At 42.3% G+C, this 57671-nt stretch carries 55 protein-coding genes, 1 tRNA gene and 1 pseudogene (2 of these 57 cut by a window edge); 33 read left to right on the forward strand and 24 right to left on the reverse strand.

Annotation, left to right across the window (positions count from 1 at the left end):
* Positions 1-1586, forward strand: partial view of a glycosyltransferase family 39 protein gene (locus FAI40_08920; protein ID QCE35441.1) — the 3' portion only. Its footprint begins 73 nt before the window's first position; only the last 1586 of its 1659 coding nucleotides appear in the window; its start codon lies beyond the left edge, outside the window; its stop codon occupies positions 1584-1586.
* Positions 1587-1623: 37 nt separating this feature from the next.
* On the opposite strand, the gene FAI40_08925 is transcribed toward FAI40_08920, so the two are convergent.
* The 6 genes from FAI40_08925 to FAI40_08950 all read right to left on the reverse strand — a co-directional run bounded on the left by FAI40_08925 (position 1624) and on the right by FAI40_08950 (position 8854).
* A complete protein-coding gene (locus FAI40_08925; GenBank protein ID QCE35442.1) occupies positions 1624-2238 on the reverse strand; it encodes a hypothetical protein in 615 nt (204 codons plus the stop codon).
* A gap of 16 nt (positions 2239-2254) precedes the next feature.
* Positions 2255-4864, reverse strand: coding sequence for an RND transporter (locus tag FAI40_08930; GenBank protein ID QCE35443.1), 2610 nt, complete (start codon positions 4862-4864; stop codon positions 2255-2257).
* Between the two features lie 45 nt (positions 4865-4909).
* Complete coding sequence (gene tgt / locus FAI40_08935) at positions 4910-6124, reverse strand: tRNA guanosine(34) transglycosylase Tgt (GenBank protein ID QCE35444.1); 1215 nt, start codon at positions 6122-6124, stop codon at positions 4910-4912.
* Positions 6121-7239, reverse strand: coding sequence for a tRNA preQ1(34) S-adenosylmethionine ribosyltransferase-isomerase QueA (gene queA / locus FAI40_08940; protein ID QCE35445.1), 1119 nt, complete (start codon positions 7237-7239; stop codon positions 6121-6123). Before queA ends, tgt begins: the two co-directional genes overlap by 4 nt.
* Before the next feature lie 17 nt (positions 7240-7256).
* Positions 7257-7913: an ABC transporter substrate-binding protein gene (locus tag FAI40_08945; GenBank protein QCE35446.1), complete on the reverse strand. Its 657-nt coding sequence runs from the start codon at positions 7911-7913 to the stop codon at positions 7257-7259.
* A 203-nt stretch (positions 7914-8116) separates the two neighbouring features.
* Positions 8117-8854 carry a VacJ family lipoprotein gene (locus FAI40_08950; GenBank protein QCE35801.1) on the reverse strand — a complete coding sequence of 246 codons (738 nt, stop codon included), beginning with the start codon at positions 8852-8854 and terminating at the stop codon, positions 8117-8119.
* A 313-nt stretch (positions 8855-9167) separates the two neighbouring features.
* Between FAI40_08950 and FAI40_08955 the strand changes: the two genes are divergently transcribed.
* Together FAI40_08955 and FAI40_08960 are read left to right on the forward strand one after the other, a co-directional pair.
* Positions 9168-9677, forward strand: coding sequence for a hypothetical protein (locus tag FAI40_08955; protein ID QCE35447.1), 510 nt, complete (start codon positions 9168-9170; stop codon positions 9675-9677).
* Complete coding sequence (locus FAI40_08960) at positions 9662-10390, forward strand: galactose mutarotase (GenBank protein QCE35448.1); 729 nt, start codon at positions 9662-9664, stop codon at positions 10388-10390. The genes FAI40_08955 and FAI40_08960 overlap by 16 nt, the downstream gene beginning before the upstream one ends.
* 28 nt (positions 10391-10418) lie before the next feature.
* Here the strand turns inward: FAI40_08960 and FAI40_08965 are convergent, their stop codons facing one another.
* Positions 10419-11687: a ubiquinone biosynthesis protein UbiH gene (locus FAI40_08965; protein ID QCE35449.1), complete on the reverse strand. Its 1269-nt coding sequence runs from the start codon at positions 11685-11687 to the stop codon at positions 10419-10421.
* Positions 11687-12628 (reverse strand): 4-(cytidine 5'-diphospho)-2-C-methyl-D-erythritol kinase, encoded by a 942-nt coding sequence (locus FAI40_08970; GenBank protein QCE35450.1) that lies wholly within the window; start codon positions 12626-12628, stop codon positions 11687-11689. Before FAI40_08970 ends, FAI40_08965 begins: the two co-directional genes overlap by 1 nt.
* Before the next feature lie 199 nt (positions 12629-12827).
* Between FAI40_08970 and FAI40_08975 the strand changes: the two genes are divergently transcribed.
* The 5 genes from FAI40_08975 (at position 12828) to FAI40_08995 (ending at position 17900) form a co-directional block, all read left to right on the forward strand.
* The gene (locus tag FAI40_08975) at positions 12828-13841 is read left to right on the forward strand and encodes a hypothetical protein (GenBank protein ID QCE35451.1); all 1014 of its coding nucleotides are present in this window, start codon (positions 12828-12830) and stop codon (positions 13839-13841) included.
* A gap of 332 nt (positions 13842-14173) precedes the next feature.
* The gene (locus FAI40_08980; protein ID QCE35452.1) at positions 14174-16033 is read left to right on the forward strand and encodes a phosphogluconate dehydratase; all 1860 of its coding nucleotides are present in this window, start codon (positions 14174-14176) and stop codon (positions 16031-16033) included.
* Positions 16034-16052: 19 nt separating this feature from the next.
* Complete coding sequence (gene eda / locus FAI40_08985) at positions 16053-16667, forward strand: bifunctional 4-hydroxy-2-oxoglutarate aldolase/2-dehydro-3-deoxy-phosphogluconate aldolase (GenBank protein ID QCE35453.1); 615 nt, start codon at positions 16053-16055, stop codon at positions 16665-16667.
* 76 nt (positions 16668-16743) lie between these two features.
* Entirely contained in the window at positions 16744-17103 is a 360-nt protein-coding gene (locus FAI40_08990) for a hypothetical protein (protein ID QCE35454.1), read from the forward strand.
* 29 nt (positions 17104-17132) lie between these two features.
* Entirely contained in the window at positions 17133-17900 is a 768-nt protein-coding gene (locus tag FAI40_08995) for an NAD kinase (protein QCE35455.1), read from the forward strand.
* 1 nt (position 17901) lies between these two features.
* On the opposite strand, the gene FAI40_09000 is transcribed toward FAI40_08995, so the two are convergent.
* Genes FAI40_09000 through FAI40_09020 form a run of 5 tightly spaced genes read right to left on the reverse strand, consistent with a single transcriptional unit; the run spans position 17902 to position 20783 of the window.
* Complete coding sequence (locus FAI40_09000; GenBank protein QCE35456.1) at positions 17902-18159, reverse strand: hypothetical protein; 258 nt, start codon at positions 18157-18159, stop codon at positions 17902-17904.
* A gap of 3 nt (positions 18160-18162) precedes the next feature.
* Positions 18163-19104 (reverse strand): 2-hydroxyacid dehydrogenase, encoded by a 942-nt coding sequence (locus FAI40_09005; protein QCE35457.1) that lies wholly within the window; start codon positions 19102-19104, stop codon positions 18163-18165.
* Positions 19105-19111: 7 nt separating this feature from the next.
* Positions 19112-19609 carry a low molecular weight phosphotyrosine protein phosphatase gene (locus tag FAI40_09010; GenBank protein QCE35458.1) on the reverse strand — a complete coding sequence of 166 codons (498 nt, stop codon included), beginning with the start codon at positions 19607-19609 and terminating at the stop codon, positions 19112-19114.
* 23 nt (positions 19610-19632) lie between these two features.
* A complete protein-coding gene (locus FAI40_09015) occupies positions 19633-20334 on the reverse strand; it encodes a hypothetical protein (protein QCE35459.1) in 702 nt (233 codons plus the stop codon).
* Positions 20331-20783 carry a hypothetical protein gene (locus tag FAI40_09020; protein ID QCE35460.1) on the reverse strand — a complete coding sequence of 151 codons (453 nt, stop codon included), beginning with the start codon at positions 20781-20783 and terminating at the stop codon, positions 20331-20333. Before FAI40_09020 ends, FAI40_09015 begins: the two co-directional genes overlap by 4 nt.
* A 234-nt stretch (positions 20784-21017) precedes the next feature.
* On the opposite strand from FAI40_09020, the gene FAI40_09025 reads away from it, so the two are divergent.
* Positions 21018-21452 carry an Rrf2 family transcriptional regulator gene (locus FAI40_09025; protein QCE35461.1) on the forward strand — a complete coding sequence of 145 codons (435 nt, stop codon included), beginning with the start codon at positions 21018-21020 and terminating at the stop codon, positions 21450-21452.
* Between the two features lie 22 nt (positions 21453-21474).
* Here the strand turns inward: FAI40_09025 and FAI40_09030 are convergent, their stop codons facing one another.
* From FAI40_09030 to FAI40_09050, 5 genes are all read right to left on the reverse strand, one after another.
* Positions 21475-21942 carry a hypothetical protein gene (locus FAI40_09030; protein ID QCE35462.1) on the reverse strand — a complete coding sequence of 156 codons (468 nt, stop codon included), beginning with the start codon at positions 21940-21942 and terminating at the stop codon, positions 21475-21477.
* 11 nt (positions 21943-21953) lie between these two features.
* Complete coding sequence (locus tag FAI40_09035; GenBank protein ID QCE35463.1) at positions 21954-22730, reverse strand: hypothetical protein; 777 nt, start codon at positions 22728-22730, stop codon at positions 21954-21956.
* Between the two features lie 23 nt (positions 22731-22753).
* Positions 22754-24037: an NAD(P)/FAD-dependent oxidoreductase gene (locus FAI40_09040; GenBank protein QCE35464.1), complete on the reverse strand. Its 1284-nt coding sequence runs from the start codon at positions 24035-24037 to the stop codon at positions 22754-22756.
* Between the two features lie 84 nt (positions 24038-24121).
* The gene (argJ, locus tag FAI40_09045) at positions 24122-25351 is read right to left on the reverse strand and encodes a bifunctional glutamate N-acetyltransferase/amino-acid acetyltransferase ArgJ (GenBank protein ID QCE35465.1); all 1230 of its coding nucleotides are present in this window, start codon (positions 25349-25351) and stop codon (positions 24122-24124) included.
* 2 nt (positions 25352-25353) lie between these two features.
* A complete protein-coding gene (locus FAI40_09050) occupies positions 25354-26274 on the reverse strand; it encodes a peptidylprolyl isomerase (GenBank protein ID QCE35466.1) in 921 nt (306 codons plus the stop codon).
* Between the two features lie 473 nt (positions 26275-26747).
* Between FAI40_09050 and secA the strand changes: the two genes are divergently transcribed.
* From secA to FAI40_09165, 23 genes are all read left to right on the forward strand, one after another.
* Entirely contained in the window at positions 26748-29411 is a 2664-nt protein-coding gene (gene secA, locus FAI40_09055; GenBank protein QCE35467.1) for a preprotein translocase subunit SecA, read from the forward strand.
* Positions 29412-29465: 54 nt separating this feature from the next.
* Positions 29466-30215 (forward strand): YebC/PmpR family DNA-binding transcriptional regulator, encoded by a 750-nt coding sequence (locus FAI40_09060; GenBank protein QCE35468.1) that lies wholly within the window; start codon positions 29466-29468, stop codon positions 30213-30215.
* A complete protein-coding gene (gene ruvC / locus FAI40_09065) occupies positions 30151-30762 on the forward strand; it encodes a crossover junction endodeoxyribonuclease RuvC (protein QCE35802.1) in 612 nt (203 codons plus the stop codon). Before FAI40_09060 ends, ruvC begins: the two co-directional genes overlap by 65 nt.
* Positions 30759-31373 carry a Holliday junction branch migration protein RuvA gene (gene ruvA, locus FAI40_09070; protein ID QCE35469.1) on the forward strand — a complete coding sequence of 205 codons (615 nt, stop codon included), beginning with the start codon at positions 30759-30761 and terminating at the stop codon, positions 31371-31373. Before ruvC ends, ruvA begins: the two co-directional genes overlap by 4 nt.
* Positions 31374-31409: 36 nt before the next feature.
* Positions 31410-32393, forward strand: coding sequence for a Holliday junction branch migration DNA helicase RuvB (ruvB, locus tag FAI40_09075; protein ID QCE35803.1), 984 nt, complete (start codon positions 31410-31412; stop codon positions 32391-32393).
* Complete coding sequence (locus FAI40_09080) at positions 32393-32875, forward strand: YbgC/FadM family acyl-CoA thioesterase (protein ID QCE35470.1); 483 nt, start codon at positions 32393-32395, stop codon at positions 32873-32875. Before ruvB ends, FAI40_09080 begins: the two co-directional genes overlap by 1 nt.
* Before the next feature lie 108 nt (positions 32876-32983).
* The gene (gene tolQ / locus FAI40_09085) at positions 32984-33643 is read left to right on the forward strand and encodes a protein TolQ (protein QCE35804.1); all 660 of its coding nucleotides are present in this window, start codon (positions 32984-32986) and stop codon (positions 33641-33643) included.
* Between the two features lie 17 nt (positions 33644-33660).
* Positions 33661-34080, forward strand: a complete 420-nt coding sequence (tolR, locus tag FAI40_09090) for a protein TolR (GenBank protein QCE35471.1) — start codon at positions 33661-33663, stop codon at positions 34078-34080.
* A gap of 22 nt (positions 34081-34102) precedes the next feature.
* Positions 34103-35086 carry an energy transducer TonB gene (locus FAI40_09095; GenBank protein QCE35472.1) on the forward strand — a complete coding sequence of 328 codons (984 nt, stop codon included), beginning with the start codon at positions 34103-34105 and terminating at the stop codon, positions 35084-35086.
* A gap of 92 nt (positions 35087-35178) precedes the next feature.
* The gene (gene tolB / locus FAI40_09100; GenBank protein ID QCE35473.1) at positions 35179-36555 is read left to right on the forward strand and encodes a Tol-Pal system protein TolB; all 1377 of its coding nucleotides are present in this window, start codon (positions 35179-35181) and stop codon (positions 36553-36555) included.
* A gap of 178 nt (positions 36556-36733) precedes the next feature.
* Positions 36734-37249, forward strand: a complete 516-nt coding sequence (gene pal, locus FAI40_09105; protein QCE35474.1) for a peptidoglycan-associated lipoprotein Pal — start codon at positions 36734-36736, stop codon at positions 37247-37249.
* A 26-nt stretch (positions 37250-37275) separates the two neighbouring features.
* Entirely contained in the window at positions 37276-38256 is a 981-nt protein-coding gene (locus FAI40_09110) for a tetratricopeptide repeat protein (protein ID QCE35475.1), read from the forward strand.
* A 128-nt stretch (positions 38257-38384) separates the two neighbouring features.
* Positions 38385-39632, forward strand: coding sequence for a tRNA lysidine(34) synthetase TilS (gene tilS / locus FAI40_09115; GenBank protein ID QCE35476.1), 1248 nt, complete (start codon positions 38385-38387; stop codon positions 39630-39632).
* A 140-nt stretch (positions 39633-39772) separates the two neighbouring features.
* Complete coding sequence (locus FAI40_09120; GenBank protein ID QCE35477.1) at positions 39773-41683, forward strand: ATP-dependent metallopeptidase FtsH/Yme1/Tma family protein; 1911 nt, start codon at positions 39773-39775, stop codon at positions 41681-41683.
* 57 nt (positions 41684-41740) lie between these two features.
* On the forward strand, positions 41741-43093 hold the full coding sequence (locus FAI40_09125) for a phosphoglucosamine mutase (GenBank protein ID QCE35805.1): 1353 nt from the start codon (positions 41741-41743) through the stop codon (positions 43091-43093).
* A gap of 35 nt (positions 43094-43128) precedes the next feature.
* Complete coding sequence (tkt, locus tag FAI40_09130) at positions 43129-45198, forward strand: transketolase (protein QCE35478.1); 2070 nt, start codon at positions 43129-43131, stop codon at positions 45196-45198.
* A gap of 86 nt (positions 45199-45284) precedes the next feature.
* Positions 45285-46970, forward strand: coding sequence for a hypothetical protein (locus FAI40_09135; protein ID QCE35479.1), 1686 nt, complete (start codon positions 45285-45287; stop codon positions 46968-46970).
* A gap of 103 nt (positions 46971-47073) precedes the next feature.
* Positions 47074-48108 (forward strand): decarboxylating 6-phosphogluconate dehydrogenase, encoded by a 1035-nt coding sequence (gnd, locus tag FAI40_09140; GenBank protein QCE35480.1) that lies wholly within the window; start codon positions 47074-47076, stop codon positions 48106-48108.
* Between the two features lie 18 nt (positions 48109-48126).
* Positions 48127-48867 (forward strand): 6-phosphogluconolactonase, encoded by a 741-nt coding sequence (pgl, locus tag FAI40_09145; GenBank protein ID QCE35481.1) that lies wholly within the window; start codon positions 48127-48129, stop codon positions 48865-48867.
* Positions 48864-49565 carry a ribose 5-phosphate isomerase A gene (gene rpiA, locus FAI40_09150; protein QCE35482.1) on the forward strand — a complete coding sequence of 234 codons (702 nt, stop codon included), beginning with the start codon at positions 48864-48866 and terminating at the stop codon, positions 49563-49565. Before pgl ends, rpiA begins: the two co-directional genes overlap by 4 nt.
* Before the next feature lie 24 nt (positions 49566-49589).
* A complete protein-coding gene (locus tag FAI40_09155) occupies positions 49590-50438 on the forward strand; it encodes a pantoate--beta-alanine ligase (protein ID QCE35483.1) in 849 nt (282 codons plus the stop codon).
* Positions 50428-51387, forward strand: coding sequence for a DMT family transporter (locus FAI40_09160; protein QCE35484.1), 960 nt, complete (start codon positions 50428-50430; stop codon positions 51385-51387). Before FAI40_09155 ends, FAI40_09160 begins: the two co-directional genes overlap by 11 nt.
* 41 nt (positions 51388-51428) lie before the next feature.
* Positions 51429-52385, forward strand: coding sequence for a DMT family transporter (locus tag FAI40_09165; protein ID QCE35485.1), 957 nt, complete (start codon positions 51429-51431; stop codon positions 52383-52385).
* 62 nt (positions 52386-52447) lie between these two features.
* Here the strand turns inward: FAI40_09165 and FAI40_09170 are convergent, their stop codons facing one another.
* The 6 genes from FAI40_09170 to FAI40_09195 all read right to left on the reverse strand — a co-directional run bounded on the left by FAI40_09170 (position 52448) and on the right by FAI40_09195 (position 56314).
* A complete protein-coding gene (locus FAI40_09170) occupies positions 52448-53125 on the reverse strand; it encodes a LysE family translocator (GenBank protein QCE35486.1) in 678 nt (225 codons plus the stop codon).
* A 27-nt stretch (positions 53126-53152) separates the two neighbouring features.
* Positions 53153-53785, reverse strand: coding sequence for a LysE family translocator (locus FAI40_09175; GenBank protein QCE35487.1), 633 nt, complete (start codon positions 53783-53785; stop codon positions 53153-53155).
* Between the two features lie 102 nt (positions 53786-53887).
* Complete coding sequence (gene thiD, locus FAI40_09180) at positions 53888-54703, reverse strand: bifunctional hydroxymethylpyrimidine kinase/phosphomethylpyrimidine kinase (protein ID QCE35488.1); 816 nt, start codon at positions 54701-54703, stop codon at positions 53888-53890.
* Between the two features lie 45 nt (positions 54704-54748).
* Positions 54749-55381, reverse strand: a complete 633-nt coding sequence (thiE, locus tag FAI40_09185) for a thiamine phosphate synthase (protein ID QCE35489.1) — start codon at positions 55379-55381, stop codon at positions 54749-54751.
* A gap of 11 nt (positions 55382-55392) precedes the next feature.
* Positions 55393-56208 (reverse strand): hydroxyethylthiazole kinase, encoded by an 816-nt coding sequence (gene thiM / locus FAI40_09190; protein ID QCE35490.1) that lies wholly within the window; start codon positions 56206-56208, stop codon positions 55393-55395.
* A gap of 29 nt (positions 56209-56237) precedes the next feature.
* Positions 56238-56314, reverse strand: a tRNA-Arg gene (locus FAI40_09195).
* Between the two features lie 257 nt (positions 56315-56571).
* Here FAI40_09195 and polA point away from each other — a divergent pair.
* A pseudogene (gene polA, locus FAI40_09200) lies at positions 56572-57671 on the forward strand (DNA polymerase I); it runs 1725 nt beyond the window's last position.

The following is a 57671-nucleotide window of genomic DNA, read 5'->3' on the forward strand; positions in this document are numbered from 1 at the left end:
GAATGACACTTCCACCATTTGATCGGGATGAAGCTCGTTATATGCAAGCGAGCCGTCAGATGGAAAAGAGTAATGATTTTATTGAAATTCATTTCCAAGAAACCGCACGTAATCATCAACCTGTAGGACTTTATTGGCTAGAAGTTGCTTCTCTTAAAACGCAGGAATTTTTTTCGGGAACGGATGTTTCTCTAAGTCCTTGGATTTATCGTGTGCCTGCTTTGGTGGCAACAGCTATTGTTGGAGCTTTGACAACATTTATAGGGATAGTTCTTTTTTCTCCTTGGATTGGGATTGGAGCAACTTGTCTTTTAGGAACGAGTGTTCTTTTTAGCGTTGAAAGCCGTTTAGCAACGCCAGACCCCTGTCTTTTAGCGTGCATTATGGGATTGGCATCCATTCTTGCGGTGATTTTACGACAGCAGGAAAAGGCAGAAAAAACATCTTATCGCTATAGTTTGGCCTATTGGGCTATTGTTGGCTTCGGTCTTTTAATTAAGGGGCCGATGATTTTGTTACCTGCTTTGCTAACCCCACTTGCGCTCTCATTAACCGGGAGTGGCAAAGAGATTTGGCGGCGTTTGCATCCCTTAGGAATATGGCTTTCGCTTTGTATTGCTGCGCCTTGGTATATTGCAATTTATTTCAGAACAAATGGTCAGTTTTTTGATTTTGCCTTAAAGCATAATCTTTTAGGAAAGGTGAAGGGCGGACAGGAGACGCATGGTTTTCCGCCCTTATATTACGTTAGCATTTTTTTACTTTCTTTTTGGCCAGGCAGTTATTTATTCATAAAATCACTGCCTTCCATATGGAAAGACCGTTTCCAGTGGCAAATACGTTTTTTACTTTGCTGGATTCTTCCTATTTGGCTTTTCTTTGAGCTTATTCCAACAAAACTCCCACATTATGTCCTACCCGTTTATCCTGCGATTGCTTTGTTGAGTGCGGCATATTTTTTTGTTTTGCCTGTCTCTTCTAGGAAAAGTGTTCGTTTTTTTAAAATGCTGTATGCTATTTGCTGGATTGCTTTAAGTTTAATTCTCTTTCTTGGAATTCCTTTTTTGCTTCAAAAAGAAGAAATTCATACGAATCCTTTTTTCTATTTTTTTCTTATTCTTACTTTTTGTTCTTTTTTCTTAGGATTTTTTTTCCTTTTTAAAAATTCCTTTTTAAAGGCTTTTTTGGGGATTATTGGTGGGGCGTTAGGATTAGAGTTAAGTTTGTATTTTTTTGTACTTCCTGTTTTTCCACTTTTTCATCTTTCAGAGAAAATTTCGCATGTTTTTGAAAAAGAACGTCCTTGTTTTACAAGCCATCTGATTTCGATTTCAGACAAAGAGCCTAGCCTTGTCTTTCTGGTTGGCGGAGAGCGAGTTATTCTTTCTGGACCAGAGCAAGCAATTTCGCTTTTAAAAGATAAAAATGCTTGCGATATGCTTTTATTGGATATGAAAAGGGAAGGAGATGCTCTTCATTTGGCCGAAAAAGAGGGAATTCCGTTGAAAGAAGTAGGACAAATTAAGGGAAAGAATTATTCGAATGGTCGTGATTTAGATCTTAGATTATATAAAAAAAGCTCCTGAAAAAATTAGGAGCTTTTTCTTTTTATAAGAGAGAAGCTTAGAAAAGTTTCTTTAAATCATTAACAGTATCTTGATTATTCTTTTTAAGATCAGCAAGAGCTTGTTTGTTCTGATCTCTCATCTGGTTGAGTTGATCTTTGTTTTGTCCAAGAAGGTTTTGAAGTTGGCCTTTTTGTTGTTGGTAGTTGGAAGAAAATGTGTCACGTTCTTGAAGCATTTTATTTTTTTGGGCTTCGAGTTGATCTTTAAATTGACTCTGCTGACCCTTTGGAAGGGAAGTATATTTCTTTTTAAGATCATTTAGACGGTTGATTGCATCCTGTTGATCCTTTTGGATCTGCTGTGCGCGGTCATTATAGGCCTGCTGCTCTTGATTGATCTTATCCTGAAGTTCTTTCTGCCTGTCTTGAGAAGCATTTTGCAGTTCTTGCTGTTTGTCTTGAATGCTTTTTAGGCTATCTGTTTGTTTTTGGTTAAAATCGTTTAAACGATCCTGTAATTTCTGGTTAAGGCATTCTTGTTGCTGCAGCTGCCGTGTTGCTAAAGGCTCATTTCCTGAAGGAAGTGGGCATTCGCTCTCTGCGTACGCATTAAGAGAGGTTCCTGTGGCAAGAATGGCAATTCCTGCGAGTAGAGAAAAACGTAACTTCATAAGAAATATCCTAAAGCTATTCTTTGATGAGAGGTTCTGCCTTGTGATTAGGCAGAAGGGCTGGAATAAACACTAATGTGCAAATGAGGGTTGCCGCAAGAGAAAAAAGTAATAATCTTCCCATAGAAGCTGTTCCAGGGTGCGCTGATAAGGCAAGAGAGCCAAAGGCACATCCAGTCGTTAACGCAGAGAAAAGAACTGCTCTTGCTGTTGGCGAGCTGAGGGGATCTGATAGGCCTGCACGCCAATTCATGACAAAGTAAATGTTAAAAGAAACGCCAACGCCCAGTAATAAGGGTAATGCAATCACATTTGCATAATTAAGAGGTTCAGGAATTGAAACGTCTATTATGACGGTTAAGAGTGCTGAAAGGATGAGGGGAGCAAGGACAAGACAAACGTCTAAGAGGCGTCTCAGATTGATAAAGAGAATGATGAAAATCATTACAATCGCGGCAAAAGCAGCGGTAATGAAGGCTTTGACAATGGTATTGGCACTTTCGGTAATCTCAAGCGCAGGACCGGCAATATTTGGATCGACAGATTTTACTTGATCAACGAAACGGCGCAAGACAGAGGAATCTGACATATGCCCTTTAGGATGAATAATCAGTAAATAGCGTCCATCAGGAGAGACATATTCACGGCGCAAATCCTTTGGAATATCCGCGATAGTTGTTTCTTTTGGCTGCAAAATACGAAGCAATTTTGTAAGTTGTGGTGTCAGATAATACGTTAAAGCATTATTGGTTTTGATTAAAACATCATCAGGCGCTTCGCTTAAAACATTCATTGCGGCCTGTAATTTTAATAAAGGTTCAGAAAGTTTGTCTTTAACACTATTAAGTTCTTCTGCGGCTTTTTTAGCTGCTTTTCGAAGTTCTTCCGCATTTGGAGCTGGCTCGGGATTGTTAATAGCATCAAGCGTTGGCAAGATGAGGTCTGAACTATCCTCAATGATGTCTAACTTTTCTTTTTGATGCTCTGGGACGATGGCACCAAGCCAAAGAACATCGTGGATCGTTGAATTTGGATCTTTTGCTAACTGACTAAATTGCTTCGCTTTTGAAGCCGCCTCTTTAAAGTTTGAAACTAAAAGTTGTGCATTGTAAGGGGTGGTGAAAGGATTTTCTTCTAAAATATGAAGAACCTGCATACCCTCTGTATTTGGATTTTTGGTGTGTAAAGGGTCGGAATCAAATTTTAAAAAATAGAGGAGTCCAATTCCCAAGAGGGCTAAAATTCCAAAGATTCCTAAAACAATAGCACGGTATTTTCTAATTTTATGATCCACAGGATGCATGAATGCAAATCCCGTTTCTGCTTTATCTGGATGTGCTTTAAAAATAATAAGGAGAGCAGGTAACAATGCGATGGTGCAGATAAATGCAATGAGCATGCCAACGCCAGCAATGATTCCGAGTTGGGCAACGCCTACAAAGCTTGTGAAGGTGAATGCTAAGAAGCCTGCCGCCGTTGCAAGGGCAGCGACCAAAATTTGAATGCCACATTCTTTGGAGGTCTGATCAATGGCTTCTCCTGCATTCATATCTTTTTGACTGCGGAAACGAACGCTGTATTGAATTGCAAAATCTACGGCAATGCCAACAAATAGAACGGCAAAGGCAACAGAAATGAGATTGAGAGTTCCAACGCTGATGCTTGCAAAACCTGTTGTTAAAATGAGACCAAAAATAAGCGTAATTAAAACAGGAAAAACAATTCGAGGAGATTTCACCGCTAAGAAAAGCCAAAGAGATACTAAAACGATTGAAAGCACAAGGCTGATTGTCATACCATCAGCAACAGTCGCAAACTCTTCATCGTTAATTTTTGCTTCGCCCGTAATGAGAAGATTAACACGGCCATCTTTTGCTAGTTTCAGATCGTTAAAAGCCGTTCGCATTGCCGTTGTAGAGGCTTGGGAAGGTTGAAGGGAGTTAAAATCCCGTTTGGGATGGGTTAAAACAAATTCCGGCCCCGCGGCAAGCGCATCTAAATCCGAGAGAAGAAGCTTTTGCCAAGAAAGGGGGGTATAATCTCCCTTAGCATTTTGTGTCAGTGCTTCGGCTAAACCATTAAGAGGCTTATTGAAATCAGCGGGAATGTCTTCGCCAGCTTCAATGCCTTTTCCCATAAGGGTAAAGGATCCGAAAAGGCCTCTGGCTGAGGGATCTGCGGCCAAAGTTCCTAAAAAAGCTTGGGAAGAAACAAGGGAATCTAATAGAGATTGAAGTTGTGTCTCATCAAGGAAAAGAAGCGCGCGGTCGAGATAATAGGGATTGGCATTTGGTAAGCTGACGGAACTGAAATGAACGGTATCTTGAGAAAGCTTATCGGCTAGCTGTTTCGCTGCGTCTTGCGCTTCTTCTGGTGTTTTTCCTCTAATAACGGCGACAAGTGTTCCTTTTTCTCCAGGAAAAAGATGTTCAACTTCTGAGATTTTTTGTTTCCAAGGCAGAGAATCAGAGAAGAGGCGGTCTGTTTCAGTGGTAATGCCAAGATGCGTTACAGTGTACGCACAAGATAAAGCAGCTAAGAGAGCAAAAAATCCAAAGGTTTTCCATGCATGTTTTCGACAAAGCGTACCAATATTCGTGAGAATTGACGTGAGAGAAAAAACCATGAAAAACCTCTTGGAAGAGATGCTAGAATAAAGGGTCAGTTTATTTTAAGGAAATAGCAATGGATCTACTGGCGCAGGAATAGGTGTATCCCACTCGGTAAGTTCCCAATCTCCTTTTAGCCATTCGGATCTGAGATAAATGGCTGTTTCAGAAAGTGTTTGATTTATAATGGCTAGTCGAAGTTGCTGCATCAAACGCTGATAATAAGCAAGATTGTGTAGTGTTAAAAAAATTGCTCCGAGCATTTCTTGGCATTTGAAAAGGTGATGCAGATAAGCTCGGGAGACATTTTTAAGGGGGCCTTCTTCAAAGGGCGTTAGAGGACGTGGATCTTCTGCAAAACGGGCGTTGCGTAAATTGATATAGCCACGCTCAGTGTAAGCTCTAGCCGTTCTGCCAGCTCTGGAAGGCATAACACAATCAAACATATCGATCCCACGTTCAACAGCACCAAGCATATCTTGCGGCGTTCCGACACCCATTAAATAACGAGGCTTATCTTCAGGGAGAAAAGGCAATGTAAAATCAAGGGTGGAGAACATAAGTTCTTGGGATTCACCAACTGCTAATCCACCTACAGCATAACCTTCAAAACCGATTTTTTTCAGTCCTTCTGCGGAACGTTCTCTTAAATCTTTTTCTGTTCCGCCTTGGACAATACCAAATTGTCCGTAGCCAGGACGTTTTTTAAAAGCATCCCGTGATCTTTTCGCCCAACGCAAAGAACATTCCATTGAGCTTTCAAGGCGTGCTTTTGTTGCTGGAAGCGCAGGGCATTCATCTAAAACCATTGAAATATCAGAATCCAGTAAGAATTGAATTTCTGTAGATCGCTCTGGGCTAAGAAAATGTTTTGATCCGTCAATATGGGATTGAAAAGTGACGCCTTCTTCTTTGACTTTAGCGAGTTTTCCCAAGGACATGACCTGAAACCCACCAGAATCTGTAAGAATAGGGCCAGCCCAATTCATAAATTGATGTAAACCGCCAAGTCTGTGAACACGTTCAGCCGTAGGGCGTAACATAAGATGATAGACATTTCCAAGAATAATGCCTGCACCTGTTGAGCGCAGCAAGGAAGGCGTCATGCCCTTCACTGTTGCGCAGGTACCAACAGGCATAAAAATAGGAGTTGGTACTTTTCCGTGCGCTGTATGTAACCAGCCAGCACGCGCTTTGCCGTCTTCTCCTTCAGGAAGCCATTGAAAACGATTGCAAGGCGTAAAATCAGGTAATGGGGGAGTATGTTTTGAAGTCATAAGTGATCTAATTTTTTTTCCAAGAGGCATAGATCTCCATAGGAATAAAAGCGCAAATTGTTTTTAATAGCGTGCTGATAGGCGTTTTGCATTTTTGTTGTTCCAGCAAAAGCGCACACCAGCATGAATAAAGTGGAGCGTGGAAGATGAAAATTTGTTAATAGGGCATCCGCCGCACGAAATTCATAACCAGGACGTAGGAAAATAGCAGTTTCACCGATCCAAGGCTCTATTTCCCTTTGTGTATTTACGGCACTTTCTAAAAGACGCAAAGAGGTTGTCCCAACTGGAATGATACGGGAGCCATTCTCGCGTGCTTGGTTAATTTTTTTTGCGGTTGCTTCTGAAATTTTGCCCCATTCAGGATGCATGACATGATTTTCAGGAGAGCCATGAACGGGTAAAAATGTACCCGCACCGACATGGAGCGTGACAAAGGTCCAATCAATTTTTGCCTGTTTTAAAGAATCTAAAAGATTTTCTGTAAAGTGCAGACTTGCGGTAGGAGCAGCGACCGCCCCTTCATTTTTGGCAAAAACAGTTTGGTAGTTTTTTTCATCTTCTTGTGTCGGACCATCAGGACGCTCAATATAGGGCGGCAGGGCTAATTTTCCAACACGTTCTAAAAAATCATGAAAAGCCTCTCCTGTTACAGAGAATTTTATTTCAGCAACGCCATGTTCGATTGTGAGAATTTCAGCCGTAACAAAATCGAGATCTGCCTTTGGTAAAGGAGAATGATTCCTATCAAGGCTTAAACTTGAAAAAAAATGAAGTTCATCGCTTTTTTTGAGGCGTTTTGCGTTTCGAACGAGTGCGCGCCATGCCCCATTGGGTAGAGGGCGGTCTAGCGTTAACTCAATATGCGCCGTCGTGTCATTCCGTGTTCGCCAAGCTTGTATTTTGGCTGGAATAACCTTGGTGTCATTAAAAACAAGCAGATCCCCAGCCTTTAACAGTTTTGGGAGATCCCCGACTAAATGCAGGTTAGGGGGATCTGTTTCGTTTTTGGATGAAAGGACATGAAGTAATTTTGCACTTTCGCGTGGAGAGGCAGGATTTAACGCAATCTGCTCATGAGGAAGGTGAAAATCGAATGCTTCCATGGGGTCCATAAATGAGATCCCCTGTTTTAACTACGTTGTGTGCCTGGCTTATTGTTTTCTGTATCATAAGAGGCAACCTGTTTGCGCATAGCGCCAATGAGTTGTTTAACTTCACCATTGTGAGAGCCAAGGAAGGAACGGTAATCGTTTCTTTGGGTGATTCGAACACTCATCCCTTCTGTATAGACATCAACGACTTTTGGAGGTTCACCGTTGGTGACAACAGAGAGTTTGATGGGCTGTCCTGTTGGGCGTGTAACGATTGCATCAATTTTATCGCCAAAGCGTGTTGGGGTGCTGTCGAGGACATGAATACTGATGTTTTGAAAATTCTCAATTTGTGTTGTGATCGCATGCATCAGTACTTTACGGAAGAGGTCGAGATATTCCTCTTGCTCTTCTTTAGAAGCGGTTGCCCAGAAATGGCCAAGACAATATTTTCCAATTTCAGGAATATCTACATTTTTACTGATAAGTGGCAAAATTTCGCGACGTTTCTCTGTTAATGTAATTGGCGCATTGATAATCGTTGAAATTTGGTCTCCAAAATCACTTACAAAAGTCTTGCCGCTTTGAGAGGCATCTTGAGCCTGTGCTTGAGGTGCATTTGCCACAGCAAGAAGGCTTCCAGCGGTTAATGCAACGCTTAGGGGAAGGGATCTTAGGAGACGGCGAAAAGACATAAAAATAGGCGCTTTCAAGAAAGTTTTGCTCGGAATAGGGTTCAATCTAGAAAAATGATAGCTTAACTCTTTTATGTCATTACAGACGCACTCAAGGAAAACAGGTTGTCTTCAACGATAAGACTAAGCTGTTGCTAGGATAGGGTAAAAAAGAGGGCTTGGCAAAGAGATTTTATAGGTAGTTTTGAAAGCGTCTTTAGCGACTAATAGTACCAGCTTGGAGGGGTCATGCGTTTGTCCTTCTTAAGTGCATCGATTTGCCCCTGCCGATTTTGTTGCCAAGCACTTCGTAGAAAGGCATAGGGGTCGAGACTTTGATGTTCTAATTGATCAAGTTGGTCGGATGCAGATGCAAACATATTAAATGTCCCGAGGACATTATATCCCCAGTCGAAATCAATCAGACCGTATCCGCTAGGTACATAGTTGATTGGTGTGAGCGCTTGCCCAACAGCATAACCAATTGCATCACGAATATTAGTTGGTCCCATACCAGGCAAAAAAAGGTAAGGGCCAGGATCAATATTCCAAAGCGCAAAGACCATCCCAGGATCGGTTGGCTCCTCTTTGTAGCCAGCAAATTTTGCAATATCGAAAAAGCCAGCAATTCCGAAGCTCATATTGATGGCAAAACGCATAAAAGAGTTACCAGCGCGATAGGGCTTTCCAGCGCCGGCACTTGAAAAAAATACCATTGGCTCTCGCCAGGTTTCTTCAAGGTTATTGATAGAATCCCGTATAGGCTGGGGAATATATTTTTGCCATAATTTTCCGAGAGGACGGAGCGCCTTATGATAGATCCACATATTTAGCGCAAAAAAATCACGGTTCAGAGGTTCTAGAGGGTCATTAACCTCATTATATTCTTCTAATTCATCGGGATCTGTTGGTGGCGGTTTTACAATTTTATCGCTGTCGCAACCTGCTAGAATGCCAAGAATGAGAAGTGTCGAAAGGCCTTTTTTAGAGTATGTGCGCCATTTTTTGTAGGAAAAGGGTAAGGTTAATTTTTTAGAAAAAGAGCGCAAACCTTTTGGTACTTCTCATTTTTAGAGGTGTTGAGTCGGTGAACTATTTTATCATTTAAAATAAGAAAAATTATGGAAAGAATAAAGCTAAAATAAAATGCTTTCTTTAGAGGGGCATGATTGTGCACTGTATTGAGGTTTGAATCTTTTACGTTTGATCTTATTGTAGGTGGCGTAACGCTTCTTAGTACGGTTTTAAGTACGAGCGCATGGAGAGCTATTAGATATGAAATTCTCGAAACTTCTTTATACAGCATCATCTGCTTTGGCGATTGGCCTATTTGCCAGTGTGTCTTTTTTTTCTGTATCCGTGAATGCTTTTGCAAAGCCAAAAGAGGACAAGATTTTTCAACAGTCAAAAGTGCCTACTGTTTCGATTGAAGGATGGGGCCAAACACAGAAAGGCAAACCAGTTCAGCGTATTGTTTTATCAAATGCGCACGGTGTGACAGCTCGTATTTTAACATATGGTGCGACCTTGCAATCTTTGGAGGTTCCAGACGCAAGTGGCAAATCCTCAAATGTTGTTTTGGGCTTTAAAGATATTTCAGGCTATGAGGCGACTGGGCCATCGCCTCGGCCTTATTTCGGAGCAACGATTGGGCGTGTTGCAAATCGCATTCCAAATGGCACCTTCATGCTAGATGATAAAAAATACGATGTTCCGCTTAATGCCAATGGAAACGCCATTCATGGGGGGAAGTTGGTTTTGATCAAAAAATTTGGAAAATTGTAGATAAAGGACAAGACGAGAAAGGGGCGTGGATCAAGCTCCGCTGCGTAAGTCCAGATGGTGATCAGGGCTTTCCAGGAAAAGTGACGATTGAAACCACTTATTTCTTAGGAATTGATAATAGTTTCAGATTAGAATATGGCGCAACAACGGATAAAAAAACACCTTTGAGTATTACAAATCATACTTATTGGAATTTAAACGGTGAAGGTTCTGGTTCTATTGCGCCAGAAACGTTGCAGGTTTTTGCAGATCGTTATACGCCGACAGACGTTTCTTTGATTCCAACAGGGCATGTTCTGCCTGTAGAAGGCACTATTTTTGATTATCGTCAGCCTATTTTATTAAGTGCACGTTTAAATTCTTCCGATCCTCAAATGCTTTGGCACCGTGGATTAGATGAGAATTTTGTATTAAATGGTGCATATGGCGAGAAGCCACGTCCGGCTGCTATTCTGGCAGATCCAAGATCTGGCCGTGCGTTGAGGATTTCTACAACTGAACCAGGGATGATTGCCTATACAGGAAATTCTTTAGACGGCGCTTTTGTTGGCCCTTCGGAGAAAACATACCGCCAAACAAACGGTATTGCGCTTGAAACGGGCGCATTTCCAGATGCGCTTCATCACCCTAATTTTCCTTCTATTATCCTTACGCCAGCAGACGGTTATCATTCAACAACCGTCTGGGATTTTGGCACAATCGAAAAACAATAGAAAATATGGGATGGCCTTATAAACTAGGTCATCCTTTTTTTCTACCGACAGCCTGTGTCGCAATCATTTTTCTTAAGGGAGAAATTTTGCGGAAGAGGTTGAGGGTGGCTTGTCTTCCTGCTTTTATGAGTGGATTTGCACTGCTGAAAGAGCGTTCCATGAGATCACAGGATGCGAGAAGCGCCATATTGAAGGGGCGTGTTTTTTGTTCGTACGTTTTAAGGAGCTTTTCGGAGCCGATATCTTCGCCTTTTTCAAAGGCGGCGCTTAGAAGTTTTTCGAGAACAAAGACATCTCTGAATCCTAAGTTCATTCCTTGTCCTGCAACAGGATGCAGGCCGTGGGCGCTGTCTCCAATGAGGGCAAATCTTTGTGCGATATATTTATGAGCATGTTGGGAAGAAAGAGGATATGTCCAACGCGGGCCAATATTGGAAAGTTTTCCGAGTTCAGCTTCTACCTTTGGTGCTGTTAAGTTTAAGAAAGATTTCTCTGGTAAATTTTTGAGCCGGGATATCCAAGCAGGTGTGTCTGTCCAAACAATTGCAGAGCAATGAGGATGGCCTTCCATGCCACAAAGTGGAAGGCGGGCAAAAGGACCTTCAGGCAGAAAATTCTCCAAGGCACTTCCATTGTGGGGATGCTCGTGCGCAATTAACGTGACCAGAGCATCTTTGTGATAGGGATGAATAGTAAGGTCTATTCCGACTTTTTTCCGAAGTTCTGAACGTCTACCATCTGCTGCAATAACTAAGGAAGCCGTATAATTTTCTATTGAAGCGGTTGAGCCTTCTTCTTGAGCTGAAATATGAACTGTTTCTTTTGAGGTTTCAAAGTCAAATTCAGCGGTATAGGGGGAGAGAATTGTGAGATTCGGGCAGTTTCTTAAAGCATGCGTGATTGCAGGCAGGAGATCTGCGGCTTCTACCATCCAACCAAATACATCTCCTTTTGGAAGATCGCTGGGCTTAAAGGAAAAACCTTCAATATTTTTAAGCCAGAAAAGTACAGGCTTGAAGCGATCGCGGACATGAATTGTCGTGATTTTTTGTGCTGTTTTTGTAAGATGTTGCCAAATGTTTGTTTGTTCAAGCATTGGGCGAACACGTTCATTTAAAGCATAAGCCCTTCCATCTTGCGCAAGTACTCTGTTTTGAGGAAGTTTTCGTTTTTCGAATATCAAGACTTTTAAGCCTTTTTGTGCAAGTAAAATGCCCAATACCGCACCGATAGGGCCTGCGCCATTGATGCAAATATCAAAATGTTGTTTGTTTTCTGGAGGAGAGAGTTGAACCATTAGAAATCTTTCGTTTCAGTTGTTTTGCTCGGATAAGTTTCTCCGCTCCAGATCCACCAAGATTTTGGTGTATTAGGGGAAGAACGTAAAATTTTCTCAGCATTCTGAGCGTCTGCTTTATTTTGAAAAAGGGCAAAGCAGGTTGCGCCAGAACCACTCATGCGTGCCAGCTGGCATGCAGGAAGATGTCGTAGCTGAGAAAGAATATCAGCGATTATTGGAACGAGCTTAATCGCAGGCTGTTCCAGATCATTTCTTGTTTTTTTGAGGAAGGAAAAGAGCATTCTTGCGTCTTTCCATCCTTCTTTTGGTATTTTAGGGTAAGAGAGATCTTTTTGTTCAGGAATATCTAATGCTTGAAAAATTTTAGAGGTACTTACTTTAATGCCTGGATTAAGAAGCAGAATGCCGATTTGAGGGAAAAGTGGGATTCCATTTAGAATTTCACCAATCCCACGCATTCTTTTTGGAAGGTTGTTCTGTGTTACGGGACCATCCGCCCCTAGCTTTAAAAAAAGCTCTGAAAATGTTTCTTTCGTGAGGTCGTTAAGCGGATAATGCTTAGCCAGTAAATTTAACGTTGCAGAGGAATCTGAACTTCCACCCCCGATGCCGGCAGCAACGGGCAGTTTCTTTTCAAGAGAAAAATGTAAGAATGGAAGTTTTTGCTGATGTTTTTGCATTTCTTCACGCCACAAGCGTGCTGCCATCAAAACAGAATTTATCTTGTTCCCTGTTTCCGCTGTTAGAATTTCTGAAAATTCTCCAGACAAAGAAAGAGTGTCTTGATTCTGTTTTTTGGTTTCTTCAAGCATAATTTTATCGCCATATTGCGCAAACGCGACAAGGCTGTCTAATTCATGATAACCATCTAGCCGGCGTCTTAGAACATGGAGAAAAAAGTTAATTTTAGCCGGAGCAATTGTTTGAAGCGAAGAAATCCTGCAAAACCTTTCAGTATGTGATTGGTTTTATAAAATGAAAAACCAAAGTTTTTATAAAAAAGAATAGCTTTTTGTGAAATGATTCTGTTCGTATTATAAGCTTACAATAAAATTTATGGAAAAATAATTAACTTTTTCCCTAATTTTAAGGCAGAAATAGATGAAAGCTGATCTCTTTTGAAAGGACTTTTTGAAGGTGCAAAATCTTAAAGGAATGCAAGAGCTTAAAGAAAGAGAAGATAATTTTCTTTCTCCAGATTTTCTTGCGTCCCTTTCTTTTTTAGAGCTTCAATCCGCTTTAGATATACAAATTGGTTGGGGCATTTCTGATATTTTTGATGATGCGCCAGGGCTTTCCTCTGAGAAGCTTCAGACCTCTAAAGATACGCATCTTCTTTCTATTTTTAATCTTCAGAGACCTTCGCCTTTTCACGAGGCAAGACGAGATCGGTTTGTTCCTAAAAAAGAGGAAATGTCTGTTGCTGAAAGGGCTAAGTCGTTTTTTAAAAACTCGACACCAGTTCAGAAGCCAAGACCTTCGTCTGTGCCAGCTGTGTCTATGGAGGAATTTCTAAAAAATCTTCAAAAAACACAAACCGTTGAGGAGGCTTTGCAGTGTGCAAAAGAGGCTGGAAGCGCAGGGCTTTCCCAAATGGCGCTGCAAGACATTCGAGGATTTGTTAGGGAAAAGGGCGGTGGTTTTGTTGTAAGTGCCGAGTCATCGCCAGAGGTAGAGAGAGCAGGAAAGATTTTTGTTGGCGAAGAGGGGAAATTAACAAGGCGTTTTTTTCGATCTATCGGTCTGTCTTTAGAGGATCTCTCTGCCGCTCCCGTTTTGCCGTGGCGTCCACCAGGGGGCAGAGACCCTTTGCCAGAGGAGGTTGCCATTTGCAGACCTCTTTTGCGACATATTATTGCTCTAAACTCGCCTAAATGGGTTGTTACTTTTGGCGCATTGGCTGCAAAGATGCTTTTGGAGAATGAAGAAGCTGCCAATTCTGTGCAAAGCATAAAAGAGCGTTATTTGCGCCCCTCTTTTCGTTTAGCCCACGTCAAAGGCAAATGGCACGAAGTGTCCCTTGGTTATGAAGGAAAGAAGACAAAGGTTTTTCCATTAAATGCACCAGCACGTTTGAAAAAGAATGTTCGGATGCGTCAAGCTATGTGGCGAGATTTGCAAGTTTTTAAGCGGGATTTTGAACTGCTCTAAGGAACAAAAGATTTAATTTCTCTTAAAGTGGAATTTTGAGCGCTTTCTTTTGTGGTATGGCAGAAAAAGCGTGGTATAGTACGCAAGGAATCTAGATCTACAAAGAGGACCTAAAATTTTATATTTATTGCCAAGCAAGAGAAATCTCAGTTTGTCTTCTATAATATATTGTCATGTCTATAAGGCTAAGAAGTAGAAGGAAGGGCAGTAAGTATTACGATGCCTTAGCTGAATATTAAAAAGGCGGAAATCTTTGGTGTTAAGTCTTAGGAGCTTTAAGGAATTAAATTATTTAGAAGGCTCTAAGAAGAATTTATAGAGGAGAGGGTTTTATGTCGCTAAATCCAGTGCTTGAAGCTGTTACAGCGGATATTCGAAAAAGATCTGAAAAAACACGCAGCGCCTATTTGCAACTGATGAAGCGGAATAAGGAAAAGGGGATTTCACGTCCAAAATTGGCGTGCGGAAACCTGGCTCATGCCGTTGCGGCTTGTGGAGAAGATAAGCCTTCGTTGATTGCAGATCGCTCTCCTAACATTGGGATTGTCACCTCTTATAATGATATGCTTTCAGCACATCAGCCTTATGGAAACTATCCTAATCAAATGCGTATTTTTGCGCGGGAAGCGGGTGCAACAGTTCAAGTTGCATCGGGGGTTCCTGCAATGTGTGACGGTGTTACCCAGGGGCAGGAAGGAATGGATTTGTCTCTCTTTTCAAGAGAAACAATTGCTCTTTCTACCGCTGTGGGGTTAAGTCATGGGATGTTTGATGCGGTTGCTCTCTTAGGGGTCTGCGATAAAATTGTGCCTGGCCTTTTGATTGGCGCATTGCGTTTTGGGCATTTGCCGGTCATGTTTTTCCCTGCTGGGCCAATGACTTCTGGACTTCCGAACAAGGAAAAAATCAGAATTCGTCAACTTTATGCTCAGAAAAAAATTGGCAAAGATGAGCTGTTGAAAGCAGAAATGCAGTCCTATCATGCTCCTGGAACATGCACGTTTTATGGAACAGCGAACAGCAATCAGATGCTTGCAGAAATTATGGGCTTGATGCTGCCTGATGGATCTTTCATCGGGGCTGAGACAAAGCTGCGCCAGGAATTTATTCGGACGTCAACGCATCGTCTTGCGAAAATGACTCATTTTGGAAAAGATGAGCGCACATTGGCAGAGTGTGTTGATGAGCGTGCGATTGTAAATGCGATTGTGGGTGTTATGGCCACAGGTGGATCCACGAATTTAACCCTGCATATTCCAGCAATTGCACGTGCTGCTGGTATTAAGGTGACATGGGAGGATTTTGAACGTCTCTCTAAAGTTGTGCCTCTCATTTGCCGTGTTTATCCAAATGGGCCTGCTGATGTCAACGCCTTCCGTGAAGCTGGAGGGTTACCATATGTTATCGGCCAACTTCAGGATGCTGGATTGCTTCATGATATTCCTACGGTTGCTGAAGGTGGGTATAAAGCCTATCGCTCAGAGGCAAGTTTAGGTGAGGATGGAAGTGTTGTTTATACAGAGCGCAAAGTCTCTGGAAATGATGAAATTATCCGTACACTAGACAAGCCATTCCAAACAGATGGCGGCATGCTGATGCTCAAGGGGAATCTTGGACGCGGTGTTTATAAAATTAGCGCCGTTCAGCCAGAGCATCAGAGTGTTGAAGCGCCTTGTCGTGTTTTTGAGACGCAGCAGGCCGTTGTTGACGCTTATGAAAACAATGAATTGAACAAAGATGTTGTTATTGTTTTGCGTGGACAGGGCCCACGGGCGAACGGTATGCCTGAGCTGCATCGCTTAATGCCGGTTTTGGGTGTGCTTCAGGATCAAGGTTATCACGTTGCAATCATCACAGATGGTAGAATGTCTGGTGCTAGCGGAAAAGTTCCTTCAGCGTTGCATGTCTATCCTGAGGCTATTACAGGTGGGCCAATTTCTCTCTTGAGAGACGGGGATGTTGTCCGCCTTTGTGGCAAAACGGGTGAGCTTTCTGCTTTGGTAGATGAAAAAGAATGGAGTCAGCGTCAGCCACAAATTCCGACGCCTGATATTGATGGTACAGGGCGTGAATTATTCGCAATGTTCCGTAATGCGGCTCCTGCCGTGCCAGAAGATGGAGCATCTTCGATGCTGCATATGATGGATGAAGATATTGCCAGACACCATGCTGGTGTGGCTCGCAAGCTCTGATAAAGCAAAGGATATTAAAATGCCTGTAAATAAACTTAAAAAAATCGTTAAAACTTCTCCAATCGTTCCTGTTTTGACAATTGATGACGCTAAGAACGCATATGCTGTTGGTGAGGCGCTTGTCACAGGAGGCGTTAGACTCCTTGAGGTAACTCTTAGGACAGAAGCTGGTTTTAAATCTATTAGTGAAATGGCCAAAATTGAGAATGCAGTTGTTGGCGCTGGAACTGTTTTAAATGCTGAAATGGCAAAAAAAGCAGTTGATGCTGGAGCAACCTTTCTTGTAAGCCCTGGCCTCAGTGCGGGTGTTGCCAAAGAAGCTGAAAAGCTAAATGTTCCATATTTGCCAGGTGTTGCAACATCGACAGAGATTATGCAGGCGAGAGATCTTGGCATTAGCTGGTTGAAATTTTTTCCAGCGGGAGCTTTGGGCGGTGTTAAAACCCTGAAAGGTTATGCTTCTGTTTTCCCAGAACTTGAGTGGATGCCTTCTGGCGGTATTAGCGAAGGAGACTATAAGCAATGGTTAGAAATTTCTAAAGTGATCGCCGTTGGTGGCTCTTGGTTGACAAGCGGCGGGGCAGATCCAAAAGAGATCAATGCACGCGCAAAGCGTCTAAATCTAGCCGTTTAAGGGTCGTATTAGAGTGTTCTTTTCTCTTTTAAAAACACACTCTAAAAAGTTTTTTGTGGCTATGGGTGTTTCGCTCATGGCCACAGAGCTTTTTTTTGGGACAGCCTCTTTTGCAGATCCCTGTCAGTTTGATCTTCAGACTTTAGCTCTAAAGTCTGGGACAGTGACGCGCATCAGTGGTGATGGCGTGATCATTTCAGATGGAACTGATGTCATTTTGCCAGAAGCATTGTTGCCATATGCGCGTCTTAACCAGATTTTGAAGGTTAAAGGTTTAGCTGGTACAAAAGAAAAACAATTTTGGGCTGTTGCTGTTATTTTGGCCAATGATGATGCTGTTTGTCCAAATGTCGGAGACGTTCGTCGGGGAGCGCATCCCGGTTCGAATGTTTATGATGTCATTATTGGCGGTGTCCGTCCTACGCCACCTTTGTAATTTTTCCTTTTCTGGAATGAGTTAATTTCGTGTTAAAAATTGCTTTTTTGCATTCAAAAACACTAAAAGCGAACAAAGCAACAAAAGCTTTGCTTCAAGTCTATGGAAACTATTCGCTGGAAGAGGCAGATCTTGTTGTTTGCCTTGGAGGAGATGGTTTTCTTTTAGAATGCCTCCATCGCATTTTTCCACGCCAGATTCCTGTTTATGGTATTAATTATGGAACGGTTGGTTTCCTTTTAAATACGCCATTAAATCGTCCAGAAGAATTAGAGAAACGCCTTTTAACAGCGCAACCTGTAAAAATCTCTCCTTTAAGAATGGATGTTCTTAAACAGGATGGTACAAAAAAACAAGCTCTTGGTTTTAACGATATTTTTATTTTTCGTCAGAGTCATCAGACAATTTGTACACGGATTGAAGTTGACGGCAGAACACGTTTGTTGGACTTAAAAAGTGATGGGATTATTTTATCTACACCAGCAGGGTCAACGGCCTATAACAATTCTGTCCGAGGACCTATTGTACCATTAGATGCTAATATCTTGCCGTTAACACCGATTGCACCGTCAAATCCACGTCATTGGGGAGGGGCTTTATTGCCAATGACATCTTCAGTTCGTTTTATTTTATCGCATACAGAAAAACGCCCTGCCGCAGCAGTTGCTGATTCCCGTGAAATTCGAGATGTTGTCGAGGTTTCGGCGAAAATGGATACTTCTTACGTGGCGACTTTACTCTTTGATCCAGAGTTCAGTCTTTCAGAAAAAATGGTTCAGCAGCAATTTTCTGGCTGATTCAAAGGGGTTCGCCGTCCGGTCCCCTTGTTATCGTTTTTTTGTGTGCTGGGCGTGGAATAGGTCTATTACAGTAAGAACAATAATTTTTTGATTTAGCGGGGATTGCACGAGAACTCCCGTCTTCGCCAATAGGATAGCTGCTCGCAAAGGGTAAGTTTGTTAGAGGATGAACATCACGAACAGGATTTGTGTCACAGCTTGCAAGAATAAGAAGACTAATCAGAAAAAATCCCTGTTTGTAAAAAGGCAGTTTCATGTTTTAAGCTAGTCCAGAAAGAGGTGTAATCAGAGGTTTGCCTTGAAAATACGCCTGTAAATTTTGAATGACATTCATGGCCATTGCTTTGCGTGTTTCGAGTGTGGCTGACCCTTGATGGGGCTGAAGAATACAATTGGAAAGTTCAAAAAAGGCAGGATTTACAGCAGGCTCTGTCTCAAAAACATCTAGTCCTGCGCCTTTAATTTTGTTATCTTTGAGAGCTCGGATAAGCGCATTTTCGTCTATAACACTGCCCCTGGCAATATTAATAAGAATGCCTTCTGAACCAAGTTTTTCTAAAATATGGCTGTCAATAAGATGATACGTTTCCTCTGTTCCTGGAACAGCGAGGATCAGAGCATCAGACCATTCAGCAAGCTGTCCGAGATCTTTTTCTCGTTGAAAAGAAGTGTCTCGCTCAGATCTGTTATAGTAGCGAACAGAAGCGCCAAGCGCTGAGACTCTTTTGGCGAGAGCCTGACCAATAGCACCCAATCCAACAATGCCTATTTTTGCATTTTTAATTGAATGACCTAAAGGCGGTTCGCCAGATTTTTGCCATAATCCCTCTTTTAACCAAGCAAAGTTAAAGAGAAAATTTCGCCTTAAATTGAGCAAAAACATGAGCGCCGTATCGGCAACTTCATCTGCATTGATTCCAATAGCCGTAGAAACCTTTATTTTTCGTTTTTTAAGAAGGGGGAGAGGAAGACGGTCTATCCCTACGCCGCAAACTGCAATCATCTCAAGAGAAGATAGCGATTGTAAAGCTTCTGGCAAGCCGATTGCGCCATTCGTGATAATGGCTTTAATGTGAGGATTATCCTCTAATTTTCCTGCTTTAGGTAAAAAAACGGGAGAAAAGGAAAATTCTTTTAGATCAAAAAGGCCTGCAAATCCCTCATCTAAAATAAGAACTTCGGGCATATCAGAAGAAGACATTTGAAACTCATTGTAAAGAAGATAAAGGCTTGTTCCTAAATACGCTTGTTGCCAGTTTAGAACAAGCCTTCTCAATTAAGACCCAAGCATATTCAAAATCTTTTTCCGAACCAAAATAAGGATCCGGAACCTCTTGTTCGTCGATGTCTGGAAGATAGGAGAGAAGAGAGATGATTTTAGCCTTACTTTCCAGAGGCTTATGCTTATTAAGCCAATTTAAATGCGTTTGATCAAGTGCAACAATATGTGTGAAACGGGAGAAATCTTGCTTACTCACTTGCCTGGAGCATAGCTTCTGCATGTAAGGAAGATACTCAGGATGATATTTTTGAATGATATTTTGAGCTCTACAGTCAGGGGCTTCATTTAAGTTCCATCGACCAGTTGCCGCAGAATCAATATCGCAGGTTACACCTCGTTTCGAGGCCTCTATTCTCATTGCTACTTCTGCAAGTGGAGATCGGCAAATGTTTCCAGTGCAGACAAAAAGAATAGAAGGCGTCATTGAAAAATAACCTGCGAATTAACTTATTTTTTAGAAGCAGCTTCTGCCGGGGAAGTCGCTTCAGAACCTGTTGCAGCAGCTGGTGGGAGGTCTTTCACTTGAGATGTTTCGACTGCTCCAGTTGCCGTTGGCGCTTGTTGCTGTGAAGGTGGCAACATAAAGCCAGCAGGTGTTTGGTCTTGAACAGTTACAGTTCCAGAAGGTGTTTTCCCTTCGGCACGCAATTGTTTTTCAAGTTTTTGAGCTGCTTTTTTCTCAGCCTTTTTACGTTCTTTTTGCTCCTTCGTTAATTTAGGAGGCGTTGTTGGTGGAACATAATCTGGTGGTGTAATGAATTTTTGACAGACTTGCGTATCCTGATATTCCTTCTGATCGCAACCCAACCACCATTGAAGTAGGGCATTGCCAAAGTTCTTATGGCGGATAATTTTTGTTGATTTAATGGGATGCTTGGCTTGATAGGCTTGGAAGGCGTCAAACGTCGTTTTCTGGTAGTCCGTCATGGCACTTAGATTGCCATCAAGAATTTCCATATTGTCTTTATCGATCGCATAATAAGTTTTATTGCCGTAGCGAATTTCTTCCCAATTAACGGGCTTTAGAGAAGGTGGCGGTGCAATATTTTCGCGCTCTTGCTCTTCGGGAGGAATGGTCACACGATGATAGGTAGAAACCGCACATCCAGATAAAAGACCTACAGATAGGAGTAGGAGATATTTATTCATTTTCTAACTTCATCCTTAGCAAAAGAAGAGAAAAGTTGGTTTTGCTGCGTGCCGAGCTCATCAGATTTAACTTTTACAGGTTTTAACGGTGAAATAACTTTTTTTACAATAGGTTTATAGCCGTGATTTTGCTGACAAAGTGGAAGAGCCCAAAAAATAGCAGGTGGATGGAAAGAAAGGGTTGCGTTTTGCTTTGCATCATAACTTTTCAAATCACCAATCCATTGTGTCATTTGCTCGGCGAATTTTTGTCTAGCGGCATCTTCTTCCTGAAGATTATTATATTTTACTTCAAGTGCGTCAGCCTTTTTACTGAGATTATCAAAGGCCTCTTTTTGATCTTCCAATTGATTATGTTGAGAGAGCAAAACGATACCAACAATCCCTGCTACAATAATAATGAGGGTACTTTTTATAAACAGCCCAATATAGCGTTGATTACGATACATGCCTGTATTTTCCTTTTAGGCGTTAGAAGATTCATAAATAAAAGAGTAAGAAAAACTTCATATTTTTGTCGATTCGTTTATAAGGCTGTAAAAGCCTATAATTAAAGTTGCGTAAAGAGAGCTTTCCGTAAAGGGTGAATTTCATTTTTTATAAATATTTAAAATGAAAATGCCTCTTTTTTTAATGTTAGGTATTTAAGAATCCTTTTTTTAAAGCATACAAAGTAAATAATAATGAGACTTACACTTCAAACAGACTATGGTTTCCGGATTTTAATGTATCTTGGAAGAGTCGAAGAAAAAGGTTTGGTTTCTGCTGCCGATATTGCAACGATGCATCGCATTCCCTTAAACCATGTCAAAAAAGTCATCACACATCTTGTGAAGGGCGGATATATTTTATCCGTTCGTGGACGTAGTGGTGGTGTTAAGTTGGCTTTGTCTGCGGATAAAATTCACTTAGGTGATTTAATTAAATATTTAGATGACCGAGGAAATTTACTGCGCTGTATGGATGAGACGCTCTCAACAAAAGAAGGTTGCGATTTTTGTATTCTTTTCGCAACCTGTGCTTTAAAATCCCTTTTAGGAGAGGCTAAAGGCACATTTGTTGAAGCGATGAATAAATATACGCTTTGGGATATTACAAAAAAGACTCAGTTTAGCTAGACCGAAGGGGGCAATGCTTTAATTATGACGCATTAGCACCAGCAGATTGTTCAATATAACGATTCCCATCCCAAATCCATTTATCTGTACCATCGACAAGAAGGTTTGCCATACCTTTATGACGTTCTGGCAAGACAGAAATTTCTCCGTTTACGTCATCTAGAATATTGTTCCATTTTCCATTTTTTAGAATATAAACAGAGGTAGAGCACCCAGAGGCGCCACAAAGACGTCCAGATTGTATCTGAACGAATAAAGCAGGCGTTTTGGCCTCGCTGAGATGTACAGAAGCTGTAAAAATTCGAGGCTTCTCATTGTGCAATTGGCTATCTTTGATGAGATCAGCATTAAGCGATGCTGCTATTTTTTCAAGATTGCTTCCCGGATGCCTGCTGACATGCACAACGGAAGCGCTAGCTTCCGCTGTAAAGCAAAAACTTATCCCTAAAAGAGAGAGAGACTTTAAAAGACTTTTGGAGAATCTCTTCATGCTGTTTCTTCCTATTCATGCCTTAATGTAATGACAAGCACGTCTCTTGCTGCTGGTTTTTCAGGGTCTTCTGGTTCGATAGGTGTTACTCCATGATAAACACGATGGTCATTTACAAAGGCAGCATCAAAGGGATTTAAAAGGGTGAATTCGGCAAGTTTTTTGTTTTTTTCTAAGTTATAGATGCTTGTTGTGCCCTCTTTAACGTTATGACGCTTAATCATGAGAACAAATACCCAGTCGACACCATCGCGATGAAGTCCTTCTGGAGCAGGGTGGCCCTTTTCGGATTTGTTGGCCTCAATGCGATATTGATGAACTTCTGCATGCCAAGAAAGAGGGCGATCTTCTTTTTTGGTAAAGCATTCTGCTAAGGACCAAGCGAGCGCCATGGAGGCGTTTAAAGCTGCACCGGATTTAATGTCCTCTGCAATGGGGTCAAACCAGCGTTCGACACCACCATTTAGAGGATTATAGTCACGGCTTTGATAATGGGGCTGATGTGGTTTTTGAACAATTCCTTTTTGATGACTAAGGGAAAAGACACCATAGCGTCTACGGCGGTAACGTCCGCCATCCGCCATGAATTTATCATTTCCTAAATCGTTCCAACTTTCTTCAAATTGATGCCAGTCCTGATGAGAACAGCCCATTTTTTGGATGAGAGAAGATGTTTCTTTCGCAGGCAAGAAAGCAAAGCCTTCTTTTTGAACTGATGGATCTAGGAAGCTTAAAAATGCCTCAGATGTGATATTTTTGATTATAGCTATTTTCTCTTTAGAAAACATATCATCTCATCCTTTATTTTTACTTATAAAAATTTCTTTTTTAGAAATTTCTTTAGAACAGAGGTCAATCCACCAAGTTCATATTGCTGTCGTGCAGAAAGGATAGAGTGTAGCAATTGTGCCCAACGGTTACCAAGGCCTTTTCCACCAAAGCTTTTGCCTGAAGGAAGCTCTCCCCATCCTGCATATTTTCCTAGTACCACGATACTCCCTTGGTTGTTGTAAATAAATGGTTTTGGTGTTTTTCCAGAAATTAAGGCAGGTAAGGCTATTTTTTGGAGATAAATGCCTTCTTTGCGCGCAGCTTGCGCAGTCGGTGGAAGAGGCGATTTTAAAATAAAGGCACAATCTCCAATGGCTAAAATGTGGGGATCTTTTGTGGTTTGTAGGGTATTTGTGACAACGAGCCCGCCATTTCTTCCAAATTCTAAGTCAGGAAAGAGTTTTTTTAAGGTTATGTTGGGTTTTACGCCTGCAGTCCAAATAACCATATCTGCCGGTAGAAAAGTTCCGTTGGCTAAGGCAACACCATTTTCTCGTATAGCCTCAACTTTAGCATTTAAATTTAATTGAATATTAAGCTCTTTTAGGCGGCGGGCGGCACCTTCACTAATGTCTTTGTGAAAACTAGGAAGGAGGCGGTTTTGTCCTTCTATAATTTGTAGCGAGATGGAATGGGGGGATATTGTTTCTTTTTTTGTAAAAGTTTCATACAATGCAGCTGTAAGCTGTACGCCTGTTGGCCCCGCACCAATGATTGCGACATTGAACGATTTTTTCTCCTGAAAGGCGCTTGTTACACCAAGGCGCACTTTTGAGTAAATAACGTCGGCATCCGCAATGTTATTTAAAAAATAGCAATGCTGGTCAGCGCCTTCGGTTTTAAAATCATTTGGGACAGCCCCACAGGCAACAATGAGCCAGTCGTATGCAATTTCTGTGTCGCTTGAAAGCTGAATTTTTCTTGATATTGTATCGATTGAAAGCGCTTTTGCTTGAATAAAATTGAAGCCGAATTCTGTGGCTAAAGCTTTAAAGGCAAAACGATTGTCCTTTGAGGTTAATGTGCCTGCAGCAACTTCATGCAGAGAGGGTTTGCAGACATGGAAAGGATTTGGATCAATCAGTGTTGCGGAAATATTTGATAAATGTTTTAGGTCTCGAAGGACATTTATCCCTCCGATACCACCTCCTAAAACAACGATTTTTTGGATGGTTTTCTCTTCGGCTTTAGACACAATATTCCTTGTTTTCAGGTATCCATATTCCTCATGGCTATGAAGCCAAAAGAGATATGTTAAAAATATAAAACTGTACTATTTTAGTACAGTTTATTTCTTCAAAAAAAATGAATTTTAGCGCTTCTTTTATAAAATGAGGCTGTTTTATTTTTAACTGCGATAAGAGGCGTTAATTTCGATATATGATTTTGTCAGATCGCATCCCCAGACTTCAGTACATTCTTTGCCATCTTGTAGGGAAACAAGAATCTCGATTTCTTCAGACTGCATTTTTTGTGCAAGATTTTTTTCATCATAGTCAAGGTATGTGTCATTTTCTGCAACGGGAATGCCACAAAGAGAAATACGGACTTTTTGCATTTCAACAGGAATCCCTGCTTTTCCAATAGCCATAGCAATCCGTCCCCAATTGGGATCTCCGCCAGCAATAGCCGTTTTTACCAATGGAGAGTTTGCAATCGAAAAGGCAATTTTTTTGGCTACCTTGACAGAAGGGGCGTTCATTACATTGACTTTCATCAGGCGTGTAACGCCTTCTCCATCCCTTAAAACAAGGAGGGCGAGTTCTTTTGTTATTTCCTTTATCTTTTGTCGAAAATCCTGAAAAAGAGGATCTTCTATATTTTTGGGCGTAGGGTTTTGGGCAGTATTTAAAGCGAATGCAAGTGCCATGTCTGAGGTGGAGGTATCGGAATCCACGGTGATGGCATTGAAGCTTTCTTCACAGGCCTCTTTCATGCTTTCTTGTAAAAGAGGTGAGGAGAGGTTTGCATCTGTAAAAATATAAGCCAGCATTGTCGCCATGTTAGGTGCAATCATGCCAGAGCCCTTAACAAAGCCTTGTATTGTTACTTTTGTATTGCCGATAAAGGCTGATCGAACAGCACCTTTTGGAAAGGTATCTGTCGTCATAATGGCAGAAACAGCTTTTTCCCAAGCATTGGGTAGAAGATTTTTTTTAGCTTTCTCAATACCATTCAGAACATGTTGTGTCGGGAAAATTTCTCCAATGACACCTGTCGATCCTAAAAAGATTTTCTCATTGGAAATTTTAAAAAGTTCTGAGATTTTTCTTGCTGTTTCAATGGCCGCCTGCTGGCCTTGCTCACCTGTCAAAACATTTGCATTCCCAGCATTGACGAGAAGCGCCTGAGCAGAGACATTTTTACTAGAAAGTCTTTGTCGACACCATATAACAGGAATGCCAGCACATTGATTTGACGTAAGAACACCACCAACAGAAGCAGGCTTATCAAAGAGAACTAATAAGAGATCATCTCTGTTTTTATAACGGCTGTTGGTTTGTGCTGTTCCAAACAAAACCCCCTCAAGAGGCTTGAAGTGAGGCAAGGGTCTCTTTAAGGGGGCTTGGTCAGTCATATTTATTTTTTAGCAGGTGCTGCGAGAGGTTTTCCATTTGCGTCATAACGGACAACTTTTGCATTAGCAACAGCTTGTTTAATGACCTGCTTGACTTCATCACGAACAATATTGCGACGAATATCATTCTGGACTTCTGTGTAAGAAGGAACAGGTGCTGTTCGTGTACCGAGAACCTGAATCACATGCCAGCCATATTGGGTATGAACGGGCGTTGAAGAAATTTCATCTTTTTTCAAAGAGAAAGCAGCATCTGAGAATGCTGGAAGCATATCCCCTTTTTTGAACCAACCTAGGTCGCCACCATTTGCTCCGCCTGACCCTTTATCTTTGGAATCTTTAGCGGCAAGTTTTGCAAAGTCTGCACCACCTTTAAGTTCTTTGATGATGTTTTTAGCTTCATCTTCATTATCTACAAGGATATGACGTGCGTGAACTTCTTCTTCTGGCTTCTGATCGACATAATGAGACTGATAATAGTCTTTCATTGTTTTTTCAGAAATTTTTGGAGCCACTTTTTGCTCTAGATAAGCATTTTGAAGAACGGTATCAGCCGCTGTCTTCATTGCGGCTTGAACTTCAGGTTTTTTCTGAAGATCCTCTTTCAAAGCAATCGCTTCGATAGCTTTTTGTTCGATAAGCTGATCTACAACGAGTGGTGTGATCATAGTTGATTGCAGCTGGCGGGCTTCTGGAGGAAGCGCTGCAATCGTTTTCTTAACATCGTCTAAAGTAATTGTTTGCCCATCAACGGTTGCGACAGGTGTAGAAGGATTAGCGCTAGGATTATTTACGGCGGATGCTGCAGGAGCAGGTTCGTCAGCCCAGACTTGTCCAAAAGAGATGGGGGCAATAGCGACAGCCGCTAAAAAAGTCCATCTTAAGGAAGTAAGAGCAGAGTTAAAAGCATATTTGCGGTTCATTAATTGCCTCAAAAACAATAATTTGATGTTGGAAGATTTTGAGCTAAAACTCGTCTTTCCGATTTTTGTTAAATATTAACTCAGAATACAAGAAGATTCTTAAGAAGCTTTAAAGATTGCACAGAAAAGATTTGATTGCCAGCTTAAGGGAGAGTCTTTTTTCTAAAACACTCTAATACTCCATTAAGAGTGATAATAAAAGGTATCCTTATTGTTATTTGACCCTATTTAAGGTTATATAAGGCCGATATACATTATACATATAGTTATAGTTAGGATTAGAGAGCTACTTACACTTCACAGCCATTTGAGGTGAGGGGGTTTTGACCCAGCTTTGTTTTAACCTGGTGCATTTCTTGATGATCTGTGAGTTTGGCAGACATGTTCGGGGTTGAGAAGTTTTAGTAACGGCTTTAGTTTGAGGATTTCCTGTTTATTTCAGGGATTTCGTTGGATTTATCGTTTGGATATTTATGTTAGCACGTTTTGCCCATACCCTTTTTGGCTCAGCCAACGACAGAGCTCTTAAAAATTATCAGAAGCGTGTGGCTCTTATCAATGGATTGGAAGAGGGCGTAAAGTCTCTTTCGGATGAGGATTTGCAACGCAAAACATCTGAATTTCGGGAAAGGCTTAAAAAAGGCGAAAGTTTAGAAGATCTCCAATGTGAGGCTTTCGCCGTTTGTCGTGAGGCGGCAAGAAGAATTCTCGGAATGCGGCATTTCGATGTGCAGCTTATTGGCGGTATGGTTCTGCATGATGGACGTATTGCAGAGATGCGTACAGGTGAAGGAAAAACGCTTGTTGCAACATTAGCTGTCTATTTGAACGCTCTTGCAGGTAAGGGCGTTCATGTTGTGACCGTTAACGATTATCTGGCTTCTCGTGATGCAGCCGAGATGTCGGTTCTGTACCAATTTTTGGGACTTTCTACAGGTGTGATTGTTCCGAATCTTTCAGATGATGAGCGTCGAGCCGCCTACCATTGTGATATTACCTATGGAACAAATAACGAATTTGGTTTTGATTATCTTCGGGACAATATGAAATATACGCTTCAAGAAATGGTTCAGAGGCCATTTTTTCATGCGATTGTCGATGAGGTTGATAGTATCTTAATTGATGAGGCGAGAACGCCCCTTATTATTTCTGGCCCTGCAGAAGATAGTTCTGAACTATACCGCCAGGTTGATAAGGTCATGGCGGTTATTTCAAAAGACCCAGGCCATTATGAAAAAGACGAGAAGCTCAGAACGGTTATTTTAACGGAATCTGGTGTGGAAGCTGTTGAGGAAGCTTTGCGAGATGAAGGTGTTTTAGCTGGTGGAATGTATGATGCGCAAAATGTTGAGGTTGTGCATCATGTGCAGCAGTCTCTGAGAGCGCATACTCTTTTTGCACGAGATGTTGACTACATTGTTCGTGACAACAAAGTGATTTTGATTGATGAATTTACGGGCAGGATGATGGATGGACGCCGTTATTCTGATGGTTTGCATCAGGCCTTGGAAGCCAAAGAAGCTGTAGAAATTCAAAAAGAAAACCAAACGCTGGCCTCTATTACATTTCAAAACTATTTCCGTTTGTACCCAAAACTGTCAGGGATGACAGGAACGGCAATGACAGAAGCTAATGAATTCGCAGAAATTTATAATTTGCGTGTGATTGAAATTCCAACCAATGTTCCTGTTCAACGTTCTGATTCAGATGATGAAATTTATTTAACAGAGGCTCAAAAGTTTAATGCTGTTGCGAATTTAATTGAAGAGATTCATGCAACAGGACAGCCTGTGCTTGTTGGAACGACCTCCATTGAAAAGAGTGAACGTCTTTCAGATCTTTTGGCGCAGCGTAAAGTTCTTCATAATGTTTTAAATGCGCGCCATCATGAGCGTGAGGCCAGTATTATTGCGCAGGCAGGGTCTCCAGGGGCGATTACTATTGCTACGAATATGGCTGGGCGTGGAACAGATATCAAACTGGGTGGAAATCCTGATTTGATGGTTAAAGAGCTTTTGAAAGGCCTTACAGAGGAAGAGCTGACAGAAGAGCGCCGAAAAACCATTGAAGAAGGCGTTTTAGCGCAGGTTAAAGAGGCGCATAAAGTTGTTCAGAAGGCAGGAGGGCTTTATGTCATTGGAACAGAGCGCCATGAGAGCCGACGTGTTGATAACCAGTTACGGGGCCGTTCCGGACGTCAAGGTGATCCTGGGAATTCAAGATTTTTTCTTTCTTTAGAAGATGATTTAATTCGCATTTTTGCAACAGGCCGTATGGGGGCAATGATGCAAAAGTTAGGGCTAAAGGAAGGCGAGGCGATCATTCATCCATGGTTAAATAAGGCCCTTGAAAAAGCCCAGAAAAAAGTTGAAGCACGCAATTTTGATATGCGTAAAAATACATTGAAATATGATGATGTCATGAACGATCAGCGCAAAGAGGTTTATGCGCAACGTCGTGAGTATATGGAGGCGGAAAATGTATCAGACGTGATTGCTGAAATGCGCGCACGCCTGATTGAAGAGCTTTTGGATCGGCATATTCCTGAAAAAACTTTTCCAGAAGCCTGGGAGGTTTTAACTCTCAGAAAAGAGCTGTTCGGGATTTTTGCGCTTGATCTTAATTTGGAGGAATGGGTTCTTGAGGATGAAATGGATGAGGAAATCCTTCTCTCCCGCATAGAAGAAAATGTTGAGCAAGCGTATCAGGAAATTGTTGAAATGGTTGGTCAGGAGACAATGACGCTTTTGGAAAAACATATTTTATTGACCTCCTTTGATGCGGTTTGGAAAGAACATCTTCACGGTCTAGACCGTTTGCGTCAGGGAATTGGTCTGCGTGCTTACGGTCAGAAAGATCCTCTTAATGAGTACAAGCAAGAAGCCTTTCAAATGTTTGGCTATATGCTGGATGAGTTGCGCCGCCGTGTTGTTTCTTCTTTGAGCCGTGTGCGTCCTATTGCGGCGGCAGATTCACAGATGAGTGTGGAAGGGGATAATGATATTTTGTCATTGCCTTCAGACGCCAATGTAACACAGGGGCATGAGGTTCAAGAAGCGCCTGTATTGTCACGAAATGCGTTGTGCCCTTGTGGATCTGGTTTGAAGTATAAACATTGCTGCGGTCGGGTTGAGTAAGTTTACAGCGATTTTTTTTAATTTTAGTTAAGGATTGTGTTTTAAGGATTTTTTATGGCAGGTCATTCCCAATTTAAAAATATTATGCATCGTAAAGGCGCACAGGATGCGCGCCGTGCGCGTGAATTTGCAAAGGTCATTCGCGAGATTACTGTTGCCGCAAAAGAGGGAATTGCAGATCCAGCTATGAATCCTCGTTTACGCAGTGCTATTACTGCGGCGCGCGAAGTAAATATGCCGAAAGATAATATTGATCGCGCAATTAAGAAAGCAACAGGTGAAGGCGGAGGAGAAGATTATGTTTCTGTCCGTTATGAAGGATATGGTCCGGGCGGTGCCGCCATTATTGTTGAAAGTCTAACAGATAACCGTAACCGTACGGCTTCAGATGTTAGGGCTGCTTTTTCAAAACATGGAGGCTCTTTAGGAGAGGAGAATTCTGTTTCCTTTATGTTTGACCGGGTTGGGGCTATTATTTACCCCCTTTCTGCGGGCAGTGAAGATGAGATTTTAGAAGCGGCGCTTGAAGCAGGTGCTGAGAATGTCGACACAGACGAAGAGATACATGAAATCCTTACCAGTCCAGATACACTTATGGCGGTAAGAGAAGAGCTTGAAAAACGATTAGGCGATCCTAGGTCTGCAAAATTAGATTGGCGTCCGCAAAACACGTTGATTTTAGATGGGGATCAAGCCCGTACAGCTTTCAAATTGTTGGAAGCTTTAGAAGACAATGATGATGTTCAGACAGTCTATTCTAATTTTGACCTTTCTGACGAAATCAAAGCTGAGCTTTCTGAATAAATTGTCTTCCTTCGCTTCAATAACGAGAAAATCCTCTTCCTCTGTGCGGATTTTAGGCCTTGATCCCGGTCTAAGATTTCTAGGGTGGGGGGTTGTTGAAGCGAGTGGCAATAGGATCGTTCATCTTGCAGACGGCATTTTGGCAACAGATAGTGCTATGGCCGTACCAGATCGTCTGTGTACCCTTTATCAAGGGATAGAAAAAGTTATTGAAACTTATTCTCCTACAGAAGCAGCTGTTGAAGAGACCTATGTGAATGTTAATGGTGCGGCCACTCTAAAGTTGGGATATGCTCGTGCCATGGCATTGCTTGTTCCAGCGCAAAAGAATCTACTTGTCGCTGAATATGGCGCCAAAGAAGTGAAGCTTGCTGTTGTTGGAACAGGACAGGCAACAAAGCAACAAGTGATTTTGATGGTGAAACGCTTATTGCCAGCGGCAACCTTAAAAAGGGCGGATGCGGCAGATGCTTTGGCGATGGCTATTTGTCATGCTTATCGTCGTGCTGCGAATCTTCGCATTGCAAGCGGAAGGGTGAGCGCATGATTGGAAGGTTACGAGGGCAGGCTGAAATTTTAGAGACAGGTGAATGTCTTTTAGATGTGAATGGTGTTGGTTATATCGTTTCTGTTTCAGCCAGAACACTTGAAAAAATAAGAGAAGATTTAGCGCATTGCACTTTACTGATTGAAACGATTATTCGAGAAGATGCTTTTTTACTTTTTGGTTTTTTAGAGACCGTAGAACAGCAGTGGTTTCGGCGTTTAATTGAGGTGCAAGGTGTTGGCGCTAAAGTCGCCCTTGCGCTTTTGTCTGTTTCCTCTCCAGCTGAGCTTTACACAGCGGTAAAGGGGCAGGATAAAAAGGTTTTTGCCAAGGCAGCAGGGGTTGGGCCCAGATTGGCGGCAAGGCTTGTTTTAGAACTTGGCGCGCGCTCTTTGCCATCTGTTCCAGAGATTGATTTGCCAGTAAAAGAGTTGAGTACTTCTTCGGATAATCATACGATTTTGCAAGGTAAAGATGTTATTGTCGCTCTTGAAGGGCTTGGATTTCGAAAAAATGAAGCGGAAAAAGCTTTTCAAAAAGTTTCTGAAAACCATGGCATTGATTTATCAACATCTGATTTTCTGCGCTTATGTTTAAAAGAGCTTGGATAGATGGAATCACGTTTTGATACGATAGATCCCCAAGCAATGGATTTGCCTGAAATAAGGGCAGAGGCGGCGTTGCGTCCGCAAACTCTACAAGAATTTGTCGGACAAAAGATTGCCTGCGAGAATTTACAGATTTTTGTTGAAGCGGCTAAAGAGCGTGGGGAGGCCTTGGATCATGTTCTTTTACATGGTCCGCCAGGCTTGGGAAAAACGACTTTGGCGCAAATTGTTGCAAAGGAACTTGGCGTTGGATTCCGCTCAACATCTGGACCTGTGATACAGCGTGCGGGGGACTTAGCAGCTATTTTAACGAATTTACAGCCACATGATGTCTTATTTATTGATGAAATTCATCGCCTTCAGCCAGCGATTGAAGAAGTGCTTTATCCCGCCATGGAGGATTTTCAGCTAGACCTCGTGATTGGAACAGGTCCTGGTGCGCATTCTGTAAAAATTGATTTACCGCCATTTACTTTGGTTGGTGCAACGACAAGATCAGGTTTGCTTGCAACGCCTTTTAGAGATCGTTTTGGGATTCCTGTAAGGTTAGAGTTTTATAAAGTGCCAGATCTTACAATGATTGTGATGGCGAATGCTAAAAAAACAGGTATGAATTTGGAGCCAGAGGGAGCTTTGGAAATTGCGCGCCGCTCTCGGGGGACGCCAAGAATTGCAGGACGTCTTTTACGCAGAGTCCGTGATTTTGCAGATGTGGCAGGCCATGAATCAGTTGAAAAGGACATTGCAGATCGGGCATTGACTCGATTAGGGGTTGATAAGAATGGTTTAGATGCCATGGATTTGCGTTACTTGCGCAGGATCGCTACTTTTCATGGAGGTGGTCCCGTAGGAATCGAAACCTTGGCGGCTGCTTTGGCAGAAGGGCGCGATACGCTAGAAGAAGTTGTCGAGCCTTATTTGATCCAAGAAGGCTTGCTTGTGCGGACAGCAAAAGGTCGAATGCTTGGTGATGGAACTTGGAAAATTTTAGGGATTATTCCGCCTCAGAAGGGTCTTAACTAATGAAAACAGAAAATTTTCGCTTTCGTATTTATTATGAAGATACTGATGCCGGCGGTATCGTATATCATGCACGTTATCTTGTTTTTGCGGAGCGTGCTCGTGGAGAGACTCTGCGTATGGCAGGTTTTCCTCCGAAAGAACTTGCAGAAAACCGTCATATTGGTTTTGTCGTCCGGCAGCTTGATATTCGCTATTATGATCCGATGGAGTTGGATGATGAAGGAGAAGTCCGCAATCGGATGATTGAGGAAAAGGCGATGCGGGTCATTGTTGAACAGGAAGTTTTTAACCTTACAAAGAACAAAGTGGCAGCAAAATTAAAAGTTGAACTTGTTTTGATTGACTGTAAAACATTACGCCTCTGTACAAAACCGCCAGAAGATTTGAGAATGGCTTTGCGCTCTGTTTGGAACGGCGAATATCCTCCAGAAGAATTGCAAAAACAAATTAAAGAGAATAACCGATTAGCAGCTTTGAGCTGAGTGTGTCGGGTGATTTAATAGAGAAGAGTGGGAATTTAAGGAGAAAACGTGGATCAAGTTAATCAAGCAGTTTTAGGATCGGGCGGTTTATCCCCTTTTGTCCTTTTTATGCATGCCTCTTTGGCTGTCAAATTGGTTATGGCGACTTTATTGCTTTTTAGCGTTATTGTTTGGGCAATTGTTTTCCAAAAATCTCTATTGCTTATGCGTGTGAATAAAGAGGCGAGTCTGTTTGAAGAAAAATTTTGGTCAGGCGCTTCTTTGGATCAGCTTTATGAAGAGGAAGGTAGCCATCCAGCTCATCCTCTCGCCGCCATTTTTTCTGCCGCAATGGGCGAGTGGCGCCGTTCTTCAAGAATTGCTGGGATTAAAATGTCTTCAACGACAGTGCGCGAGCGTATAGAGCAAGCTATTTCAGTGACAATCAATAGGGAAACAGAAAGATTAGGTCGGAATATGGTCTTTTTGGCAACGGTTGGTCCTGTTGCGCCTTTTATTGGATTGTTTGGAACGGTTTGGGGAATTATGGTTTCCTTCCAAGCTATTGGGCAGATGCACAGTACAAATCTTTCTGTTGTGGCACCTGGGATTTCCGAAGCTCTTTTTGCGACGGCAATCGGACTCATTACAGCTATTCCTGCCTATATGGCGTATAATTTTTTCAGTGCAGGACTTTCTGATTTTGAAGAAAGAATGGATGCATTCGGAACAGAATTCGCAGCGATTTTGTCAAGACAGGCAGAAGAACCAAAATCCAGCAAATTATAAAAGGTGGATTTTAAAAAATGGCCATTCGGAAATCACGCAGTAAAAAGAAAAAATTTGAAACAGCTATCAATGTGACACCTTTAGTGGATGTCATGCTGGTTTTGCTGATCATCTTTATGGTGACAGCGCCTATGATGACAACAGGGGTTAATGTTGATCTGCCAAAAGCAAGTGCAACACCTGTGAACACAGATTCTAAGCCCATTACGGTTTCTTTGAAAAATGATGGATCGGTTTTTGTGGGGGATAATGCCGTTACCTTAGAAGCGCTTGTGCCTGCTTTGCAGCAAGCGTCTAATGGAGATTCTGCCCACCGTATTTTTGTGAGAGCAGATGCGCATATTGATTATGGGCAAGTGATGCAATTGATGGGAAAAGTGACCTCCGCAGGGTTCTCACATGTTGCTCTCTTGGCGCAGCAGCCACCATCATCATAAGTTAGGGAAGTGAGCTGATTAAATGGCAGAAGATGAGGGAAATGAACGCATTCGTGAATCTTGGGGAGGGGGTCTCTTTTTCTCCTTCCTTCTTCATGGATCTATTTTTTTAACATTTCTTTCGCTTGGACTTTCTTTTGTACATCCAGAAGAAGATCCGCCACAGCCTGTTGAGATGGTTTTTGATGACGGACATGCTAAGACAACAGCAGTGAAGTCAGACGTGGTGAAAAATACGCCAGAACCACCATCTGAAAAAGATATAGAAGCGCCGCATTCTCCGGTTCCACCGACAGAGAAACCTCCTGAGCCACCGCCACCTTCGACACCACCGCCGCCGCCATCTCCAATGTCGCCTGATGCAAAGGAGCGTCCATCTGATCAGAAAAAAATGGAAGTCACGCCTGAGAAGGATGAGCTTGCAGCGACAGAATCTCCAAAAAAGGTTGAGGAAAAACAGGAAGAGGCTGCTGTAAAAGGGCCAAAAACAAAATCAGATCAGCCCCCGGTTAAAGCTCCGCCTTCTGAAACCAAACAGACAAAAGTAGCCTCTAAAATGGCTTCGGACAGCCATTCTTTGCTGGCGGCAATTGAGAATTTTAAATCTCAAGAAAAACAGAAAAAACCTCCTAAAGCGCATCCAAATCCGACACCAGGCGGAACGACTAAAGGTGGTGGAAATCCAGATGGAGATACAATGGCATTGACTTCTGGAGAGCAAAAAGCGATGGGAGCTTCTGTTCGCCGTTGTTATGAACAGGATACTGGGACGAGAGGTTATCAGACTTTTCAAGCTCATTTGAGTATCACTACAGATGAGGAAGGAGTCGTTCGTCTCGTTGAGTTTGAACCTGAAACGCAAGCAAAAATGGATGAAGACCCCACATATCGTGCCTTTGCGGAGCGTGCTAGGGATGCTGTACTGAGTCCAACTTGTGCAAAATTGCCACTTCCTCAACGTATGTTAGGAGAAGAACATGTTTTTAAATTTCTCTTCCGCCCATAATTATCAGAATTTTAAGATTCACTTTTTTGCTCTGAACGTGCTAGAGCAGAAAGGTGTCGTTAATAGCCGAAGAAGCTAGTCGGAGTATATCAATGGATTTTTCCTCTTTTTCCCATTCACCTATCGTGTCTCGTTTGCCACGTCGTAAATTTGTTGGTTCTTTAGGTATTGCGGGGATTATGGCAAGCCCTTTAACCGCTTTGGCTGCAAAGGGGGCAGGGGCTTCAAAAAAAGAAGAGCCGGCCGCTGAAATTACGGTTGATCAAGCAAGACAAGCCCCTATTCCTTTGGTTTTGACCGATTTTGGTTCTCCTGAAGGGCAGAAGATATCCGCAGTTATTGCTTCGGATTTGGCTTCAACTGGTTTGTTCCGTGTTGTGAGCGGTGGTTTTCTGCCTTCTGATGTCGCACCTGATTTTGTTTCTATGAAGCGCCGTGGTGTGCGTGCCATTGTTACGGGGAAGTTGACAACAAAAGGAGATGAATTTGTTGTCGAAATGCGTTTATGGGATGCGCCAGCTGGTATTCAGACGGAAGGCGTTTCTTATCAGGCCTCTTTGAAAAGTCCTCGCCGTATTGCACATACAATTGCGGATGCTATCTATAAGCGTCTTCTTGGAGAATCAGGATATTTTGACACACGTATTGCTTATATTGCTCTGACAGGCCCACGACACAAGCAAGTGACACGCCTTGCTGTTGTGGATTACGATGGTGCTAATCAATATTTCCTTACAGATGGCAGTAGTTTGACGTTAGAGCCAAGATTTAATCCTGTAAAAGATGAGATTGCCTTTTTGTCTTATGCTGGAGAACGGCCTCGCGTTTATTTATATGATCTTCGCAAGGGCGAGCAGAGAGTGTTGGGTGAATTTAGTGGCATGTCTTATGCGCCACGTTATGCGCCGGATGGAAAATCGCTTGTGTTGGCTGAAACAACACGTTCAGGTGGATCCGATATGTATATCGTTGACCTTGCAACCAAGGAAAAGCGTCGTTTGACGCATGCTCCAGGTGTCATTGATACGAGCCCGTGTTTCAGTCCTGATGGAAAAAGGATTGTCTTTAACTCTGATCGGGGTGGATCACCACAACTCTATATCATGAATGTTGATGGCGGCGAAGCAAAGCGTATTTCTTATGGAAATGGACGTTACGGATCACCTGTTTGGTCTCCAACAGGTGATGTGATTGCCTTTACAAGAATTAATGGAAATGGTTTTTCGCTTGGGGTGATGTTTCCTGATGGGACAGGGGAGCGTATCTTAACAGAAGGCTTTACCGTGGAGGGGGCTAGTTTTTCACCAAATGGACGTGTTTTAACTTTCTGTAAACAAACAGCTGCGGGGGCACAAGGGGCAGGCTTTAATTCCCAAGTGGCAACGATTGATGTGACAGGCTATAATGAGCGTGTCGTTCCCACAACGACAATGGCCTCTAATCCTGATTGGTCACCAAGTCGGCATTAGGCGCATTTTAGAGATACAGGAAGGTAACTTTCTGTTGTGAAGCCTTTAAAAAGCTTTATTTCCTTGACAGATAAAGCTTTAAAGGCCTTTTATAAACGAGTGGAGTATGTTGCGTGAAAGCGACAGGAACTTCCACTTTTAGGGGCGTTTTTCGCCGAATTAGAACTAGGGTGAGTTCATGAATTTTAAAGTTTTGGGCGCAACAGCGCTTTCAGTCCTTCTTGTTGGATGCTCTAGCCACCATCATCGCAAGGACATTGATTCTCAAGTCGTAACAGATGCTCCTGCCGCTTCCGCTGATGCTTCAGCTACAGATGCTGGCGAGGGTTCTCCTGTTCCTGGCTCTGAAGCTGACTTGGTCGCAACAGCTGGTGATCGTGTCTATTTTGCACTTAACCAGAATCGTTTAACCGATGCTGATAAAGTGACATTGGACAAGCAGGCTGCTTGGTTGTCTCAGTATCCAGATGCAAAAATCTTGATTGCTGGTAACTGCGATGACCGTGGTACTCAGGAATACAACTTGGCACTCGGTGCTCGCCGTGCAAATGCTGCACGTGACTACCTTGAAGCAAAAGGTGTAGATAGCGCACGTATCAATACTATTTCTTATGGTAAAGAGCGTCCAGCTGTTGATGGTGATACACCAGAGGCATGGTCCGCAAACAGAAACGCTATCACAAGCGTTCGTTAATTTTATTTGCTGAATAGAGGAAACCAATGCCACATAAAAGTGACTCCTTTTTACGCCGTACGCTTTCTTTTACGGTGTTCGCTCTTCCTTTAACGCTGTGTTTTGGGACAGTAGCTTTTGGGCAAGGGCAAGGGGATGGTTCCTCCGTTGCTGCGAATAACCAGCGTCTTACAGCAGAGCATGATTCTGCTGTAAGAGCTGCGGATTTGCCGCCTGTAAATGAGCAAAAAATTTCAGATGATACACCGTCACCTTCATCAGATTCTCCACCAGGAGTTGAACCTCCAGTTCTAGATGGAAATAAGCGTCCAATCGCAATGACGCCTGCGGAAGAGTTAGCTGCCAAAAATCACACAACGACTAATAAAGGTGGGGCTTCCTTAAGCTCAGCCCCGAAGGGTGATATGCTTACCCGCTTGTTGGATCGTGTAAATGATCAAGAGGACCGTATTCGTACCTTGCAAGGATCTGTAGATGTTTTGCAGAAGCAGGTTGATACGATGCAGGCAGGTTTTGATAAGCGTCTTGGTGATCTTAAGTTTCAAATGACACATCAATCTAGCTCTTCAGATGCGTCTTCTCCTGCTCCAGCACCAGCGCATGAGCCTTCAAAGGCTGCTGATGATAGTTTCGCAGGCCTGATGTCTTCTGCACGGCAAGCTAAGTCACAGAAAAATTATAAAAAAGCGGAAACTTTATCTCGGCAGGCTTTGGATAAAGCGCCAGCAAAAGGTAAACTTGATGCTCAGTATCTTTTGGCGCAATCTTTAGCAGGGGAAAAAGTCTGGAGCAAAGCGGCAGTTGCTTATTATGATTCGTATAAGTTGTCGCCGAAATCTTCAGTTGCACCCCATGCGTTGTTTGGTACGGCGCAAGCAATGCATGCTTTAGGGGATAAGCAAGCGGCCTGTGAGGCGCTTTCAAAGCTTACAAAGGAATTTCCAAACGCCGCCTCTTCCTTTAAAACAGAAGTTTCAAAAACACAGACACAATACCAGTGTAGTTAAGAGAGCTTTATCTTTTCTTTTTTATGGGTGCTCTTCGCTGGAAGGCACCCATTTTTTATTCTTAGTGTGGGATTTTTCTTATTCAGAGTCAGGATATTTCGCCTATTTCAGATTATGAGTTTTCTCGGATGATGCGTCCTTGGAAGGCACTTATTTCAGCGGAAAAAGAACCGTTGTTGATTGGTGTTTCTGGAGGGGCAGATTCTATGGCGCTTGCTTATTTGGCTTCTCGCTGGACAGATGTTTTTGCGATTATTGTGGATCATGCGTTACGTAAAGAATCTATGGAAGAAGCGGCACTGACGGCAAGCCGTCTTTTACAGCTTGGAATTAAAAATAGAATCGTTCGGATGGATCCTCTTTTATACCCAAAAGGTGTAGGGAAGCAGGAGCGTGCCCGCTTTGCCCGTTTTGAAGTTTTTCATCATCTTGCCAAAGAGCTCAAGGCGGGTGTTATTGCTTTAGCGCATCATCAGGGAGATCAGGATGAGACCGTTTACATGCGCTGGAAAGGGGAAAGTAGAAAATTTGGTTTGACGGGCATTGAGCCTCTGATGTCAAGAGGTGGCTTTTTGGTATTACATCCCTTGTTAACGGTTCCTAAAGCACGTTTGTGCAAGACTTTATCGGAAAAAGGTATTGAATGGTGTGAAGATCCTTCAAATCAAAGTCGTTCCTATGAACGGGTAAGAGTCAGGCAGGATATTTCTCCGCTTAAGCGCCAACAATCACGATGTCTCGCACAACTCGCGAAATGTAATGTGATATTTGATCGGTATATTTTGCTGGAGACATGGCAAAAATATTTTCGATGGCATGAAGAGGCGGGCTGGGTAGAAATTTCAGATCTATTTTTTTCTAACGTTCCTAGTCGTATTGCTATTTTGCTTTTAAGGTATGTTATTCAATTGATAACCGCAGGCCAGCATAAACCGTCTTTTAAGTCGACAGCTTCTCTTTATCTTGCAAGAAGTGGAACTTTGGGGGGCGTACAGCTTAAAAGAAAAACGAAACATTTTTTAAATTCTTCATATTCGTTTTTTATGGTGCGAGAAGTGCGAGATCTTCCTATTTTACCGTTATCAAGCCTTTATTCTAAAAATTATGAACAGTCTCATCTATGGGCGGGCACATGGTCTTGGACAGGTAATGTTTTGGAAGCGATAGATTTAGAAGTTCGACCATTAGCAGAGCTGAAAAGAAAAATTAGACAAAAAAAATTACCTTTTGAAGTCGCAAAGACCATGCCTTCATTATGGGAAAAAGATAAATTTTTAGGATGTCCACTTTTAGAAGGTCTTCCAGAAGATTTTATAAAACAACCGTTTAAGTGGGAAGGAAGGGATTTTTTAGAGTTAATTGGACTGCGGAAATAGGGAGCTTTGTAAAAGAATTCATCCCTTCTTCTTACTTTATCGCAGAACAACCCCTATATTGTCTTAGAAGAAGGTTTCCAAAGAGGAGTTCATTAGGGAGCTCCTAGAAGATTGAATATTTTTGAATATATGAGTTTTAAATGAAAAATATCGGACGCAATGTAGCCCTTTGGGTTATTCTAATTTCATCAGGATTGTTGCTGCTGAGTATGTTTCAGCAAGGAAACCGCCAGCATACGGCTCAACGATTGAGTTTTTCTGAATTTTTAAATGATGTTGATCAGCATCAGGTGGCATCCGTTGTCATCCACAATCAGGATCGTAATCAGGAAATTGCCGGAGAATTTACCGATAAGAAAACCTTTGAAACTTATGCGCCACTAGATCCTTCTTTGCCACAGCATCTGACAAAAGCAGGTGTGAAGGTTGAGCTTGCGAGACCGCCAGAGAGTGATGACAATTCTTTGATGCGTTATATTTCCGCATGGTTGCCTATTTTACTTCTTCTTGGGCTATGCTTTTTGGTATTTCGTCAGATGCAGTCTGGCGGGGGCGCAAGAGGCGCTATGGGATTTGGGAAATCCCGAGCGAAGCTTTTGACAGAAAAACAAGGAAAAGTCACCTTTGCAGATGTTGCGGGCATTGATGAGGCAAAGTCAGAATTAGAGGAAGTAGTGGATTTTTTAAAAGATCCTCAGAAATTTACCCGTCTAGGAGGGAAAATCCCAAAAGGTGTTTTGCTTGTTGGGCCTCCAGGGACAGGTAAAACACTTCTCGCACGCTCTGTTGCTGGAGAGGCGAATGTCCCATTCTTCAGTATTTCAGGTTCTGATTTTGTTGAAATGTTTGTTGGTGTTGGGGCTTCTCGTGTTCGAGATATGTTTGAGCAGGGGAAAAAGTCAGCGCCCTGCATTATCTTCATTGATGAAATTGATGCTGTTGGCCGTCATCGCGGTGCTGGTTTAGGTGGCGGTAATGATGAGCGAGAGCAGACGCTCAATCAGATGTTGGTTGAAATGGATGGCTTTGAAAGCAACGAAGGCGTCATTTTGATTGCTGCGACAAATAGGCCAGATGTTCTTGATCCCGCTTTGTTGCGCCCAGGACGCTTTGATAGGCAGGTTGTCGTTCCAAATCCAGATGTGAGTGGGCGTGAGAAAATTTTACGTGTCCATATGAAAAAGTTACCTATTTCTTCAGATGTTGATGCGAGAATTATTGCAAGAGGAACGCCAGGTTTTTCGGGTGCTGATCTTGCAAATCTGGTTAATGAAGCGGCTCTTTTTGCAGCACGTCAGGGACATAAATTGGTTTCGATGATTCAGTTTGAGGAAGCCAAAGATAAAGTGATGATGGGGGCTGAACGGCGTTCCATGGTGATGAGTTCCGAAGAGAAAAAAATGACGGCTTATCACGAAGGGGGACATGCCCTTTGTGCCTATCTTATGCCTGGGAGTGATTCTATTCATAAAGCAACAATCGTCCCTCGTGGTCAGGCACTCGGAATGGTGATGACGCTTCCAGAAAAGGATAATGTTTCTTACAGTCGGAAATGGTGTCTTGCACGTTTAGTGGTTGCTATGGGAGGGCGTGTTGCAGAAGAAGTTATTTTTGGACGTGACGAAGTCAGCGCAGGTGCTTCAGGAGATATTAAGAGTGCAACTGAAATTGCACGTAGAATGATTATGCAGTGGGGAATGAGCGATAAGCTTGGTATGGTCGGATATGATTCTGGGCAGGAAGTTTTTCTAGGTCATTCAATGGCACAGCAACGTAATATTTCTGAGCAAACGGCACGTGAAGTCGATAAAGAGATTAAGGCTTTAATTGATGATGCTTATGAGACGAGCCGTAATCTTATTTTAGAGAATATTGATGCCTTACATGTTCTGGCTCAAGCATTACAGGAACATGAAACGCTGACAGGGCATGAAATTGGTGAGATTATTAAGGGACATAAAATTCCAGAAAAAGTTCTAGAAGGCGAAGTTATTTCACGTTCTGCTTCTGGGCGTCGTGCTTCTGTGCCAACGGTTCCTTTTCCTGTGTAAGAGGAAGATAATCTTATAAATTAGGAGATCTTTTAGTTCGATAGAGAATGGGGAATGATGACTGAACAGCCTAAAAGACATTTTTTTGGAACAGATGGCCTTCGTGGAAGAGCCAATCAAATGCCTTTACTTGTTGAGATTGCTCAAAAATTAGGGCAAGCCGCAGGATTATATTTTCAGAAACGTCCTGCGGGCCGTCATCAAGTTCTTATCGGGAAAGATACACGTCTTTCTGGTTATATGCTCGAAAATGCCTTGGCATCTGGATTTCTTTCTGTAGGGATGGATGTGATTTTCCTTGGTCCGTTGCCAACACCGGGCGTTGCAGCTTTGACGCGCTCTTTAAGAGCGGATTTGGGTGTCGTTATTTCTGCGTCACATAATCCTGCCGCAGATAATGGGATTAAACTTTTTGGTCCCGACGGTTTCAAATTGTCAGATGAGGCAGAAGCAGAAATTGAGCATTTGATGCAAATTGATTTGTCGGATCAGTTGGCTGTTCCTGAAAAAATAGGGCATGCAGGCCGTCTTAATGATGCGGCTGGTCGTTATATGGAAATTACGAAATCTTCTTTAAAAAAAGGCGTTCGTTTGAATGGTTTGAAGATTGTCGTTGATTGCGCACATGGTGCGGCCTATCAGGTTGCGCCAAAAGTTTTGTGGGAACTCGGAGCTGAAGTTATCAAGATAGGGTGTGAGCCTAATGGCGCCAATATTAATGAGGGTGTTGGATCTACACATCCAGAAGAAATGTGCCGCAAAGTTGTTGAGCTTGGAGCTGATTGTGGAATTGCCTTAGATGGTGATGCAGACCGGTTATTGATGGCAGATGAGAAAGGCCAGCTTATTGATGGGGATCAGATTCTTGCTTTAGTCGCGACCGTTTTGCATAAAGAAAATAATTTGCGAGCAAACGCAGTTGTTGCAACGGTTATGTCCAATTTGGGTTTGGAGAAATATCTTTCCGAGAAAAATATAAAATTGGAGCGAACAGCGGTTGGTGATCGTTATGTTCAACAACGTATGAGAGAACTGGGAGCGAATGTTGGGGGAGAGCAGTCTGGACATATTATTTTGTCAGATTATAGCTTTACAGGGGATGGGCTTGTCGCAGCACTACAAATTCTTGCCGCTTTGGTTAATTCGGGAGATAAGGCGAGTAAACTTTGTCAGTTATTTGAACCATTCCCTCAAAAAATTTATAATTTGCCCTTAAAAAGCAGAACAGATCCAAGATTAGCTAAAAAAATTGCTGAAGCAAAATTATGGGCTGAAGCTAAATTAGCGAAAAGAGGGAGGCTTGTGCTGAGACCAAGTGGAACAGAGCCTCTTCTGCGTGTGATGGTAGAAGCCGATGATGCTCAGCTTTTAGAAGAAACAATGGCAGGAACGTTGGATATTCTGAAATAAATATTTTTTGAATTTAAAATAAAGATGAAAAAAAGATGGCAGGTAAAACTCAAGGGAATTCGTTGTACTTGAAACAAGATGCGAAGAGGGCGATCGTTGCTTTGCGGATTTTATCTGCGCAATCTGTTTTTAGTGCAGGTTCTGGGCACTTAGGGGCTCCCTTGGGATTGGCGCCGGCAATGTATGCGCTTTGGGCGCATGAAATTAGATTTGATCCAACGCATCCTAAATGGCCAGGACGGGATCGTTTTATTCTTTCTGGAGGGCATGCTTCTGCCCTTTATTATGCTTTAATGCATCTTGCCGCTTTTAAGGATCGTTCTGGTCAGAATTCTTTACCCCGTAAGGAGCTCGAGAATCTAAGAAAATTAGGATCATTGACACCCGCACATCCAGAATATGGGCATACAGTTGGTGTTGAAATGACGACAGGTCCGCTTGGGCAAGGTTGTGCCACTTCTGTTGGGATGGCTGCTGGGGCAAAATGGCTTAATGCGGTTTATTCAGGAAAAGATCTTTTTAATCAGCGTATTTTTACATTTTGCGGTGACGGCGATTTTATGGAGGGCGTTAGTTCTGAGGCAGCTTCTTTAGCAGGGCACTGGGGGTTAGGAAACCTCGTTTGGATTTACGACAATAACGAGGTCAGTATTGAGGGGAAAACAAGTCTTGCTTTTGGAGAAAATGTTCCGGAGCGTTTTAAGGCGTATGGCTGGAATGTTGAAACAATTGAGAATGGAGAAGATTGGGAAGCAATCCTTCAAGCACTCACAAAGACGCGTTTTTCTAAGAAGCCAACTTTAATTAATCTTCATACTCTGATTGGGCGTGGTTTATTAGATCGACAGGGGACAGAAAAAGCGCATGGCGGGATTCTGAAAAAAGAAGAGCTGGAGACTTTATATGCTCAAAATGATTGGGATGAAGAGATATTTTTAGCTGCTCCAGAAGAAGTTTTTCTGCATTTTCAAGACACATTGGGGCGGCGAGGGGCTGAAGCACACCAAAATTGGCAAAACTCTTTTGATGTTTTCAGGGATCAGTTTCCTCAAAAAGCAATTGATTTGGAAAATATTTTTTCAGGGAATTTACCAGAACATTGGATAAATGCCTTTGACGCTTTGGAAAAGAGAGAAGCGCCCTGTTCTACGCGCATAAGCTCTGGGAAAATGCTGTTTGCATTAGCAGATTATTTTCCTTGGCTACTTGGCGGCGCAGGAGATGTCGGCCCTTCAACTTTTACGTTACTGCCTCGTGAAAAAGATTTTGGAAATCCAGAAAACTCTTCTTTTTCTTATGGAGGGCGCAATATCCATTTTGGAGTGAGGGAAGGTGCCATGGGCGCTATCAGTAGCGGTCTTGCTCTGATGGGACTTCGACCTTTTGCTGGAACGTTTTTAGCGTTTTTTGATTATATACATCCTGCGGTTCGTTTGGCGGCGATGATGAAGTTGCCTGTTATTTATATTTTTACGTTAGATTCGATTAAGGTTGGTGAGGATGGGCCTACACATCAGCCTGTTGAGCAATTAGCACAATTACGTGCAATTCCGAATTTAACAGTCATTCGTCCAGCAGATGAAAATGAAACACTTCAGGCTTGGAAAGTCGCTGCTTTAACAAAAAATTCGCCTGTCGCTTTAGTATTCTCACGTCAATCTGTTTTACAGCTTACCGATAAAAATCAGGAAAATTTTCCTCTCTCGAAAGGGGCTTATGTTCTTAAAGATTTTTGTAAACAAGATGAACTTCCGCAGTGCATTTTAATGGCAAGTGGCTCAGAATTAGCCTTGGTTGTTAGCGTAGCGGAAAGATTATTTGCTTCAGGTATAAGTGTGAGGGTTGTTTCTTTTCCTAGTTTTGAACTTTTTGAACAGCAAACGCCAATTTATAAAGAAAAGATTTTCCCCAAAACGGTTCGTGCCCGTATTGCTGTGGAATTAGGTGTTTCTCAAGGATGGGAAAAATATACAGGGCTTGATGGTGCAATTCTTTCGGTAGAAAACTTTGGAGAATCGGGAGATGGGGAAGCGCTTGCGCAAAATCGAGGATTTACAGAGGAAAATTTATTTAATTTAGCGCAAAAGGTTCTTTTGCGTTCTTGAAGGACTTGTTACAGTGCAGGCAGAAAAATATTATTTTTCCTCCCTAATGTTGGGAGTCTTTGAGAAAAATAAGAGGAACGCTGAGCATGTCAGATAGTTATAAGAATCCTTCTCAAATATCTCTTTTAGATATTTCTTTTTCCCTTCCATCTCATCAGAGGCAATTATTTTCTAAGTACTTAGAAACTTGGAAAGAAAAGGGGTTTGTTAAGAATCTGTGGGAGCAGGATCCAACCCTTTGGAAAGGGGATGTAGAGGATCACATGCTTGGTTGGCTCAGAGCACCAGAAGATGAAGCGAAGAAACTGTCAGAAGCCTTAAAAACATTGTATGGCGAATCTACACAGTGGGAAAATGTTGTTTTGCTGGGGATGGGCGGTTCCGCACTTGGTGCTGATTCTCTAAGGCAAATTCTTGACCATAAAGCTGGAGCGGCTTCGCTACTCGTTCTGGATAGTCTTCTGCCGGAAGATGTTGAGGCCGTTTCCTCAAAAATTAATTTAGAAAAAACCCGTTTTATCGTTTCCAGTAAGTCTGGTGGAACCTTGGAAAGCAACACGCTTTTCCATTTTTTCTGGAATAAGCTGGAGGCTATTCCTCAAGAAAAACGCGGTCAGCATTTTATTGCTGTGACCGATCCAGGAACCTCTCTAGAACAACTGGCAAAAGAACATGGTTTTTCACATATTTTTCATGGCCACCCACGCATCGGAGGGCGCTATTCTATTTTCTCAGCCTTTGGTTTGGTGCCAGCAGCGGCGGCAGGCTATGATTTGAAGCCTTTGTTAGAAGGGGCAGTTCAAATGATGAAGGGATGTTCGCCTGCTTCTGCTGCGGATCAGAATCCTGGATTGATTTTAGGAATTGTTTTAGGTGTCGCCTGCCGTCAGGGGGCAGATAAGCTCATTTTTGATGCTGGAGATAAGATTAAAGCTTTTGGTCCGTGGCTTGAACAGCTTATTGCTGAAAGTACAGGGAAAATTGGCACGGGGATTTTTCCTGTTTTACCTGAAGGGCCTAACGCTTTAAGGGGGGCTGACAGAGTCGTTGTCTACGCTGGAAAATCAGGAAAGGAGGCAGAGGACATTGCATCTGTCTTTATAAATCCAGAAAATATTAATCAAGTTGGGCAAATGTTCTATCTTTGGGAATTTGCGATCGCTGTTGCGGGTTCCGTCATTGAAATCAATCCGTTTGATCAGCCTAATGTTGAATCCAGTAAGGTGCTTAGTCGTGCACTCGCAAAAGCGTATCATGAGACAGGAAAAGTTCCTGAAGTTGAGAGCTTTGCACGAGATGGTATTTTGAGTTTTGCTTCAACTGAGCCTGAAGTTTTTAAAAACAGTAAAAATGCGTCTCAAATTATTGAGACTGCTTTGAAAACTTTAAAACAGGGAGACTATCTGGCTCTTTTAATGTGGACAGGCAGAGGAACAGACGATATTGGCGCGCAGATTGCGAGTGCTTTGCAGGCAAAGCTGGATGTTCCTGTCATGTTGGAAATGGGGCCTCGCTTTTTGCATTCAACAGGACAAGCTTACAAAGGTGGTAAAAACACGGGCTTGTTTTTGCAGCTAGCCTACAACAGAAAAACTTTTTCTTCACCAGAATTGAAAGAGTTAGGAATTCTTTCAGCGACGCAAGAACAGGGCGATTATAAGGCTCTGACTGAAACCAAGCGTCGTGTCTTGCGAATTGAGATTGAAGATAATCTTGGTGAGGGGCTGAAAGTTTTAGAAAAGGATATTAAAGAAGCTCTCAATCGGCTATGAAGTAACTGTTCATAGTAATTGAGTGTTTAGTTGTATTTTTTTGCCTTTATTGTAACGGGGGATAGCGGTAAAGGCACCAATAAATGAACCGAAAAGAGGTAAAATGCGGATTGGATTAATCGGTTTGGGACGTATGGGCAGCAATATTGCAGTTCGTCTTACGCGTCATGGGCATGAGGTCGTTGTCTGGGATTGTGATCCGCAGGCAATTGCAGAGACAGTAGATCGTTGTGAAGATAATCTTGCTGTTGCTGCATACTCTTTAGAGGATCTAGTGCGTTATCTCGGGAAGAGTGCTGGGCCAAAAATTATTTGGGTGATGATTCCTGCTGGAAGTTCGACACAAGAATGTTTGGACATGCTTTACGGTTTGTTGGAAAAAGATGATATCGTCATTGATGGTGGGAATAGTTATTTTAAGGACGATATTCGGCGGGCAGATCATTTTGCTCAGAAAAAAATTCATTATTTAGATGTTGGAACATCTGGCGGTGTGTGGGGCTTAGAGCGCGGTTATTGTCTCATGTGCGGTGGAAATAAAGAGATTTTCTTAAAAGTAGAGCCTATTTTTAAAGCACTCTGCCCAGGCAGGGGATCAATAAAACCTGTAAAACATCGTGATGATCCACGTCATGATTCTCGTGCTGAGGAAGGGTATCTTTACTGTGGTCCTTCAGGATCAGGTCATTTTGTTAAAATGATACATAATGGCATTGAGTACGGCATGATGCAGGCTTTTGCTGAGGGGTTTGACGTTTTAAAATCACGAAATCTTGAACGTCTTCCTGAAAAAGAGCGCTATGATTTAAATTTGGCTGACATTGCCGAATTATGGCGGCGTGGCAGTGTCGTTACTTCATGGCTTCTAGATTTAAAGGCGGAAGCTTTGGCAAATTCTCCAGATCTTTCTGAATTTAGCGGCGTGGTTGCTGATTCTGGTGAAGGACGTTGGACTGTTGAAGCTGCGATTGATGAGGATGTCTCTGCGCCTGTGATGACAGCTGCGCTTTTTGCTCGTTTCCGTTCTCGATCAGGCAATACGTTTGGTGAGAAATCACTTTCTGCTATGCGCTTTGGTTTTGGTGGGCATAAGGAAGATTCTACCGCTCCTTCTGATATTGGTGAAATTAATAAATAATTTCTTGCTAATGGGAATATGATGATGAATGAAAAGATGACATTAGAGGTTTTTCCTAGCCCTGAGGCTTTGGCAGGAGCTACATTTAATTTTATTCAGGATCTTGCAGATCAGGCGCAACAGGCAGGGCATGTTTTTAGAGTTGCCTTTTCTGGAGGGACAACGCCTAAGCGCCTTTTTTCATTGGTGGAAGCAAAGGCTAAACAAGGTATTCATATTCTCTCGAATGCAGAGATTTTCTTTGTTGATGATCGTTGGGTGCCAGAGGGAGACAAGGATAATAATGGTACGATGGCATGGAACTATTTTAAAAATAGTAATATCGCAAAGGAGCATTTCCATGCCATACCAACAAATGGCAAGACCCCAGAAGAAGATGCGGGCATCTATCAAAAGCTTCTCAAAAAGTTTTATGGAAAAGATGTTTTGGATCCCAAAGAGCCACTTTTTGATCTTGTCATGTTAGGCTTGGGAGGGGATGGTCATACGGCTTCTTTGTTCCCTAAGAATGCGATTTTGCAAGAGCGTGAGGCGTGGGTGGGAACTTCACAGCCATTAGATGCACCTCATCGCCGTGTAACCCTTACATATCCTGCCATTGAGAGTGCTAAAAATGTTGTTTTTCTTGTTGAGGGAAAAGCAAAGGCAGAGATGCTTGCCCGTTTGTTAGAAGGCGATACTTCTATTCCAGCAGGCTGTGTGAAAACAGACGGTGAGCTACGCGTTATGGCTGATATTGAGGCGACAAGCGCTTTATGATTAAAGACCTCGCTTCTGAGAAGAAACTTGCGGCTCGAGCTGCCGTTGAGAGCTTTGTGCGTTCAGGTATGACGCTCGGGCTGGGGACGGGAAGTACTAGCGATTTTGTTTTGGAAGAAATTGGTACGCGTTTAAAAGATGGACGTTTAAATAATATCAAAGGGATTCCCACCTCCTTTGCTACCGAGATGCTTGCAAAAAAGTACGGTATTGAAATTGTTTCTTTGGCAGAATATCCAACTCCAGAAGTTGCTATTGATGGCGCCGATCAGGTTCTCTTAGGAACGCTTTCTTTGATTAAAGGTCATGGTGGAGCTCTCTTAAGAGAAAAGATTATTGCAGCAGCAGCAGAGAAATTTGTTGTCGTTGCAGATTCTTCAAAAAAAACGGATTTCCTTGGCAGGAACTGTGCCGTTCCTGTGGAGGTGCTTGACTTTGCTCTTGGAGCCGTTCAGCTGGCTTTAAGCGCTAGCGGTGCGCGTCGAATTACTTTGAGAAAAACAAGGGATGGAAAGGTTTTTTACTCAGATAATAAAAATCCGATTTTAGATTGTGTTTTTGATGAAATATCATCTCCTCAAAGTCTATCGGATACATTAAGCTCAATTCCAGGTGTTCTGGAAAATGGGCTGTTTTGTGGCCTGACTTCGGGAATATTTTTGGGTATTTCTGATCAGATAGAGTATTTTTCAGGTTAGACAAAACAATAGAGGAAGCGTGTTATGCAAGTTTGTCGTGATATAAAAGCGCTTCAAAAGTTATGTTCTAAATTGGAAGATATTGCTTTTGTTCCAACAATGGGTGCTCTTCATAAGGGGCATATGTCTCTTATTTCTAAGGCTAAGGCCTCTGGCAAAAAAACGGTTGTAAGTATTTTCGTTAATCGTGCCCAATTTAATAATGAAGAAGATTTTAATAAATATCCTCAGACAGAGGAGAGGGATCTTTCTCTTTTAGAGTCTTGTGATCCAGATATTGTTTTTATTCCTTCTGAAGAGGAGATTTATCCAGAAGGATTTGAAAAGCAAGTTATTGCAGGAAAAGTTGCAAAAGAGTGGGAAGGAGCAGATCGCCCTGGCCATTTTGATGGCGTCACAACAATCCTGGCAAAATTTCTAAATATTATTCGTCCAGAGGTGCTTTGGCTTGGGCAAAAAGATGCTCAGCAAGTTGCTGTTGTTGCGAATATGATTAGAAATTTAAATTTTTCAGTTTCTTTAAAGGTTGCTCCGATTGTCAGAGAGGCAGACGGCTTGGCTTATTCTAGCCGGAATGTTCGCCTTTCTAAATTCGATCGGCAGCGTGCTCCAGAAATTTATAGGGGCTTAAAGAAGGTGAGAGCTGCTTTTGAAAAGGGGGAGCGTCAAAGCAGTTCATTGGAGAGTATCTTACGTGATTCATTTAAAGAAGCTGGATTGCCAAATCCTGAATATGCCGCTTTAGTTGATTCACGTGATTTTTCTCTAGTTAAAGAGGCATCTGATTCCTCTTTAGCAATTGTAGCGATGTGCCTTGGAAAGGTGCGTTTGTTAGATAATTTCAAAATGAAAGAAGAACCTCATGAGTGGTGAAACAGAACGGACGCCTTCGGTAAACCAACCTGAAAATGCAATGGGAATGCCTCTTGCTCTTATTGCGTTTTTATCCTTCTCAACCAGTGACCTTTGCTCAAAGCTTCTGAATGGGAGTTTGCCTCCTTATGAAGTTGCTTTTTCTGGAGGGGTGCTTGGCATTCTCTTATTTCCTGCAATTTGGCGGAAAGAATATACGCTTCGTTCTTTCTTTCCGACAAACAAGACAGCTTGGTTGTTGTGGATTTTACGTGCTTTTTGTGTTTTTGCGGCAACGGCGCTTTCCGTTACAGCCTTTATGCTTTTGCCACTGCCTGTTGCACAGTCATTGATGTTTTTAATGCCACTCGTGACGGCGATTTTAACGGTGACTGTTTTACGAGAAAAAGTTCCTGCTTCGACATGGATTGTCGCTTTAGTCGGTTTTGTTGGCGTTGTTACAGTTGCCGGCCCAGGGCTTTTAAAGTCTCTTCAGGAGACAATGGCATCTGGTCAATTTGATAGTTTGGGCTTTGGCGGTCTCTGTGCGATAGGTGTTTCTTTCGCCGCAGGGATTAATATTATGGCAGCCCGTGGTTTGACTGGAAAAGCAAATGACCTCAGCATTTATGCTGCTGTTGTCTTTGGACCGATTATCGGAGATGGCATTATTTTCGGCCATACCTTTGTTTTACCTTCTTCTTTGACCGTCTGGACTGAACTGTTTGGCTATGGCTTTTTAGCCGCTTTGGCTCAGCTATTTCTAATTTACGCATCGCAAAGAATTGCAGCTGCCCAGATTACATTAGCGCAATATAGCCAGTTGATTTGGACGACAGTTTTTTCAATTCTCATCTTTAAAGATTTCCCACCTCTCCACACATACGCTGGTCTTGGTATTATTTTATTCTCTGGCATTCTTGGAGCTATTCTACAAAGAAGAGAGCGTGCTGCTCTTAAAGCAATGTAGTCTTAAGTCGTCTTTCACCCCAGTATAGAAGGAATGAAATAATGGGGAATGATTTAAAGTCCAAAGCGGTTCGAAGTGATAATTCAATAGGAATGGCGCTTGCGCTTTCCGCCTTTCTAACTTTTTCAACAAGTGATCTTTGTTCTAAATTGCTTGGTGGTGTGCTGAAGCCTTTTGAAGTGGCACTATCTGGCGGTGTTTTTGGTATCCTTTTGATCCCATTCTTATGGAAAAAAGGTTACACTTGGCGTTCAATGCTTCCAGATCAGGGGGCTTGGGGATTATGGACATTACGTGCTTTTTGCGTTTTTGCCGCAACCGCTTGTGCGGTGACAGCTTTCATGTTGTTGCCGATGGCAGAGGCAATGGCACTGATGTTCTTGATGCCTTTGGTTACGAACATCATGACCGTTGTCGTGCTTTGTGAGAAAGTTCCTGCTTCTTCGTGGGTTGTTTCCTTGATTGGTTTTGCTGGAATTTTAACGGTTGAACATCATGCTCTGGATACACTCACATTAGGATTTGGTGAGATTTGCGCAATTGGTGTTTCTTTGGCGCAAACAACGAATATTATGGTTGCGCGCGGTTTGAAAAACAAGACAACTGATTTAAGTATTTATACAGCTGTCTTGGTAGGACCTATTTTGGGAAATGGGGTTACACTTGGCATTACGCATGATTTTGTGATGCCATCGTCGTTAAAGATTTGGCTTTTCTTGTTTGGTTATGGTTTTCTAGCGGCATGCGCTCAGTTTATTCTTATGTATGCGGCGCAGAAAGTCATTGCAGCAAAGGTAACACTTGCGCAATATAGCCAGCTTTTTTGGTCCACGATGTTTGGCTTTCTTGTTTTTCATGAAGTGCCAGATGCGTTTGGTTTCGCAGGCTTAGTCATTGTTCTTTTCTCTGGAATTTTGGGTGCTTTTTTGCAAAATCAGGAAGAACGCCGTTCCGCTGTTATTGTCGATCCTATCGTTGACCCTGTCGCTGATTTCTAGTTTTTAGAAAAAAGATTCGGCAGAAAAACAGGCTCCTGAAGGAGCCTGTTTTTTTATATTCATTAAAGGAAAAATGAATGAAAGAGGGAGATAAGTTTCGCATCTAAAGCTGTTTCACGAAAAAGTTGAAAGCTAATAATGAGAAAAATCATTCCTGCGATACGGTCAATCCAAAGTGTCACTTGGGAATTTGTAATAAAACGTGCCAATGAATTTGCCAAAAGGACCAGGCCTCCAGAGATAACTAGAGTATCTAAGGCCATAACACTACCTAAGATAAGACTAAAATGGGAAGGATTACTGCCAGGGGGGATAAAGGCAGGGAAGAATGTCAGTGTAAAAAGCGCTGTGGTTGGATTTAAAAGATCTGTCATCATCCCCTGCAGGATGCCTTTCAAAAAACCGTATTTTTGCTGATTATTGGCCTCTTCTTTTTCAGTAGAGCTTAAAAAAGTACTCTCTTTACTTAAAATCATTTGAAGACCAAGCCAAGCAAGCCAAGCAATCCCAATAACGGCTAAGAAGTTAAAGAATTTAGGAGAAAGTGCAATTAGGGCGCATAGACCGATAGCACTCGCAATTCCCCAAACAAGAGAACTCAGCATAATGCCTGTCACACATCCCCAAGCGAGACGGAGGTTTCCACTGAGTGCAGCTCGTAAAACGAGAGCCATATCTGGTCCTGGAGAGAGCTGAAAAGCAGATTCTGCAATGAGGAATTTTAAGAGATAGGAGTACATTTTTAAAAGCCTAGTACAAAAGCAAGATTAAGAGCCTGTTAAAAGCTTTACGCAGAGAAGTAGGAAGACAACACCTGTTGCCCAATCGAGATATCGTGCAATATCAGGACGTTTTAAAAAGCCTGACATAGGGCGTGCTAAAAAGGCGAGCGCTGTAAAAAGAACGAGGCATTCCCCCATCGTGATAAAGGTTAGCATAAGGCTGTAAAGGGGAGGATTAGCACCTGCTGGAATAAAGGGAGGGAAAAAGGTAAGGGTAAAAATGCCTGTCTCTGGATTTAGAAGATCTGTGATTGCACCAATCTTCAATCCTGCAAGGAAACCAGCCTCTTGCGAATGTTTAGGCGAGGAATCTTCGGATTCATAATCAAGCTTTCTATCTTGAGGAAGAAACATTTTAATCCCAAGCCATGCTAGCCACATGGCAGCGACCCATTTAAGAGGAGTGTATGCTTCCGGGTAGAGATTTAACAGGGCGCAAAGGCCTAATGAATTTGCAACACCCCATGAAAAAGTGCCAATCAGAACCCCTGCGATAACGCCAAAAGCTGTTTTTAGTCCCTCTCGCAAGGTGCTACTGAGAACGAGAGCTGTATCTGTTCCTGGAGAAGCCATTACGAGTGTTGAGGCAATAAAAAAATCCCATAAAGAAGTGTGCATGAAAAATCCATGTATTATAATATAAAATAGCTTGAAAAGATGACTTTTCTAAGTGTTTTTAAGGTGTTGATTTTGAGGGGTTTGTTAAAAAGAGAAGAGACCTTATCGTCGTTCTTCTTCTTTCCATAATGCATGAAAGTGATGAACAGGGCCGCAGCCCTTTCCGACTTTTAATAAATCGGCATGTTTTATGGCGTGATTTAACCATTTTTTGGCTTCTAAAACCGCTTCAGATAAAGATTTCCCTTGTCCAAGAAACGTTGCAATGGAAGCCGATAATGAGCAGCCTGTTCCATGTGTGTTTTTTGTTTTCCAACGCTCATCAGCTATTGCAAGGACTTTATCTGGCGTTATGAGTATATCTGTGCTTTTTTCACTCTTGTTTAAATGTCCACCTTTCATGAGAACAGCCTGAGCCCCTAGCTCTAGAAGCATTTTTCCTTGAATTTCGACTTCTTTTAAAGAGGTTGCTTCTTTTCTTCTTAAAAGATCGGCTGCTTCTGGAAGATTTGGGGTAATAAGGGTCGCAAGGGGCAAGAGGGTTTCAAGCAATGCTTGCAAAGCTTTTTCTTCTAAAAGACGATGGCCGCTTTTCGCAACCATGACAGGATCCAAGACAAGCGGTATTTTTAAATCTTTCACTTGCTCGTAAACAGCTTCTATAATATCCGCTGTTCCGAGCATGCCAATTTTAATGGCATCAATACGGACATCCTCAAGTAAAGAGGTTAGTTGCTGGGCGATGAATTTTGTCGGAATAGGTAAAGAAGCCTGAACGCCTTGTGTATTTTGCGCCACTAAACATGTGATGACGGACATACCGTAACCGTGACAGGCAGAAATTGCTTTAAGATCTGCCTGAATACCAGCACCGCCAGAAGGGTCGGTTCCTGCAATACTTAGGATATTGGCGATCATAGTTTTCCTCAAGGCGACAAATTAGAGACTTATCTTAAGATATTTTTAAGTTTGATTTCGCCATGTTTCAGAAAAAAGGCGTATCGCTTGCGCTGGATTTTTATTTTGGCTGATTGCGCTGATAACGGCAATACCTGTTGCACCAGTTTTTTTGAGATGAGGAATATCCTCATAAGTGATTCCACCAATGACAATTGCCGGAATATCAGTTTTTTTGATGATTGTTGCAACGCCCTCAAAGTCAAGAGGCACATCATGGTCTTTTTTAGAATTTGTTGCGCGGAGAGGGCCGACACCAAGATAATCAACGCAATGAGCGGGAACATATTGTAGCTGATCTTCTTGCGTGATGGAGAGGCCTAGAATCATCTTCGAACCGATTTTTTCACGAATTTTGTTAATATCGCCGTCTTTTTGCCCCACATGGAGGCCATGAGCTTGGATTTCTACGGCAACATTAACATGATCATTAATGATGAGTTTGCAGGGGTAAGGGGAGATTATTTTTAAAATTTCTGATCCCCAAAGCGTCATTTGTTCACCTGAGGCTGTTTTATTTCTTAGTTGGATGATGGCAGCGCCATTTTCTGCCGCTTGTTTAGCTTGCTCAAGGATGGAAAGAGAAGAAAGACTATCTGTTAAGACATGAAGGCCTTTGAGGCTTTGGATATGTGACATAGAGAAAATTCTTATTTTACGGGTCGGTAATGTTTACAGAGTTCATGGTGCGTTAGATTGAAGAGCGCATCGAGGAAGGAGAGTTGAAAGCTGCCAGGACCTGAGGATTTTCTGGCGGCTGTTTCCCCGGCAATATTATAGATAAGTAAGGCGGATTTTGCGGCTTCGAAAGGTTCTTTTTCGGTTAAAAATCCAGCCATAACAGCGCTTAAAGCGCATCCTGTGGCAGTAAGGCTGGCCATTAAAGGATGGCCATTTTGGTTTTCAGCAAAATGCAAGCCGTCTGTTATATAATCTATAGGTCCACTAACAACGACAATATTTTTATTTTTGTCGGCTAGAAGCCGGGCAGCATGATGCGCCTCTCCGACGCTATTTTTGCTGTCGATTGCAGATTTTGTTGAATGCTCTCCTGCAAGTGCTAGAATTTCACTTGCATTTCCACGAATAATATCTGGTTTATTGGCGATAAGATCTTCTGAAGCTTTTAAACGAAATTGGCTTGCTCCTGCACCGACAGGATCTAAAACCCAAGGTTTTTGTTGTCTTTGGATATTTTTAACTGCTAAGAAAATGGCTCTAAGCTGTTCCTGTGTCAATGTGCCAATGTTGATAGAAAGTGCGTTGGAAATTTGTGTGATTTCATGGATTTCAGAAGGCTCATTGGTCATAAGGGGGGATAGACCAAGGGCTAGAAGAATATCCGCAGTTCTTTGTGCGGCAACTTCGTTTGTCATATTATGAATGATGGGTGATTTCTTGCGAAGTGTCTCTAAACACGTAGAGCTTGAATGAATGAAAGAAGATGCGTCTTTATTTTGAGTCATACGCAAGATCTCTAGTTTTTGAGAGAAAATGGTGGACCCGGCGGGATTCGAACCCACGACCTTCGCCTTCGGAGGGCGACACTCTATCCAGCTGAGCTACGAGTCCATAATGCTGAAGTAAAAACTTACTTCATCTAGCAGAATGTTTTTTCACTAAGTAAAAGATTTTAAGCGGTTTTACCAGTTATTTTAATGTTTTTCTCTTTTTAGATTATTTTTCTTTTTGAATTTTTTTAAGACAAAATGGCTATTCCTTTGGTAAAACTGAGTTTCTTGGGATGATTGTTGTGCAAATTTTTAGCTTTTTTGCAAAGTTTAAAGATTTTCAGGAATTGTGAGGCAGAAAGGTTGAAGATGAACGAGATGAATTTGGGTAGTTTAGATGATTTCGATGCGATTGATGTCAAAAAAGAGCATTCTGAAAAATTACTCTTGATAGATGCTTCTGGCTTTATTTTTCGTGCCTTTTTTGCTTTTCCACCATTGAATGCGCCAGATGGTACACCTGTTAATGCCGTTTATGGCTTTTGCAACATGTTACTGAGAACGCTGAAAAAACATCCTGACTGGGTTGTCGGCGTTGTCTTTGATTCTAGCAGAAAAACATTTCGTTCAGAGATTTATCCTGAGTATAAGGCACACCGCCCACCAGCACCTGAAGATTTAATCCCACAATTTTCTCTTATCCGGGAGGCGTCTGAAGCTTTTGGTCTGCTTCCAATTGAGTTGGAAGGCTGGGAGGCTGATGATTTAATGGCCAGCTATGCTAAGGAAGCAGAAAAAAATGGACAATATTGCAAGCTGATCTCTTCGGATAAAGATCTGATGCAGCTTATTCGCCCAGGTGTTGCGTTGGAAGATCCAATGAAACAACGGGCTATTGGATTACCAGAGGTAGAGAAAAAATTTGGTGTTCCGCCACATCTTGTGACGGCAGCGCAATCTCTTATTGGGGATAGCACGGATAATGTTCCGGGAGTTCCTGGGATTGGCCCTAAAAATGCGGCGCAGCTCATTCATGAATATGGTGGCCTTGAGGAAATACTTGCGGCTGCGCCAACAATGAAAAAGTCGAAGCGGCGTGAAAATTTAATTGAATTTGCAGAGCAGGCACGGATTTCTTTGAAGCTTGTGACATTGGATGAAGATGCGCCTCTTCCTCTTCCTATCAGTGCTTTAACGCATCCAGAAATTAAGAGTGAAAAACTTCAATCTTGGCTGGACAAAATGGGTTTTTCATCTTTGCTTTCGAAATTAGGCACAGGTAAAATTTCAAAATCAATTTCCACCTCCATAGTAGAAAAAGGGGGCGAAACATTAGGCGGCATAGAAGGGAATGATCAGCAGGACAAAGACGATGTCCCTTGGGAAAATTATCATCTCATTGAAAATGAAGATCAGTTAAAAAATTTGCTTGAAAAAATAAAGGTATCAGGAAAAGTTGGTATATGGGCGCAGCCTTT

It is taken from the genome of Acetobacteraceae bacterium (genome assembly GCA_004843345.1).
In the GTDB taxonomy this organism is placed as follows: domain Bacteria; phylum Pseudomonadota; class Alphaproteobacteria; order Acetobacterales; family Acetobacteraceae.

What these genes read in the sequence shown, in the direction of transcription:
- pal (QCE35474.1), top strand. Translation starts at nt 36,734, where the DNA reads ATGAATTTTAAAGTTTTGGGCGCAACAGCGCTTTCAGTCCTTCTTGTT.
- FAI40_09035 (QCE35463.1), bottom strand. Translation starts at nt 22,730, where the DNA reads ATGTTTTCTAAAGAGAAAATAGCTATAATCAAAAATATCACATCTGAG.
- FAI40_09000 (QCE35456.1), bottom strand. Translation starts at nt 18,159, where the DNA reads ATGAAACTGCCTTTTTACAAACAGGGATTTTTTCTGATTAGTCTTCTT.
- FAI40_09005 (QCE35457.1), bottom strand. Translation starts at nt 19,104, where the DNA reads ATGTCTTCTTCTGATATGCCCGAAGTTCTTATTTTAGATGAGGGATTT.
- ruvC (QCE35802.1), top strand. Translation starts at nt 30,151, where the DNA reads ATGTTCAGACAGTCTATTCTAATTTTGACCTTTCTGACGAAATCAAAG.
- eda (QCE35453.1), top strand. Translation starts at nt 16,053, where the DNA reads ATGCCTGTAAATAAACTTAAAAAAATCGTTAAAACTTCTCCAATCGTT.
- FAI40_09095 (QCE35472.1), top strand. Translation starts at nt 34,103, where the DNA reads ATGGCAGAAGATGAGGGAAATGAACGCATTCGTGAATCTTGGGGAGGG.
- tolB (QCE35473.1), top strand. Translation starts at nt 35,179, where the DNA reads ATGGATTTTTCCTCTTTTTCCCATTCACCTATCGTGTCTCGTTTGCCA.
- pgl (QCE35481.1), top strand. Translation starts at nt 48,127, where the DNA reads ATGATGATGAATGAAAAGATGACATTAGAGGTTTTTCCTAGCCCTGAG.
- ruvA (QCE35469.1), top strand. Translation starts at nt 30,759, where the DNA reads ATGATTGGAAGGTTACGAGGGCAGGCTGAAATTTTAGAGACAGGTGAA.
- FAI40_09125 (QCE35805.1), top strand. Translation starts at nt 41,741, where the DNA reads ATGACTGAACAGCCTAAAAGACATTTTTTTGGAACAGATGGCCTTCGT.
- FAI40_09175 (QCE35487.1), bottom strand. Translation starts at nt 53,785, where the DNA reads ATGCACACTTCTTTATGGGATTTTTTTATTGCCTCAACACTCGTAATG.
- FAI40_09030 (QCE35462.1), bottom strand. Translation starts at nt 21,942, where the DNA reads ATGAAGAGATTCTCCAAAAGTCTTTTAAAGTCTCTCTCTCTTTTAGGG.
- tolR (QCE35471.1), top strand. Translation starts at nt 33,661, where the DNA reads ATGGCCATTCGGAAATCACGCAGTAAAAAGAAAAAATTTGAAACAGCT.
- tgt (QCE35444.1), bottom strand. Translation starts at nt 6,124, where the DNA reads ATGACTTCAAAACATACTCCCCCATTACCTGATTTTACGCCTTGCAAT.
- gnd (QCE35480.1), top strand. Translation starts at nt 47,074, where the DNA reads ATGCGGATTGGATTAATCGGTTTGGGACGTATGGGCAGCAATATTGCA.
- FAI40_08980 (QCE35452.1), top strand. Translation starts at nt 14,174, where the DNA reads ATGTCGCTAAATCCAGTGCTTGAAGCTGTTACAGCGGATATTCGAAAA.
- thiM (QCE35490.1), bottom strand. Translation starts at nt 56,208, where the DNA reads ATGACTCAAAATAAAGACGCATCTTCTTTCATTCATTCAAGCTCTACG.
- tkt (QCE35478.1), top strand. Translation starts at nt 43,129, where the DNA reads ATGGCAGGTAAAACTCAAGGGAATTCGTTGTACTTGAAACAAGATGCG.
- tilS (QCE35476.1), top strand. Translation starts at nt 38,385, where the DNA reads ATGATGCGTCCTTGGAAGGCACTTATTTCAGCGGAAAAAGAACCGTTG.
- FAI40_08945 (QCE35446.1), bottom strand. Translation starts at nt 7,913, where the DNA reads ATGTCTTTTCGCCGTCTCCTAAGATCCCTTCCCCTAAGCGTTGCATTA.
- FAI40_08930 (QCE35443.1), bottom strand. Translation starts at nt 4,864, where the DNA reads ATGGTTTTTTCTCTCACGTCAATTCTCACGAATATTGGTACGCTTTGT.
- ruvB (QCE35803.1), top strand. Translation starts at nt 31,410, where the DNA reads ATGGATTTGCCTGAAATAAGGGCAGAGGCGGCGTTGCGTCCGCAAACT.
- FAI40_08965 (QCE35449.1), bottom strand. Translation starts at nt 11,687, where the DNA reads ATGGTTCAACTCTCTCCTCCAGAAAACAAACAACATTTTGATATTTGC.
- FAI40_09015 (QCE35459.1), bottom strand. Translation starts at nt 20,334, where the DNA reads ATGAATAAATATCTCCTACTCCTATCTGTAGGTCTTTTATCTGGATGT.
- FAI40_09110 (QCE35475.1), top strand. Translation starts at nt 37,276, where the DNA reads ATGCCACATAAAAGTGACTCCTTTTTACGCCGTACGCTTTCTTTTACG.
- FAI40_09160 (QCE35484.1), top strand. Translation starts at nt 50,428, where the DNA reads ATGAGTGGTGAAACAGAACGGACGCCTTCGGTAAACCAACCTGAAAAT.
- FAI40_09170 (QCE35486.1), bottom strand. Translation starts at nt 53,125, where the DNA reads ATGTACTCCTATCTCTTAAAATTCCTCATTGCAGAATCTGCTTTTCAG.
- FAI40_08955 (QCE35447.1), top strand. Translation starts at nt 9,168, where the DNA reads ATGAAATTCTCGAAACTTCTTTATACAGCATCATCTGCTTTGGCGATT.
- FAI40_09155 (QCE35483.1), top strand. Translation starts at nt 49,590, where the DNA reads ATGCAAGTTTGTCGTGATATAAAAGCGCTTCAAAAGTTATGTTCTAAA.
- FAI40_08925 (QCE35442.1), bottom strand. Translation starts at nt 2,238, where the DNA reads ATGAAGTTACGTTTTTCTCTACTCGCAGGAATTGCCATTCTTGCCACA.
- queA (QCE35445.1), bottom strand. Translation starts at nt 7,239, where the DNA reads ATGGACCCCATGGAAGCATTCGATTTTCACCTTCCTCATGAGCAGATT.
- secA (QCE35467.1), top strand. Translation starts at nt 26,748, where the DNA reads ATGTTAGCACGTTTTGCCCATACCCTTTTTGGCTCAGCCAACGACAGA.
- FAI40_08990 (QCE35454.1), top strand. Translation starts at nt 16,744, where the DNA reads ATGGCCACAGAGCTTTTTTTTGGGACAGCCTCTTTTGCAGATCCCTGT.
- FAI40_09165 (QCE35485.1), top strand. Translation starts at nt 51,429, where the DNA reads ATGGGGAATGATTTAAAGTCCAAAGCGGTTCGAAGTGATAATTCAATA.
- FAI40_09060 (QCE35468.1), top strand. Translation starts at nt 29,466, where the DNA reads ATGGCAGGTCATTCCCAATTTAAAAATATTATGCATCGTAAAGGCGCA.
- FAI40_09135 (QCE35479.1), top strand. Translation starts at nt 45,285, where the DNA reads ATGTCAGATAGTTATAAGAATCCTTCTCAAATATCTCTTTTAGATATT.
- FAI40_09020 (QCE35460.1), bottom strand. Translation starts at nt 20,783, where the DNA reads ATGTATCGTAATCAACGCTATATTGGGCTGTTTATAAAAAGTACCCTC.
- FAI40_09025 (QCE35461.1), top strand. Translation starts at nt 21,018, where the DNA reads ATGAGACTTACACTTCAAACAGACTATGGTTTCCGGATTTTAATGTAT.
- tolQ (QCE35804.1), top strand. Translation starts at nt 32,984, where the DNA reads ATGCATGCCTCTTTGGCTGTCAAATTGGTTATGGCGACTTTATTGCTT.
- rpiA (QCE35482.1), top strand. Translation starts at nt 48,864, where the DNA reads ATGATTAAAGACCTCGCTTCTGAGAAGAAACTTGCGGCTCGAGCTGCC.
- FAI40_09050 (QCE35466.1), bottom strand. Translation starts at nt 26,274, where the DNA reads ATGAACCGCAAATATGCTTTTAACTCTGCTCTTACTTCCTTAAGATGG.
- FAI40_09080 (QCE35470.1), top strand. Translation starts at nt 32,393, where the DNA reads ATGAAAACAGAAAATTTTCGCTTTCGTATTTATTATGAAGATACTGAT.
- FAI40_09010 (QCE35458.1), bottom strand. Translation starts at nt 19,609, where the DNA reads ATGACGCCTTCTATTCTTTTTGTCTGCACTGGAAACATTTGCCGATCT.
- thiE (QCE35489.1), bottom strand. Translation starts at nt 55,381, where the DNA reads ATGTCACATATCCAAAGCCTCAAAGGCCTTCATGTCTTAACAGATAGT.
- thiD (QCE35488.1), bottom strand. Translation starts at nt 54,703, where the DNA reads ATGATCGCCAATATCCTAAGTATTGCAGGAACCGACCCTTCTGGCGGT.
- FAI40_09120 (QCE35477.1), top strand. Translation starts at nt 39,773, where the DNA reads ATGAAAAATATCGGACGCAATGTAGCCCTTTGGGTTATTCTAATTTCA.
- argJ (QCE35465.1), bottom strand. Translation starts at nt 25,351, where the DNA reads ATGACTGACCAAGCCCCCTTAAAGAGACCCTTGCCTCACTTCAAGCCT.